Source organism: Virgibacillus subterraneus, assembly GCF_900110695.1.
Classification (GTDB): domain Bacteria; phylum Bacillota; class Bacilli; order Bacillales; family Amphibacillaceae; genus Lentibacillus; species Lentibacillus subterraneus.
The window spans coordinates 1324773-1369816 of record NZ_FOEH01000001.1 but is presented as its reverse complement, the minus strand read 5'-3'; the positions used below and the strand labels follow the sequence as shown (position 1 = coordinate 1369816).

General features: G+C 37.8%; 40 protein-coding genes, 1 rRNA gene, 2 riboswitches and 1 other annotated feature. Of the genes, 14 read left to right on the top strand and 27 right to left on the bottom strand.

Annotated elements, in window-relative coordinates:
* Both BMY13_RS06430 and BMY13_RS06425 read right to left on the bottom strand, forming a co-directional pair.
* Window positions 1-203 (bottom strand): 16S ribosomal RNA (locus BMY13_RS06430); the annotation flags it as partial.
* Window positions 204-635: 432 nt separating this feature from the next.
* Window positions 636-944, bottom strand: a complete 309-nt coding sequence (locus BMY13_RS06425) for a rhodanese-like domain-containing protein (RefSeq protein ID WP_092492181.1) — start codon at window positions 942-944, stop codon at window positions 636-638.
* Window positions 945-1089: 145 nt separating this feature from the next.
* On the opposite strand from BMY13_RS06425, the gene BMY13_RS06420 reads away from it, so the two are divergent.
* Window positions 1090-1812 (top strand): hypothetical protein, encoded by a 723-nt coding sequence (locus tag BMY13_RS06420; RefSeq protein WP_245736038.1) that lies wholly within the window; start codon window positions 1090-1092, stop codon window positions 1810-1812.
* 43 nt (window positions 1813-1855) lie between these two features.
* Here the strand turns inward: BMY13_RS06420 and leuS are convergent, their stop codons facing one another.
* The 4 genes from leuS to BMY13_RS06400 all read right to left on the bottom strand — a co-directional run bounded on the left by leuS (window position 1856) and on the right by BMY13_RS06400 (window position 6444).
* Entirely contained in the window at window positions 1856-4273 is a 2418-nt protein-coding gene (gene leuS, locus BMY13_RS06415) for a leucine--tRNA ligase (RefSeq protein ID WP_092503367.1), read from the bottom strand.
* 58 nt (window positions 4274-4331) lie between these two features.
* Window positions 4332-4551, bottom strand: a binding site (T-box leader).
* Between the two features lie 47 nt (window positions 4552-4598).
* On the bottom strand, window positions 4599-5306 hold the full coding sequence (locus tag BMY13_RS06410; protein ID WP_092503365.1) for an ABC transporter ATP-binding protein: 708 nt from the start codon (window positions 5304-5306) through the stop codon (window positions 4599-4601).
* The gene (locus BMY13_RS06405) at window positions 5303-5671 is read right to left on the bottom strand and encodes a GntR family transcriptional regulator (protein WP_092503363.1); all 369 of its coding nucleotides are present in this window, start codon (window positions 5669-5671) and stop codon (window positions 5303-5305) included. The genes BMY13_RS06410 and BMY13_RS06405 overlap by 4 nt, the downstream gene beginning before the upstream one ends.
* A 2-nt stretch (window positions 5672-5673) precedes the next feature.
* On the bottom strand, window positions 5674-6444 hold the full coding sequence (locus tag BMY13_RS06400; protein WP_092503361.1) for a hypothetical protein: 771 nt from the start codon (window positions 6442-6444) through the stop codon (window positions 5674-5676).
* 139 nt (window positions 6445-6583) lie between these two features.
* Here BMY13_RS06400 and mnmM point away from each other — a divergent pair, with 139 nt between their 5' ends.
* Entirely contained in the window at window positions 6584-7153 is a 570-nt protein-coding gene (mnmM, locus tag BMY13_RS06395; RefSeq protein ID WP_092503359.1) for a tRNA 5-(aminomethyl)-2-thiouridylate-methyltransferase MnmM, read from the top strand.
* 246 nt (window positions 7154-7399) lie between these two features.
* Here mnmM and BMY13_RS06390 read toward each other — a convergent pair whose 3' ends face one another.
* Entirely contained in the window at window positions 7400-8467 is a 1068-nt protein-coding gene (locus BMY13_RS06390; RefSeq protein WP_281243660.1) for a tetraprenyl-beta-curcumene synthase family protein, read from the bottom strand.
* 92 nt (window positions 8468-8559) lie between these two features.
* On the opposite strand from BMY13_RS06390, the gene BMY13_RS06385 reads away from it, so the two are divergent.
* Window positions 8560-9087 (top strand): gamma carbonic anhydrase, encoded by a 528-nt coding sequence (locus BMY13_RS06385; protein WP_092503357.1) that lies wholly within the window; start codon window positions 8560-8562, stop codon window positions 9085-9087.
* A 78-nt stretch (window positions 9088-9165) separates the two neighbouring features.
* Window positions 9166-10023 (top strand): C39 family peptidase, encoded by an 858-nt coding sequence (locus tag BMY13_RS06380; RefSeq protein WP_092503355.1) that lies wholly within the window; start codon window positions 9166-9168, stop codon window positions 10021-10023.
* Between the two features lie 21 nt (window positions 10024-10044).
* Here BMY13_RS06380 and asnB read toward each other — a convergent pair whose 3' ends face one another.
* The 4 genes from asnB to metK form a co-directional block, all read right to left on the bottom strand.
* A complete protein-coding gene (gene asnB / locus BMY13_RS06375) occupies window positions 10045-11964 on the bottom strand; it encodes an asparagine synthase (glutamine-hydrolyzing) (RefSeq protein WP_092503353.1) in 1920 nt (639 codons plus the stop codon).
* Between the two features lie 126 nt (window positions 11965-12090).
* Window positions 12091-12858 (bottom strand): hypothetical protein, encoded by a 768-nt coding sequence (locus BMY13_RS06370; RefSeq protein WP_092503352.1) that lies wholly within the window; start codon window positions 12856-12858, stop codon window positions 12091-12093.
* Complete coding sequence (locus BMY13_RS06365) at window positions 12851-13384, bottom strand: RNA polymerase sigma factor (RefSeq protein WP_092503350.1); 534 nt, start codon at window positions 13382-13384, stop codon at window positions 12851-12853. Before BMY13_RS06365 ends, BMY13_RS06370 begins: the two co-directional genes overlap by 8 nt.
* Window positions 13385-13499: 115 nt before the next feature.
* The gene (gene metK / locus BMY13_RS06360; protein ID WP_092503348.1) at window positions 13500-14699 is read right to left on the bottom strand and encodes a methionine adenosyltransferase; all 1200 of its coding nucleotides are present in this window, start codon (window positions 14697-14699) and stop codon (window positions 13500-13502) included.
* A 128-nt stretch (window positions 14700-14827) separates the two neighbouring features.
* Window positions 14828-14934, bottom strand: a riboswitch (SAM riboswitch).
* Between the two features lie 217 nt (window positions 14935-15151).
* Between metK and pckA the strand changes: the two genes are divergently transcribed.
* From pckA to BMY13_RS06345, 3 genes are all read left to right on the top strand, one after another.
* On the top strand, window positions 15152-16744 hold the full coding sequence (gene pckA / locus BMY13_RS06355; RefSeq protein WP_092503346.1) for a phosphoenolpyruvate carboxykinase (ATP): 1593 nt from the start codon (window positions 15152-15154) through the stop codon (window positions 16742-16744).
* Between the two features lie 297 nt (window positions 16745-17041).
* On the top strand, window positions 17042-17842 hold the full coding sequence (locus BMY13_RS06350) for an ABC transporter ATP-binding protein (protein WP_092503344.1): 801 nt from the start codon (window positions 17042-17044) through the stop codon (window positions 17840-17842).
* Window positions 17832-18638, top strand: a complete 807-nt coding sequence (locus tag BMY13_RS06345; RefSeq protein ID WP_092503341.1) for an ABC transporter permease — start codon at window positions 17832-17834, stop codon at window positions 18636-18638. Before BMY13_RS06350 ends, BMY13_RS06345 begins: the two co-directional genes overlap by 11 nt.
* Window positions 18639-18660: 22 nt before the next feature.
* Here BMY13_RS06345 and ytkD read toward each other — a convergent pair whose 3' ends face one another.
* The 9 genes from ytkD to BMY13_RS06300 all read right to left on the bottom strand — a co-directional run bounded on the left by ytkD (window position 18661) and on the right by BMY13_RS06300 (window position 28448).
* The gene (gene ytkD / locus BMY13_RS06340) at window positions 18661-19131 is read right to left on the bottom strand and encodes an RNA deprotection pyrophosphohydrolase (protein WP_092492169.1); all 471 of its coding nucleotides are present in this window, start codon (window positions 19129-19131) and stop codon (window positions 18661-18663) included.
* Between the two features lie 33 nt (window positions 19132-19164).
* The gene (locus BMY13_RS06335) at window positions 19165-19722 is read right to left on the bottom strand and encodes a hypothetical protein (RefSeq protein WP_092503339.1); all 558 of its coding nucleotides are present in this window, start codon (window positions 19720-19722) and stop codon (window positions 19165-19167) included.
* A gap of 124 nt (window positions 19723-19846) precedes the next feature.
* Window positions 19847-20167 (bottom strand): hydrolase, encoded by a 321-nt coding sequence (locus BMY13_RS06330; RefSeq protein ID WP_092503337.1) that lies wholly within the window; start codon window positions 20165-20167, stop codon window positions 19847-19849.
* Between the two features lie 108 nt (window positions 20168-20275).
* The gene (locus BMY13_RS06325; protein WP_092492166.1) at window positions 20276-21106 is read right to left on the bottom strand and encodes an ABC transporter ATP-binding protein; all 831 of its coding nucleotides are present in this window, start codon (window positions 21104-21106) and stop codon (window positions 20276-20278) included.
* A gap of 1045 nt (window positions 21107-22151) precedes the next feature.
* Complete coding sequence (locus tag BMY13_RS06320; protein WP_092503335.1) at window positions 22152-23573, bottom strand: o-succinylbenzoate--CoA ligase; 1422 nt, start codon at window positions 23571-23573, stop codon at window positions 22152-22154.
* A gap of 78 nt (window positions 23574-23651) precedes the next feature.
* On the bottom strand, window positions 23652-24470 hold the full coding sequence (menB, locus tag BMY13_RS06315; RefSeq protein ID WP_092492164.1) for a 1,4-dihydroxy-2-naphthoyl-CoA synthase: 819 nt from the start codon (window positions 24468-24470) through the stop codon (window positions 23652-23654).
* A gap of 38 nt (window positions 24471-24508) precedes the next feature.
* Entirely contained in the window at window positions 24509-25321 is an 813-nt protein-coding gene (gene menH, locus BMY13_RS06310) for a 2-succinyl-6-hydroxy-2,4-cyclohexadiene-1-carboxylate synthase (RefSeq protein WP_092503333.1), read from the bottom strand.
* An 11-nt stretch (window positions 25322-25332) separates the two neighbouring features.
* Complete coding sequence (menD, locus tag BMY13_RS06305; RefSeq protein WP_092503331.1) at window positions 25333-27060, bottom strand: 2-succinyl-5-enolpyruvyl-6-hydroxy-3-cyclohexene-1-carboxylic-acid synthase; 1728 nt, start codon at window positions 27058-27060, stop codon at window positions 25333-25335.
* Window positions 27061-27062: 2 nt separating this feature from the next.
* On the bottom strand, window positions 27063-28448 hold the full coding sequence (locus BMY13_RS06300; RefSeq protein WP_092492161.1) for an isochorismate synthase: 1386 nt from the start codon (window positions 28446-28448) through the stop codon (window positions 27063-27065).
* 275 nt (window positions 28449-28723) lie between these two features.
* Between BMY13_RS06300 and BMY13_RS06295 the strand changes: the two genes are divergently transcribed.
* Both BMY13_RS06295 and BMY13_RS06290 read left to right on the top strand, forming a co-directional pair.
* The gene (locus tag BMY13_RS06295; RefSeq protein ID WP_092492160.1) at window positions 28724-29659 is read left to right on the top strand and encodes a 1,4-dihydroxy-2-naphthoate polyprenyltransferase; all 936 of its coding nucleotides are present in this window, start codon (window positions 28724-28726) and stop codon (window positions 29657-29659) included.
* 174 nt (window positions 29660-29833) lie between these two features.
* Complete coding sequence (locus BMY13_RS06290; RefSeq protein WP_092492159.1) at window positions 29834-30223, top strand: hotdog fold thioesterase; 390 nt, start codon at window positions 29834-29836, stop codon at window positions 30221-30223.
* Window positions 30224-30321: 98 nt separating this feature from the next.
* On the opposite strand, the gene BMY13_RS06285 is transcribed toward BMY13_RS06290, so the two are convergent.
* The 3 genes from BMY13_RS06285 to BMY13_RS06275 all read right to left on the bottom strand — a co-directional run bounded on the left by BMY13_RS06285 (window position 30322) and on the right by BMY13_RS06275 (window position 38029).
* Window positions 30322-30909, bottom strand: coding sequence for an ECF transporter S component (locus tag BMY13_RS06285; protein WP_175476735.1), 588 nt, complete (start codon window positions 30907-30909; stop codon window positions 30322-30324).
* A gap of 163 nt (window positions 30910-31072) precedes the next feature.
* A riboswitch (FMN riboswitch) is annotated at window positions 31073-31223 on the bottom strand.
* Window positions 31224-32036: 813 nt separating this feature from the next.
* Window positions 32037-36332, bottom strand: a complete 4296-nt coding sequence (locus BMY13_RS06280) for a S8 family peptidase (RefSeq protein ID WP_092503460.1) — start codon at window positions 36330-36332, stop codon at window positions 32037-32039.
* Window positions 36333-36970: 638 nt separating this feature from the next.
* On the bottom strand, window positions 36971-38029 hold the full coding sequence (locus BMY13_RS06275; RefSeq protein WP_092503329.1) for a M20/M25/M40 family metallo-hydrolase: 1059 nt from the start codon (window positions 38027-38029) through the stop codon (window positions 36971-36973).
* Between the two features lie 128 nt (window positions 38030-38157).
* On the opposite strand from BMY13_RS06275, the gene BMY13_RS06270 reads away from it, so the two are divergent.
* Both BMY13_RS06270 and BMY13_RS06265 read left to right on the top strand, forming a co-directional pair.
* Window positions 38158-38712, top strand: a complete 555-nt coding sequence (locus BMY13_RS06270; RefSeq protein WP_092503327.1) for a thioredoxin family protein — start codon at window positions 38158-38160, stop codon at window positions 38710-38712.
* Window positions 38713-38821: 109 nt separating this feature from the next.
* On the top strand, window positions 38822-39820 hold the full coding sequence (locus tag BMY13_RS06265; RefSeq protein WP_092492156.1) for a potassium channel family protein: 999 nt from the start codon (window positions 38822-38824) through the stop codon (window positions 39818-39820).
* Here the strand turns inward: BMY13_RS06265 and BMY13_RS06260 are convergent.
* Window positions 39806-40216 (bottom strand): YugN-like family protein, encoded by a 411-nt coding sequence (locus BMY13_RS06260; protein ID WP_092503325.1) that lies wholly within the window; start codon window positions 40214-40216, stop codon window positions 39806-39808. The two genes, BMY13_RS06265 and BMY13_RS06260, sit on opposite strands and share 15 nt — an antisense overlap.
* A 108-nt stretch (window positions 40217-40324) precedes the next feature.
* Between BMY13_RS06260 and yugI the strand changes: the two genes are divergently transcribed.
* Window positions 40325-40705: a S1 domain-containing post-transcriptional regulator GSP13 gene (gene yugI / locus BMY13_RS06255; RefSeq protein WP_092492154.1), complete on the top strand. Its 381-nt coding sequence runs from the start codon at window positions 40325-40327 to the stop codon at window positions 40703-40705.
* 73 nt (window positions 40706-40778) lie between these two features.
* On the opposite strand, the gene BMY13_RS06250 is transcribed toward yugI, so the two are convergent.
* Window positions 40779-41018 carry a DUF378 domain-containing protein gene (locus BMY13_RS06250; protein ID WP_092492153.1) on the bottom strand — a complete coding sequence of 80 codons (240 nt, stop codon included), beginning with the start codon at window positions 41016-41018 and terminating at the stop codon, window positions 40779-40781.
* Between the two features lie 133 nt (window positions 41019-41151).
* Between BMY13_RS06250 and BMY13_RS06245 the strand changes: the two genes are divergently transcribed.
* Together BMY13_RS06245 and BMY13_RS06240 are read left to right on the top strand one after the other, a co-directional pair.
* Window positions 41152-42498, top strand: a complete 1347-nt coding sequence (locus BMY13_RS06245) for a glucose-6-phosphate isomerase (protein WP_092503323.1) — start codon at window positions 41152-41154, stop codon at window positions 42496-42498.
* Window positions 42499-42961: 463 nt separating this feature from the next.
* Window positions 42962-44131 carry a MalY/PatB family protein gene (locus BMY13_RS06240; RefSeq protein ID WP_092503321.1) on the top strand — a complete coding sequence of 390 codons (1170 nt, stop codon included), beginning with the start codon at window positions 42962-42964 and terminating at the stop codon, window positions 44129-44131.
* Between the two features lie 72 nt (window positions 44132-44203).
* Here the strand turns inward: BMY13_RS06240 and BMY13_RS06235 are convergent, their stop codons facing one another.
* Entirely contained in the window at window positions 44204-44773 is a 570-nt protein-coding gene (locus BMY13_RS06235; RefSeq protein WP_092492150.1) for a superoxide dismutase family protein, read from the bottom strand.
* An 81-nt stretch (window positions 44774-44854) separates the two neighbouring features.
* A complete protein-coding gene (locus BMY13_RS06230) occupies window positions 44855-45034 on the bottom strand; it encodes a hypothetical protein (protein WP_092492149.1) in 180 nt (59 codons plus the stop codon).
* Between the last annotated feature and the right edge of the window lie 10 nt (window positions 45035-45044).

The window sequence follows — 45044 nt, the reverse complement described above, 5'->3', positions numbered from 1 at the left end:
CTGAAAAATGTTATCCGGTATTAGCCCCGGTTTCCCGGGGTTATCCCAGTCTTACAGGTAGGTTGCCCACGTGTTACTCACCCGTCCGCCGCTCGTTCCACAAACTTCACCCCGAAGGGATCCGTCTGCTTCCCGCGCTCGACTTGCATGTATTAGGCACGCCGCCAGCGTTCGTCCTGAGCCAAGATCAAACTCTCCATAAAAGTTAGTTTGAATATGATTGACACCAATCAATCATCTATTGTCTTAGCTTTAAAAATTGAAATCAGGGTTTAAAAGTTTAACTTTTATCCTGTTTTCTTGACATACTGGTTGTTTTGTTCAGTTTTCAAGGAGCAAATTACACTATTATATTATTTATTTCGACAGCATAAAAATTATATCATTGTTGACGATTATTGTCAATATTTAAAACTTAGCTTATCACATAGCATGAATGGCAAAAGCCTCAATTGCACTTATGCAGTAAGAAAGGGTTTGTACATTCTTAACTGCCAACAAAAATCAACATTTTGCTTGCTGTTTTTTTGACAGCAGAATCAATATTACTACCGCTAAACAAAAAAGTCAACGGTGTATTATAATTAATTTCCGAAAACAACATGGAAATATCATCCATTAAGTTGAAACACGAACTAGACTATAACTTCACCATTCCAATTCATCATTCCACCAGCCATATTTGATACTTTGAATCCATGTTCATCCATGAATGAAGCCGCGGTCATACTTCTATTACCTGAACGGCATACTAATACATAATCTTTACCTTTGTCTAAATCGTTCATAGAATGCGGAATTTTTTCAAGTGGAATATGCTTGGCATTTGGTATCTTTCCTTGTGCTACTTCTTCATCCTCCCGTACATCCAAAACGACTGTATCATTGTCCTTTTCAATTAAATTTTCCACTTCCTTTGGGGTTACTTCATTAATATGATCCATTTAAAACCATCCTTTTTATCAGTATATTATTCATCTTAACTCCACGTATGAATAGGTTGCAACTATCTAACACAAAATAAATCAACTAAACATCAGTGAGGTGATTTATATCAAACATTTCATCACAGCAGTTGGGTTGCTTTTTTTGCTTGTACCAATAAATACAAACGCAGCGGATCAGCAAAACAACGCACCGACGCCCAAAACAATTGCCAAATATGAAGAAGAAATAACAGGAGACTCTCAGAAAGATACAATACTACTAAAAGGAATTTTATTTTCAAATGATACAGATTACTTTAGAGATATCTGGACCGAAATAACAGCTGCCAATCAACAAAAATGGAAAATTCCATATGAAGGTGGATATGATCCTGAGTTACAATTTATTGACCTTAATCACGACAGGGTAAATGATATTTTTTATCAAAGTGCAACTGGCGGAAGTGGGGGGTTGTACTATTATCATTTACACACATTAAAGAATGACGAATTGAAAGAAATACCACTACCTGAACAGCCTTATGTGAAAGGTGAATTTAAAGAAAACTTTAAGGTAGAAATTCAAATCTCACCTGAACAAGAGCCATATATTGTTGATGTTGAAAATCGAGCTTCAGAATATATCCAGCTGGGAATATATAATAAAGAAGGTAAACTGATAGAAGAAAAATCATCAGCAATGGTTGATCCAATAGCTTTCTTTGACCCCGTGATAATCAGCAAGCGAAAAGGATACGGGTTAAAGAGTTATCAGCAAATAAGCGGCGCCTACCATGCAGATCAATTAGGAACTGTTGAAACGATTTGGTATTACGAAAATGGGAAATGGATAGTTTTACAAACAGAATGGGTACCATCTAATTAAAAACCAGGATCTCTTCTATATAAGTAGAAGAGATCCTTTAATTCTAATTGGCTACAATATTAACCAGCTTACCAGGTACTACAATAACTTTACGAATTGTTTTCCCTTCAAGCCAATCCTGTATCTTATCATGTTCCAATGCCTGTTTTTCAAGTTCATCTTTTGAGATATCTTTTGCTACTTGAATTTTAGCTCGAACTTTGCCCATAACTTGAATAACGACTTCTGTCTCTTCTTCTACCAGCTTAGATTCATCATAGGCAGGCCAATTCTCATAAGTTATTGTTTCAGTATGTCCCAGGCGGCTCCACAATTCTTCAGATAGATGTGGAGCAACTGGAGAAATCAATTTGACAAAACCTTCGACAAAATGTTTTGGAAGACTATCTGCCTTGTAGGATTCATTTATAAACACCATCATTTGTGAAATGCCAGTATTAAAATGCAGGTTCTCAAAATCCTCCGTTACTTTTTTAACCGTTTCATGATAGACCTTCTCCAACGAAGAATTTTCGCTGCTGTTACTGATCTTCTCAGAAAGACTTCCATCTTCATTTACTATCAAGCGCCAAACACGGTCAAGAAAACGACGTGAACCATCCAGACCATTTGTTGACCATGCAACCGCGGCATCCAATGGTCCCATAAACATTTCGTATAAACGTAGTGTATCTGCTCCGTGTGAAGCAATAATATCATCAGGGTTAACAACATTACCCTTGGATTTACTCATTTTCTCATTGCCTTCCCCGAGAATCATACCTTGGTTATATAACTTCATAAACGGTTCTTTCGTTGGAACAACTCCAATGTCATATAAAAATTTATGCCAGAAACGTGCGTATAACAGGTGAAGTACAGCATGCTCGGCTCCTCCAATATAGATATCAATTGGCAACCATTCTTTTAATGCATCTGAATCAGCAAGTTTGTCCGGGTTGTTCGGATCAATAAACCGCAAGAAGTACCAGCAGCTACCCGCCCATTGCGGCATTGTGTTTGTCTCACGACGACCCTTCATACCTGTATTTGGATCGACAACATTAATCCAATCACTACTATTAGCCAATGGGGATTCACCTGTTCCCGAAGGTTTGAATTCTTTCATTTTCGGCAGCTCAACTGGCAAATCCTCATCAGGAACAGCCGTCATTGTACCGTCTTCCCAATGTATAATTGGAATTGGCTCTCCCCAGTAACGCTGTCTGGCAAATAGCCAGTCACGAAGGCGATAGGTTACTTTTTTCTCACCTTTATCGTTGTCTTCAAGCCATTCGATCATGGTACTGATCGCTTCATCCTTATCCATTCCATTCAGTAAATCAGAATTGACATGTGCTCCATCACCAACATAAGCTTCCTTGGTGACGTCCCCACCTGCAACTACTTCAACAATTGGCAGCTCAAATTTCGTTGCAAATTCATAATCTCGTTCGTCGTGTGCTGGAACTGCCATAATGGCACCAGTTCCATAAGACATCAACACATAGTCCGCAACCCAGATTGGCATTTTTTTATTATTTGCCGGGTTAATTGCATATGCACCTGTAAATACGCCTGTTTTATCTTTAGCCAAATCAGTACGTTCCAAATCGGATTTTGTTTGGATTTCCTTCATATAAATATCAACTGCATCTTTTTGTTCTGCCGATACAATCGTTTCTACCAGTGGGTGTTCTGGTGCCAACACGGCGTACGTTGCGCCAAATAACGTGTCTGGTCGTGTAGTAAACGCTGTGAATTCTTTATCATACCCATCAATCCCAAATGTCACTTCTGCACCTTCTGATCGGCCAATCCAGTTTCGTTGCATATCTTTAATACTTTCCGGCCAATCCACTTCATCTAAATCTTCCAGTAGACGATCAGCATAGGCGGTGATTTTAAGCATCCACTGCTTCATTGGTTTCCGAACGACCGGGTGTCCCCCGCGTTCGCTTTTTCCATCAATTACTTCCTCATTGGCTAGAACTGTCCCTAGGGCTGGGCACCAGTTAACAGCCACTTCATCCATATAAGCAAGCCCATGTTCATACAGTTTTGTAAAAATCCATTGTGTCCATTTATAGTAATTAGGATCTGTCGTATTTATTTCACGGTCCCAATCATATGAAAATCCAAGCTCCTGGATCTGCCGTTTAAAAGTTGCGATGTTTTGTGCTGTGAATTCTGCTGGGCTGTTACCTGTATCAAGTGCATATTGTTCTGCAGGAAGACCAAATGCATCCCAGCCCATCGGATGAAGTACTTCATACCCCTGTAATCGCTTCATCCGCGAGAAGATGTCTGTCGCTGTATACCCTTCTGGATGTCCGACATGCAAACCTGCTCCTGATGGATACGGGAACATGTCTAACGCATATACCTTCTCTTTATTTGAATAAGTATTTGTTTGAAATGTTTTGTTCTCTTCCCAATAATTCTGCCACTTCTTTTCAATTTCCTGATGATTGAAACTCACTGTTATTTCCTCCTTTTTCCTTTAACAAAACGAATAAAAAAAGCTACTCATCCCAATCTAAAGGGACGAGAAGCTATTACTCCCGCGGTACCACCCAAATTAACGCAAAACTGCTGCGTTCACTTGTATCCTTAACGCAGATTTACGACAGAAACTACTTCCGTTCATTTCTGCAACTTAATAAAGGTGAGTTCATAAATCTTCAGGAGCAGTTTACACCAGCCACTGCCTCGCTATACCTGAATGAATTTATTAATAATCCTTCTCATCGTCGTTTGCTTATTTATATCGAATTCTAATGAAAGGAAACCGGTTTGTCAAGCACTTACACATATACTTCCGTTGACTCATGAACACGCTCCATCCAATCGACGACATCCATCCCATATTCCTCCCGAATCTCATCAATTGATTTATGTGCTATAATCATGCCTTCCTTTAAAAGGACTACTTCATCAAGAATAGGTTCCACTTCTGATACTTCATGCGTAGTCACGATAAGTGTCTGTTTCTGTAGGTCAACAAAATTGATTATACCTTTAATAATTGATTTTCTAACCATTGGATCAAGCCCTGAAAATGGTTCATCTAACACAATATATGAGGCCTTCCGTGAAAGAGTAACGGCAATCTTTACTCTGCTTAAATTGCCTTTTGATAAATGTTTTGTTTTCTGCTTTATGTTCAATTTCATAAAGTCAGCAATCTCTAAAGCTCTGTTTTTGTCAAAGTCTTTAAATTGACTGTGATAAAAATCAATCAGCTCCACTATCGTAAAATATGGATAAAAGTAATCCATATCAGTTAAATATGCTAACTTTTCACTAATACTTCTGTTAACTTTTTTGGAATCAATTAGGACTTTTCCCTTTGTTGGTCGAAGTAACCCAGCAAGCAACTTTAGTATTGTTGTCTTACCACTCCCGTTTTCACCAATAAGTCCAATTATTCTGCCTGGCTCAATTGTTAAAGTACACCGGTTTACCGCCTTACGGACAAGATATTTCTTTGTCACTTGGTCCAATTGCATCATTTACTTCCCCGCCCTTCGGATTTTATCCCCTCTATCATTTCTTCTGTACTGTATCCCATATCATTCATGTCACGGATGAACTGCTGAATAAATTCTAACTTCATTCCTTCACGTAAATCGCTTAATCTATTTAGGTTACATGTCACAAATGTCCCTTGACCTCGTTTTGTCTCGACGATTTCCATATTTTCCAGTTCACGATATACCCGTTGCACCGTATTGGCATTAACTCCCGCTTCCAAAGCATACTCTCGAACTGAAGGAAGTTTTCCGCCAACTGCTCTGTGTCCGCGAATAATTTCACTGGAAATTCGGTTAATTAGTTGTTGATATATTGGTTTGTTCCCATCAAAATCAATCCCCATATCTATACCTCCACTTTACGGTCAAGCAAATATGCAGAGACCCCATATAATAACAGGACTAATAAACCGTAAAATACATATGACCCAAAAAAGATTCTAGCATCTACACCTCCGCTAATTTCACCAAGCCCAAAAGATATTGATAAATAATCACCTGACCGTTCATCAGGAATAAAAATTACTCCCCATTTCGTTAATACCTCATAGAAAGTAGTAGATCGGAACAGGCTCATCAGCTGTATACCAACAATCAATAGGAGGACAACTGCTACAATGCTTAACCCATGTATATAGGTACGCCAGATTTGGTGCAACGTCCAGAGAAAGACAAGTATCACTGTTGGGTAAACAGAAACAACCATCATGTGAACAATTAGAAAAATTAATAATGAGAAAGAGTCTAAACCACTTTGAATGGATGCACCCCAAATCATTTCAAAGCAAACCGCAACTACAGCTAATATTATTAAAAAACTCAATGAAAAAAACAACCCATTTAAAAATTTGACGAAGAGCATTTTATGAATTGATTGTGGATTATGTAAAAATATTTCTAATTGATTCGACTCTGTATTCAAGCTGAATAATACTGCGCCAGGTAAAATAATAAAACCAAACGTCAGTAATCCTACAAGCGATTCAAAAATAGAAGCACCACTCATAGCATCAGCTGCTATCACGAAAATTAAAGCCACAATAAACTGACCAATATAGAACCCTTTCATCATTTTCCATTCTTTAATATACAAGCCTCTAAAGGCACTGCTGTCCATAAATATAACCTCCAATCGTATTAGTGTTATAGTTGGATAGTACACTATTACAATTTAAAAATCAACTTACTTCCCCCTCCATTTCGTGCTATGCTAAACTAATTACATCATCGAATTACTAAGGAGCTATCTATCTAAAATGCTAAAAGGTATATTAAATTTCACACATCATCTTCTAGAGGAATCCGTAGATAAAGGCGATACAGTTATTGATGCCACTTGCGGTAATGGTCACGACACCCTTTTCCTGACTAAACTAGTTGGAGAAAATGGTCATGTATTCGGATTTGATATTCAGGATCAAGCAATTACAAATACTAAAAATAGACTCGCACTAAATAAATCTAATAATGCGACCATAATAAAAGATAGTCACAGCAATTTTATCCATCATATGCCGGTTGATAAGCTAACCAGACTTGGTGGAGCTATTTTTAACCTTGGCTACTTGCCTGGGAGTGACAAATCAGTCATCACCAGAAGTGAATCAACTATATTAGCTGTTGAAGGTATACTATCCCATATGAAGCAGAACGGGATTGTTGTACTCGTTGTTTACCACGGACATGAAGGTGGAGAAACAGAAAAAGAACAATTGGTAAGATACATGCACTTGCTTGATCAAAAATTGTTCCATGTGCTTTACTATGGTTTTATTAACCAAAAAAATGACCCCCCATTTATCCTGGCGATTCAAAAGAGAAATTAACATCTGATTCTTTTGGGGAAGATAACTGCATGACTCCATAAAAATGGATTAAAATGCGGGGCTTGCCAGGAGGACATGTAATCCCTTTTTTCACATATATCAAAGTAAAACAGGGGTATTTTGCGAAATAACGTCTCTGATATCCGTTCACACCTTAATATTGTTTGCTTTTAACAGAATAACGTCCCTGGTGTCCGCCAAAGAGGTTATTTGGTTGTTTGCCCCCTTAAAATAACCCCCGGGAGATTAATCCCGGGGGTTTCTAAATTTATAATATAATTTTGTATTCCAATGAAAAAAACGAGCACTTCTACCACTTATATGCAACAGATCCTCAGTCATTTGCATTCCATCTTCAAGCTGTCTTACCTTAGGATCACCTAAATACAAACCAACTAGACCCTGATGAACCATCTCATGAAAACTCGAATCCGGAAGAGACTGGACGTGTCTATCGGCCTGTTCTATAAAATAGATAAAACGTTTCTTCATTTGTTCATGATTGTCATAGTAACTGCAGAAATTCAGATCCCCTTCAAGCTTATCTTCCTCTTGGTCAATGTAATAATCCAACAAAATATGTAAACCTTGGACATACGGGAAGTAACTATTATAAATATTGTCTGCAAGTTCATTGGTCATCTTCCCACCTAACGTATAGCTTACGAGACAGAAAATGCCTAAAGTAGATCCTGCTGATGCAGAAAATTCATACCAGCTTAGCGAATTTCCCCTATTTGCTTCATACCAATTCTTCAACCGGGAAATCCGCTCATCTTCCTTAACGTGTTTATGTACCTGAAGGTCACCATATAGTTGTTCCAGTTTCAAAATATACTCACCAATAACCTCATATTCATCCAGATTCCGAAAAATCTTTTGACAGGTTCGTACTAGATCGGCTAAGTATTCCCCGTCAACTTGGTCTGTGCGAAGTTCGTAATAATTTTTTATCGAATTCCCAGGACTTAAAGCATCAATCATGGCCTGGTGCAGCAAACGAAAGTCATCAGGGTCCATCGAGGTACTTCGATCACACAGATTGTCCAAATAATCACTAATCGTTTGATAAGCAACAATAAACCCTATAGCATCTTTCCATTTATACCCGGCTAACAATGCATAGACAGCTCCGCCCAAACAATGGAAACGTTTTGATTGAATACTTGCAAGCGCCTGTGTTCGTAACTCTTGATTCGGAATTTGATTTGCTCTTTCTTGCCAAAAAACTAACTCCGCATTTACTGCTGGGAAGATCTTTCGATAGACCATTGCCATTAAAGTTAATGGTGTTTTTGGTATTTTGTACCCCAACTAAGTTCCTCCGTTCCCAAGACAAACATTCGATAATTGTATAAAAATTTTGCTATACTACTTATATCACCATAAACTTTAGGGGGATTCAAATGATTCATTCTTATAAAAATTCTAAACCTGACATTCATGACTCCGTTTTTATTGCAAATAATGCTACTGTCATAGGTGACGTAATTATTGGTGAGCAATCAAATGTGTGGTTCAACACTGTTATTCGCGGAGATGTTGCCCCTACACGTATCGGCAAACGAGTTAGCATTCAGGATCTTTCTTTGATTCATCAAAGTCCTAACATGCCTGTTACAGTTGAAGATGATGTAACAGTTGGTCATCAGGTAACACTTCATGCTTGTAAGATCCGTAGCAATTCACTTATTGGAATGGGATCCGTGATACTTGATGGTGCAGAAATAGGCGAACACGCTTTTATCGGTGCTGGAAGTCTCGTACCACCGGGTAAAAAAATTCCGCCCCATTCATTGGCTTTAGGAAGACCAGCTAAAGTTGTTCGCACACTTACGGACGAGGACTATGATGAAATGGAACGTGTACGAACGTCATATGTTGAAAAAGGGCAATACTACAAAGAAAATACTGACCTTAATTTGGACTTCTGATATCTTTACATTTAACAACAATCAGCCGATATAATATAAAGTATATATTATTTTGTGTTCTATTGGAGTGTGTAAAAAATGCACCTCATTTTATTAATTCTTTCCTGTACCATAGCACTTATTTTTATCCTTTTAAGTAATAAAATTACGATAAAATGGGTAAAAAAATCATTCAAACTATATGGAATCGTTTTTACTATAACAGCTATATCCATTGGTACAGTGTATATAAATGAAAATAAGATGGTTTTGTTAACAGCAGCCAATGTGGTAATCAATCAACCTGCCGCAAAAATATCCCGGCCTTCTGATCCTTTACTATCTCAGTTCAGCGTTAACAGGAGTGCTCATCTTAAGGCACCACATCTAAAGCAATTACCAGAGCTTCCCCGTGGCTGTGAAGTTACAAGTCTTGCTATGCTTCTGCAATATAGCGATGTTAGCGTAAGTAAGCTTGAACTAGCAAAACAGGTCAAAAAAGATAAAACGCGATATAAACTAACTAATAAAGGAGTCTATTTTGGAAATCCCAATAATGGCTTTGTTGGAGATATGTATTCATTTATTAAGCCTGGGTTTGGGGTATATCATGGACCTATTGCCAACTTAGCCGCGCAATATATTGGCGCTGAGCGTGTTTATGATTTCACCGGTAAAGACTTCTCAATAATTATAAACCAGCTAAACCAAAACAGGCCAGTTTGGGTTATTATTAATACTTCTTATAAAAAGCTTCCCAAAAGCCAATTCACAACTTGGCAAACAAAAGACGGGCCTATTGATATCACCATGAAGGAACATTCTGTTTTAATTACAGGATATGACCAAGAATTTATTTATTTTAATGATCCATTAAATAGAACCGAAAAAGCTCCAATAGAAGAATTTAAAGCTGCGTGGAAACAAATGGGGAAACAGGCGATAACGGTTTACTAAACCAGACGCCTGCTTCCCTTTTTAGCCTAGCGATTTTGTTTTTGAAAGTAATTCAATAGCTTCATCGGGTTTACTTAACTCATTAATGTCAAATTTATTTTCTACAGTAATTTGATGCCAAAGCATGAACATTAGTACTGTCCATATTTTTCGACTGTAATCACCTTTCCCCTGACAATGAGCTTCAAGCAAGTTAAGTATATAGGACTTATACAACAAATGATCAGTTTGACTCTCCTGTATTAACTTTCTGGCCCAACCATTAAGCTCGTTTTTTAGCCAATGCCGAATAGGAACTGGGAAACCAAGCTTTTTACGATCTATAACATGGTCAGGAATAATTCCGCGGAAAGCTTCACGTAAAATGTTCTTCGTTGTTCCGTTTGCAATCTTCATAGCCACAGGTATTTCACTTGCGACCCGGTAAACTTCCTTATCCAAGAATGGTACACGAAGCTCCAGAGAATTTGCCATCGTCATTTTATCTGCTTTTAATAATATATCACCACGCATCCACGTATGAATATCAACATATTGCATTTGGTCCACAAGTGGAAAATCGCGCACACGGTCATATAGCTTTTCTGTAATCTTTTGATAAGATGTATTTTCGTTATACACTTTTAGAATCTGGTATTTTTCTTTATCCTCAAACATTTTCGCATTTCCAATATACCGTTCGCATAGTGGTGTTGTTCCACGTTCCAGAAAGCTTTTTCCACGTACACCCTCAGGCAATACATCCGCTACTCTTGCCAATAGACTTTTGGCCGGTGTTGGTATGGAATTGAACATTTTTAATGATTCAGGCTCACGATAAATATTGTATCCGCCAAATAATTCATCAGCACCTTCTCCTGATAATGTAACTGTAACATGTTTGCTTGCTTCACGAGCTAAGAAATACAACGGTACACATGATGGATCTGCTAATGGATCATCCATATGCCACATGATTTTTGGAAGTTTTTCAACATACTCTTCTGGTGAAATAATATAAGATATATTTTCAACGTCTAGTTTGTCAGCTGTTTCTTTAGCAACATCAATTTCAGAATAACCTTCACGTTCAAAACCGACAGAAAACGTCTTGATGTTTGGATTAATTCGTTTTGCCATTGCTACGATTATCGTTGAATCGATACCACCAGATAAAAAGGATCCTACTGGCACATCACTTCGCATATGCTTACTGACAGAGTCATACATGACATCCTGAATTCGTTTAATCCAATCCTCTTTCTCCATTAGTATAGGATTAAATGTAGCAGACCAATATTGTTTGAAAGCTATTGGATCATTAGGTTTTTTAATAAAGTAATGACCAGGTTCAACTTTATTAATCCCTACTGTCATTGTCATTGGCTCAGGTGCGAACTGGAAACTTAAATAGTGCTGTAATGCTTCACTATTTACCTTTTCATCTTCCATCATTAATGTAATACTCTTCTTCTCAGAAGCAAATACGATCCCCTCACCCATTTCATGGTAAAATAGCGGCTTGATACCAAATGGGTCCCTGGCACCATATAGTGTTCCTAGCTCTTTGTCCCAAATCAATATGGAGAACATGCCCCTAAGGAACTGAAATGCATCCTCCTTATGCTTCGAAAATAGTGCCGCAATTACTTCCGTATCAGACTCTGTTGTGAATTCATATCCTTCAGCCTGTAATTCGTTTCTTAATTCCAAATAATTGTATATCTCACCATTGAAAACAAGCCACATCTTTTCATCATCATAGCTTAAAGGCTGTGCCCCGTATTCTATATCAATTATACTTAACCTTCGAAAACCAAAAGAAACGAAGTCATCATGAAAATAACCTTCATCATCAGGACCTCTATGAGACATAATATTATTTTGTTCTCTAAATATATTTTTATATACATCGTTTGGTTTGCCAGGATTATTACGTAGAATACCGATAAATCCACACATTATTTATCCCTCTTTCTTATAAAAATTTCTTATGATAGTCTTTGCTGAATTTGAAATGTGTTTACTTTTCTTATTTATAGTTATTAAAAGCATTTCCATTTCTAAATTTATTAGACAGAATTGGTGTTAGTCAACAATCTCAAAGCTTTTCAGCATGTAATCAAATCTTGCACCATGACCTTCAGCTGCCTCTAAGAAATAACTTTGCTTAATAACAAACACCTGATTATTTTTTGTTTCTGTTATATAATATTTTTCAATTGGTGTGTCCCACTGCTGTCCTGTTTTGCCAGCCTCATTCGTATATCCTGGACCAATCCCCCTGATCACGACACCATTAATAGGGGTATTAACTTGTTCTTCCTGTCTCAATTCCATTTTGTTGTCAGCCAAGGAGTTCTTAATGGATTCGACCATCTCTTCAGTGGTTGCTTCCTTACGCATGATTTCCATTGAAACTTCCGGATACCTGTCTGCCAGTTCCTGCTCAGGTACAATGCGGTCACTGCTATCTCCTTCAATCATCCTATAGCGTGAATCATCAATATAGATAACATAACGGAGCTCTTCATTTGCTTCTAACTGTACGTCGCTATCCTCCTTATGCCCTTCAATTTCAATCTCCTGCTCCTTCTCCTCGACAAACATATCCTTCAGACTTTGTATCATGGCCTGACCTGGATCTGTCATGCCGAAAACAGCAATTGCGACGATTGCAGCAGCAGTTAGTCCAGAGATAATGCCTCTCTTTTTCACTTTCTTTTTATGGGAGTCTGGTGATTGAAATAGCTCTGTATTAATTTTATTCCATGTCTCATTCTTTAATTCCGAAGCCGAATTTGTATCTTTTTTTAATTCATCTTCTATTTTTTTGTCCAGCTCTTTTTCATTCATCCTTCATCCCTCCCATCGCAACTTTTAACCGTTGTCTTCCTTTATATAGCCTTGACTTAATCGTATTTACATTTGCTCCAAGCATTTTGGCAATTTCTTTTTCGGTAAAGCCATTTAAGTACTTTAATGTCAGGATAGTTCGGTCTTTATCATCTAGTTCATCGAGCCCCAGTTCCAACTCATCATATTGCAGCTCGTGCTTGGCATTACGGTGTAACTGGTCCAATAACCGGTCCGATTCAATATTTATTGCTTGTTTAGACCTTTTTGATAAATAACTCCTGCTTTCATTTATTAATATTTGATAAAACCACGGTTTAAATGGTCTCTTCATATCAAAAGATTCAATATTACGGTAAATTTTAATAAATGTCTCTTGAACAATGTCTGATGCATCGCTTCTGTTTTTCGTAATCGAGTAGGCGGTTCGAAGTGCATAGTCCGCGTGTTTTTCATATAAACACTTAAATGCTTCATGATCACCTTTCTTTATTTTTTTAATAAGTTTAGACTCATTCTCATTCAATGACTTATACACACCCTTCAAAACATTCCTACTATATATACGAGTGAAATCAAATAAAAGTTTTCGTCATATAAAAAAAGATATTGCATGAGCAATATCTTTTGAATAATATCTATTATTTTTTTACTAAAGCTTGCAATTCTTCTACTTTATCTGTTTTTTCCCAAGGGAAAAGGATGTCTGTTCTGCCAAAATGCCCGTATGCTGCAGTATTTCTAAATATTGGTCTCTGTAAATCAAGCATTCGAATGATACCAGCTGGACGCAAATCAAATAACTTGCGAACCGCTGTAACCAATACTTCTTCACTCACAACACCAGTTCCAAATGTATCGATTGCAATGGAAACCGGTTCAGCTACTCCGATTGCGTATGCTACTTGAACTTCACACGTTTTAGCAAGATCCGCTGCTACAATGTTTTTGGCTACATAACGAGCTGCATATGCGCCGGAACGATCTACCTTCGTGGAGTCCTTTCCGCTGAAAGCACCTCCACCATGGCGCGCATAGCCGCCATATGTGTCAACAATTATTTTACGACCTGTCAAGCCTGCATCCCCTTGTGGGCCTCCAATAACAAAGCGACCTGTCGGGTTAATAAAATACTTTGTTGATTCATCCAGTAGATTCGCTGGTACAACGGGGCGAATTACATGTTCGATCAAATCTTTCTCTATTTGTTCTGAAGCTTTATCCTGATGATGCTGTGTTGAAATAACAATAGTATCCACTTTTACGGGATTATCATGTTCATCATACTCAACAGTCACCTGTGTTTTGCCATCGGGACGCAGGTAATCCAATATATTCTCTTTACGCGCATCTGCTAATCTCTTTGCTAATTTATGGGCCAGCGAGATTGCTAAAGGCATTAATTCCTCTGTTTCATTACAGGCAAAGCCAAACATAAGCCCTTGGTCACCTGCTCCAATTGAAGCGATTTCCTCATCACTCATTTTACCTTGACGCGATTCTAAAGCATTGTCCACTCCACCAGCAATATCCGCAGATTGCTCATCGATTGCAGTAAGTACTGCACATGTATCAGCATCAAAGCCAAATTTTGCCCGCGTATACCCAATATCTTTAATTGTTTGACGTACAATAGCAGGAATATCTACGTATGTAGAAGTAGTAATTTCTCCTGACACTAAGACTAATCCTGTTGTCACAGTTGTTTCACATGCGACCCTGGCATTAGGGTCACTTGATAATATTTCATCTAAGATTGCATCTGAAATCTGATCACAAATTTTATCTGGATGCCCTTCGGTTACAGATTCAGATGTGAATAATCGACGATTCGAAGCCATTTGGCTAAATCCTCCCTAAAATTATGGTACGGAACTCTAACTTTTCAGTATTTGTTCATCATTAAATTATGTTTTATAAAAACAAAAAACCCTTCCTGCATCATGAGGAAAGGAATTGTGGCCTTTCGCTCTTATTGTTCAAGGATATATCCTTGCACCAGATTAGCACCTTTTCACTAAAGTGACGGTTGCCGGGCTTCACAGGGTCTGTCCCTCCACCAACTCTGAATAAGAGAGTGTCCGTTCGACAATTATCGTATCGAAATAGCCTTGCGATGTCAACTATTTGCTAGTTATATACACGATGGCCACTAAAAATTCATATAAATAATCATGTTATTAGTATGGACTATTTTAATTAATGTGTTATACTAATAAACAGATTTAGATAATCAGATAATTGAACGTTATCGCCTTTCCATACAAATCCATCAAAAAGGTAGGTATTACAAATGAAAACGGTGGAACAATCACTATTTTTAAAAGATTTACTTTCGCACAATAATTTACAAAAAAACCTTGCTGTACCTAAGTTAGTTGAAAAAATTTTATCGCGTAAAGAAGGTACTCTAACCGCAACAGGAGCGGTTTGTGCAACTACTGGTGAATATACTGGCCGTTCTCCCAAAGACAAATTCATTGTACGTGACGATATTTGTGAAGAATTTATCGATTGGGGTCTGGTGAATCAAGCAATAGATGAAGAGTCATTCGAAAGACTTTATGAGAAAGTTATCACCTATTTAAAGAACAAGGAAGAGCTATTTCAATTTAAGGGATATGCTGGTGCTGATGAAAAATACCGCCTGCCTATTGAAGTTATAAACGAATATGCATGGCATAATTTATTCGCTCGCCAATTATTTATTACACCGACAGATGAGGAATTAAAGACCCATCAATCCGAATTCACTGTTGTGTCTGCTCCTACATACAAAGCAGATCCAGAGGTGGATGGGACAAATTCCGAAACGTTTATACTGATATCGTTTAAAAAACGAATTATTTTAATTGGTGGTACCGAGTATGCTGGGGAAATCAAGAAATCCATTTTCTCGATAATGAATTACCTATTACCACAACGTGACATTTTATCCATGCATTGTTCAGCGAATGTTGGCCAGGAAGGTGATGTTGCATTGTTTTTCGGTCTATCCGGGACAGGTAAAACAACATTATCTGCTGATCCATACCGCCGTTTAATTGGCGATGATGAACATGGATGGAGCCCAAATGGTGTATTTAACATTGAAGGTGGCTGTTACGCAAAATGTATCAATCTGTCACAGGATAAAGAACCACAAATTTACAATGCCATCCGTTTTGGTTCAGTACTTGAAAATGTAATTCTTGAAGATGAGTCACGCTTACCTGATTATGATGACACATCATTAACTGAAAACACAAGGGCAGCATATCCGCTTGAAAATATTGATAATATTACTTCACCAAGTATTGCTGGTCACCCTAACTCAATAATTTTTCTAACAGCTGATGCATCTGGGACATTACCGCCAATAAGCAAATTAACAAAAGAACAGGCGATGTATCACTTTTTAAGTGGATATACGAGCAAACTGGCTGGAACAGAACGTGGCGTAACAGAGCCACAAGCAACTTTCTCAGCTTGTTTTGGCTCACCGTTTCTCCCATTAGCGCCATCAACATATGCAAAAATGCTTGGCGATAAAATAGACCAGTATAACTCTAGTGTATTTTTGGTTAACACCGGTTGGACTGGTGGTTCCTATGGAATTGGAAAACGCATGAAACTATCATACACAAGGGCAATGATACACGCTGCGTTGGAAGGTGAACTCAATACAGTTGAAACAACCCACGATGATGTTTTTGGACTTAAGATTCCAATGCATGTACCTGGAGTACCCGATGAAGTACTTGTACCAAAGAAGACCTGGGAAGATAAAGCAGCGTATGACATGGAAGCAAAAGCACTTGCAATGAAATTTCATGAAAACTTTAAGAAATTTAAGTTAGCAAGTAACGATATTAAGGAAGCAGGTCCTTTATACCGATCTGTATAACTATGGTTTCCTCATCCCAAAAGGATTTTAATATATGAAGGAAAAGTTTTGACAGCACATGCTGACAACCGTTCTCGATTTTTCGAGGGCGGTTTTTTTTGTTTTTTGTCTCTAACATATAGGCATTCACACAATTTTTTTAAATCGCATAGGCTATGATGACAAAATACAACCTGGAATATGCGAATAAAAAATGAATATACCGATGTATGTTAATGTTTTTTTGCTTATCTTTGGAAAACCAATGCACGAATAGCTGAGTTTAAATACTTCGAAATCAGCTTAGGAGGGAAGCCCATGACTTTTCTTACCTTAGATCGCGTTTCACACCATTACTTTTCAAAAAAAAATCATATAAAAACACTCGACAATATATCTTTTTCTGTCAAAGAGGGAGAAATTGTTACCCTCTTAGGTCCCAATGGCTGCGGAAAGTCAACAATACTATCTATAATAGCAGGAATTATCAAGCAATCAACAGGAGAGGTGTTAATACAACAGCAACCAATCAATAAATCTGAACCGGCAATAGGCTATATGCTCCAACAAGATTATTTATTCCCTTGGAAAACAATAATTGATAACGTACTTATTGGGCCTAAAATTGGTAATAATCAAACAGAAGCAATAAAAGGTAAAGCATCATATCTTTTAGAAGAAGCTGGATTAATAAATGTAACTCATGTATATCCAAGTTCCTTATCAAGGGGAATGCGTCAGCGAGTTGCTCTAATTCGTACATTAATAACTGATCCAAAAATTATATTATTAGATGAACCATTTTCAATACTCGACTATCAAACTAAGGTAAAGCTGGAAGATTTAATGTTACGGTTTCTTAAAATGTACAACAAAACAACAATATTGGTAACCCATGATATTGGTGAAGCTATTGCTATGAGTGACCGTATAATCCTAATGGATGCTAATACTAGATCAATTGAAAAAACATTCGAAGTCCCTTTGGAATTACGAGATGAAGCACCATTTTCAGTACGAAGACATCCGAAATACCAGTTACTATTCGAAAAAATCTGGCAAGAGATAGAACCAAACACGCCGGGAACAAAGATAGTGGGTCACCAAAATGATGTTTAGTTCAGATAATCAATTATATAAAAATTATAAAAACCAAGTAAATAATGAAAGAAAAATCATCTTCTTGTGGCAATTAATTATACTTGTCTCCTTTATCGCTCTCTGGGAAATAGCCAGCAGAATGGATTGGATAAATCCGTTGATATTTAGTTTTCCTTCTGAAATTTTCAGTATATTACTGAATATGTTTTCTAATGGGAAAATAACCTCCCACTTACAGATTACATTGTTTGAAACTGTTTTGGGCTTATTATTAGGAACCATCGTGGGGATTATATTCGCTACTGTATTATGGTCATCATCGCGGCTTTCCAGAATAATGAACCCCTTTTTAGTTGTTTTATATGCAATGCCTAAGGTTGCCTTTGCCCCCATCTTTATCGTCGCAATTGGTCCTGACTATGTATCTGCAATCGCTATGAGTGCAATCATTTCTGCAACCATTACCACCCTTGTTATATATACTGCCTTTCTCGAGGTTGACCCAAACTATGAAAGAGTATTAAAAAGCTTCGGTGCTAATAGAAGACAGGTCTTTAGAGAAGCCGTATTCCCGGCATCCTTACCTGCAATGTTATCAATCGTAAAAGTAAATGTAGGTTTATCATGGGTGGGAGTTATCGTTGGAGAGTTCCTGATTTCAAAAGAAGGATTAGGATATCTAATCATTAGGGGCTTTCAAGAGTTTGACTTTCCACTCGTTATATCCATTCTGGTAGTAATTGCCCTGTGTGCTGTAATCATGTACAAAATCGCAGAACGTTTAGAGAGATGGTTTATTAAAAATACAAACTAAAAATCGCCTGTAATGGGCGATTTTAGTTTTTCTCTCTATTTATGAACTCCATACAGTATGATAAAACTCCATCTTTCATAATAAAACTATACAATTTATTCTGCCTGACATTCTCTGGAACCTTTTTTAACATAACAGGTCCTTCTGTTTCATAATAGGTCTCTTGAGGAATTAGTTCTTTAATTTCAGCAAAGTAGACATTTTTAATAATGTTACCACCTTTACCTGCAACATAATATTGTCCAATATACCTTATTGAATCAATAGTTCCTCCAGTTTCTTCCATGACCTCTCGAACAGCTGCTTCCTGTGCGGTTTCACCCTTTTCTACTTTCCCACCCGGAAATTCCAATCCGCGGTCCTTGTGTCTGGTTAGTAGCCAATCATCTTTTAATTTACAAATAACCCATACATGTTTCGGTTTTTTTGAAAAAGGGTGGTCATCAAATGATAGCTTTACTTCATTATGGTAATAATCTTTGAATGTATACATTATTTCAACTGCTTTCATATTCGACTAGTAGCATTAATATTCGATGTCTGTTATTTTCCATTTATCATTATATGTGAATTCGATTTTCACCGTATACGATCCATCTAAATCAGATTTATTTTCCTGCACAACTTTAACTACATTGCTTTCTTTTTCTATCATATCATAGTCATTTTTTTCGTTAAACCATGGCGGAGTTTCAGTGGGAACTATATATAACCCACTTGGCTTACTCCTGTAATAATAATCAACATATTCAGAAGCTACATTTTTGGTGGTTACTTTTTCAAACTCCTCTAGCAACTCCTTCTTCCTATCAAAATTGACGACTTTGTTATTACTGTCAATATTCTGTACGAGTGTTTTCATAAACTGGTTTGTAAGGGAGACAATCCGGTCATGAGAAAGTTGCTTTTCAGGGTTTTCCTTTTTTAACGTTTGTGCACTTACCTTAGAATTTTCATGATTATTACTATATTCAACTGTTGATGCAGTTTGAACTTCGGTTGTCTGGATCATAAAAAATAATGGCAAAATAATAGCACAACTGATAACCCATTTTAAATACTTAAGGTATATGTTATTATTCATATTTTTCGCTCCCTTCGTACTTATATATAAGAACGTTCTGTTATACTATTCCTTTTTTTCTAGTCCTATAAACTTTCTTCTAAAAAAATAGGAATAAGAGGGGTACTCTTATTCCGTTTTAGCCTCACTCGTGTCCGTCTGAGAGAACACCCATACTATCTATATGTTTTTTGGTAGTCTCATCACCCAAATCATAAATCATTTGAAAAGCTTCTGTTATGCCTATGTCATAATCATCGTTCGAGCTGTCATTATGATATGGCATAATAGGCACATGTGCTCGAAAGAATGCACGATAATCAGCGTTATACATATCATCCATTTTATCGCGTAAGATTCGTACCTCATCTTCTGTTGCATGAATGACAAACTCTTCATTATTATCATATTTTATTTGAGATATCTCTTGACTTCCTAAGTTAATATAAAATTTCTTTTTCTCCATACAGCACCTCCTGCTCATAATTTGCCTCAAAAGCATGGGATAAATGTATGAATAAATTAAAAAAAACCATCAATCCGTGAAGACTGATGGGCCACTTTACGATTTTATTCAGTTAATTGCTGATTGTGAGGCTCCTGCTCCATTAGCATAAATACATCGTCCTCTTCCATGTGGAATACACATTGGTGTACCAAACATAGGGTCAAATGTCACATCACACTTCATTTGAAAAACTTCATGAACTAGTTTACATGTAACAATTTCTTCTGGTTTACCTTGAGCAAAAACCTGTTTATCTCTGATTGCCACAATATGATGAGCATAACGACAGGCAAGGTTTAAATCATGCAGTACCATTACAATAGTACGCCCGTCTTTTTCATTAAGCTCAAACAATAAGTCAAGTACGTCAATTTGATGTGTCATATCCAAGTATGTTGTAGGTTCATCTAACAATATCGTATCCGTTTCCTGTGCCAAAGTCATTGCAATCCATGCTCGCTGACGTTGACCTCCAGATAACGAATCAACTGAACGATCCTTAAACTCCATCATATTAGTTGCTTCAAGTGCATTATTAACAGCATTTTCATCGTCATTAGACCACTGCTTTAAGAATCCGCGATATGGATGTCTTCCTTGTTTAACAAGCTCCATTACGGATAAGCCCTCTGGTGTTACAGGTCCCTGCGGCAAAATGGAAAGCTTTTTAGCAACATCCTTCGTTCCCATTTTTGCAATATGTTCACCATCTAACACAACGTCTCCGCTTTTCGGTTTAAGTAAACGAGCTAATGAGCGTAACAAAGTAGATTTCCCGCAGCCATTTCCACCAATTAATACTGTAATTTCGCCTTTTGGTATTGTTATATTTAAATCATCTATTATTATATCTTCGCCGTAGCCAAGTGTTAAATCCTTCGCTGTTAATGTTTGCATTGGAATCTCTCCCCATGTCTGCATTCTTTCACTACATATACAACTAATTTAGTATGTACATGCACAATTTTTCACATTGCATTATATATACAGTTTATTTGGTTTTTGGATATAAGTCAATGACTTTGAGAATCATTTTCAATGAAAATTCATATTTTCAAAAAAATGTTGTCAAGATGCCACTTTTTCACTCCGGCATTCGATTGTATAAGTAAGAAGGACACCCTTTGTTAGAAAGACTTGTTTTTCTACAAGCCTTTTTTCATTTTAATAGCTGTTAATAAACTAAACGTCATTTGCTTTCATCTGATTAGCGGACACAGGAGCACTTATTTAACATATATCCAAGTGAAATAGAAGTAATTCTAGCAAATAAGGTATCTGGTGTCCGCTTAAACCTTAATATTGCTTGTTTTCCATAAAATAAGGTCCCTCATGTCCGCTAAATTATTTATAGACAATGCTTTTGTAAGTGGTCACTTTCATCTGTTGGTCATACGACATTTGTATTTTTTTCAAAAATAATACTTTGTGTAACTACATTCGTTTCTCAAGCCGCAGTAGTGGCAACAAAATATCGATAAATTTGTGGAAATTCAAAATTACTTGTTAACCGCTGTGGTGACTGGATTTCATTAATTAAGGCAGTCTATTCTTAGAAAACTCAGCACTCGCCAGTCTTAATGGTGATTGCATTAGTTGTACTTATGCAGTAAGAAAGTATTTATACTTTTTTAACTGCTTAGAAATAACGGATGTCCTCATTTCAACTAGTGTAATGACAAAGATAGGTGCTATTGATATGACTGCGACACTGAAGCATGCTCATTTCCGCTTCGGGCAGTCGTTTTCCGCGGGAGCCAACTGCCCGAAGCTCCATGAGAGCGCAGGTAATACACGAAGACTCCTGCGGGAAAGCGAAGTGTATTTCCGGAGCAGTGCATAGCACTCGAATATTTTTCAATATTATTTCGCAATGTCGCATTTATATCAACTGCCACACTTAAAAGCAACAAAACTTACGAAATGAGCACTCCGCAATATACTATAACAATTTACTTTTCACAATTTTATTTGACGCATTTCTCGGGAGCTTATCAATAAAACGAATCTCTTTTGGCAGCTTGTATTTAGCTAGTTTCTGACTGGCGAATTCCAGTATAGCTTCAGCCGAAACAGTTTTATCATTTGTAACAATAAACGCGATGGGAACCTGTCCCCACCTATCATCGTTTTTTCCGACAACACCTGCTTCCTGGACTGCATCCATCTCAGACAAGACGCTCTCGATTTCAGTGGGATATATATTTTCACCACCAGATATTATAAGATCTTTTCGTCGATCGACAACATATAAAAAACCATCATCATCAAGATAACCCAGGTCACCAGTAGCTAGCCACCCATCATTTAGCGTTTTTTCTGTTGCTGCTTCATTCTTATAATAGCCAGTTGTAACCATTGGGCCCTTTACGTATATCTCACCAATTGATTTATCTGCTGCATCAATTTTCAACTGGGCTGGGAATAATGGCTTTCCAGAAGAACCTATCTTGTCCAAAGCATCATTTGGGCTTAAAGTTACAATTTGTGATGACGTTTCTGTCATTCCGTAAGATTGGAACACAGGAACATTACGAAATTTTGCCTGTTCTAAGAGTGACTTTGGCGCTGGTCCACCTCCAAGCAACACACAACGAAAGGTATCTGGTAAGAGATTGTCACCAAGGTACTCAACAAGTTCCCTTAGCATAAGGGTAACAACAGAAACAATTGTCACATCCTTTGACATAATCGCATCATGTACACTTCTCTTATCGTATTTATCAACTAAGTAAACAGGCATCCCATAAATAACGCTTTTGACAAAAATAGACAGACCACCAACATGAAAAATAGGTAATGCATTAAGCCACTTGTCATTATTATTTAGGCCCAGATTCAACATAGAACCTATTGCACTCCACCAGTGATTGCCATAAGTATGAACTACACCTTTCGGGAATCCTGTGGTACCTGATGTATAAATAATAGTGAATCTGTCTTCTAAGTTAATTTCCTTTCGCAACTCAACTATCTTTTCCTGAAGCGAGTTAACTTTGAAAAATGTATATACTGGTACACTGAAATTTGTATTATTATTTTCAGCCAGTACATGTGAAACTTCTGCATCGCTGATCTGATATTCTAATTCCTCTTCAGTTAAACGAGTATTAAACATGACCGCAACAGCCCCAAGATAACTCAGTGCATGTATTGCAATTACCATATCAACATTATTGTTAGATAAAATGGCAACATGTGATCCTTGTTTTATATCTAATTGTGCTAATTTTTGAGCAAAATGTTGGCTTTTTTCCTTTAAATCCAAAAAAGTAAAGAAAGTTCCATTTTCCAGTTCAATTGCAGTTTGATCTGGAGCAATATTTGCTTGCTTTGTCAGCCAATGTGGGATTGTTTCAGACATAATGCTGACCTCCTCAATCAGTAAATGAAAAACCTTTGCCTATCATAAGCAAAGGTCTCTCTTAAAAAAATATTATAATCACGGAAAGCGTGGAAATTGCTTAAAGTCTGGTTTCCTTTTCTCTTTAAATGCATCGCGTCCTTCTTTTGCTTCCTCAGTTGTATAGTAAAGAAGTGTTGCGTCTCCGCCCATTTGCTGCAAACCAGCTAACCCATCTGTATCTGCATTAAATGATGCCTTTAGGAAGCGAAGAGCTGTTGGTGATTTCTCAAGCATTTCTTCACACCATTGAAGTGTTTCATCCTCTAGCTTGTCCAGTGGAACTACTGTATTTACCATGCCCATTTGAAATGCTTCTTCGGCACTATATTGACGGCATAAGTACCAGATCTCGCGTGCACGCTTATGACCAACCATACGTGCTAAATAACCTGCTCCATATCCTGCATCAAAACTGCCTACTTTTGGACCAGTTTGACCAAACACTGCATTATCTGCAGCGATTGTCAGGTCACAAACAACATGCAGTACATGGCCACCACCAATAGCATAACCAGATACCATTGCCACAACTGGTTTTGGAATGGTGCGGATTAACCTTTGTAAATCAAGAACATTCAAACGCGGCACCTGGTCATCACCAACATAGCCGCCATGCCCTCTCACTGATTGGTCTCCACCTGAGCAAAATGCTTTATCGCCAGCACCAGCCAATATAACAACACCGATTGATGAGTCATCACGTGCATCAACAAAAGCGTCGATCATTTCATTTACCGTTAGCGGTGTAAATGCATTGTGTTTTTCGGGACGATTCATCGTTACCTTTGCAACACCATCATACTTTTCATACGTAATTTCTTTATACTCTCGAACTTCTTCCCATTGTACAGTCATTATTTTCCTCCTTTAAAAAGTAACTATGTAGTTTACTACTACTGTATTGAATTATAAAACTCATTTACTATTCTACCAAAAATTCCTGGCTGTTCCACATGAATTGCATGACCGGCATTTTCAACAATGACCAGTTTACTTGATGTAATACGTTCTGACATCGATTTATTTATATCAATAAATTTCTGATCATAGGCACCAGCGAGTAACAGTACAGGAATAGTAATATCTTGTAATTGACCCCACCAGGACGGCTGTCGGCCTGTCCCCATATAACGAAGCGAATAAGCCAGGCCGTCCGCAGATTGTGATAACCTTTCATCACGGATCTGCTTTTGAATATTGATTGGCAAGCTTTTCTGTGTCTTAAATAGAGGGATACTCCCCCAGAATTCTACAAATGACTCAACCCCATTCTGTTCAACACGACTGGCAAGTTTATCATCATGATTAAGACGGCTCTTCCGGTCATTATCTGAAATTAGGCCAGGTGAAGCACTTTCAAGCATCAATGACTTAATTCGTTCCGGATAAAGCATTGCTACAGATAATGCCGTCCTTCCGCCCATAGAATAGCCTGCAAGATGAACTTTTTCCAGCTTTAAGTAATCGAATAAATGTACTAAGTCAGAACAACATTCTTCCATTGTTCTTGGTGTATCTAAAGTTGTTTTTCCGTGTCCCGGAAGGTCAATCGTAAGAATCTGATAATAATCCTGCCAGTCATTTATAAAAGAAGTCCAAGTAGCAGCAGTACCTGTAAAACCGTGCAAAAACACGATTGTATCCTCGCCTTCACCTTCACCATCTATTTTATACCAATATGATGCATCATTTACCTTAAAATACACAGAATCATCCTTTAATTCAACAGTTCACTCTCAATTGCCTGCCATTTGCTTCTATGCCATTCCATATTTACGCTTCTGTCAGTCTTCACTTCAATCACCGACAATCCCTGACTCTCGTAGCTTGACTGTAGCGCATCTCTTAGCTCTGAATCGCTGTTAACATCAGCATAGTTTCCACCATACATTTCAACGATATGTTGAAAGTTAACATCCATTGGGGTGCCAAATAGTGCCTCAAAATGATCTTGATAATTTACTTGTGGCAGAAAAGAGAAGATGCCACCACCATTGTTATTAACTAATAGTATAGTTATGTTTAGCTTATATTGCTTTGCAGCCAATAACCCATTTGAATCATGGAAGAACGATAAATCGCCAAGTAACAACGTAACAGGATCACCTGTTGAAGCTGCACCTAGCCCGCTTGACACCATTCCGTCAATACCATTAGCACCACGATTGGCAAGTATATTTATCCTTTTAGGTGTCGTCATGAAAAAAGTATCCACATCCCGAATGGACATACTGTTACCGACATACAAGCTACTCTCATCGGGAATAGCCTCCATGAGAACTCTCGTAGCGTCTCCTTCTGTAAGCATATCTGAATCATCTTGTTCCAGGAGATGTTTTTTGGCAACCTGATTCATAGATTGCCACTTTTCCAGCCATTTCCCGTCAAACGTTATATTTGCAGCAGCCAAATCATTGCATAATAATTCCGGGTCAGCATAAATAAATTCAGTTCGATTGCCCGCTGGTTCACGATAACTTGCTTCGCTTTCTACGATATACTGAGGAATTTCACAATGTTCTTTTACATAAAAGAGGTAGGCTTTGGACACGGGCATTGCTCCAAACCGAATAATAAAGTCCGGCTTCAGTTGTTTACGAATCAAGTCATTTCGTAATATTGCATCATACCCCTCAATCACCTGTTCTTTATGATGCTGACCAGATCTCACCTGTGATAGCGGGTCAGCCAGAATTGGAACTTGCCATGATGCAGCAAGCTGTACGACTGCCTCAGCAAATTCCTTATCCAGTTGTGGACCACAAACAATTAACCCTCTTTGGTGTGACTGTAACTTCTGGATTAGTTGATTCAACTGATCAGAATGTAGCCTTCGTTCCCCATTAAATACAGGGTAATATGCTTTATCATCCTGCAGTCCCCACAAATTAGTTACAGTAAAATCCGGAATTAGTGGCTCACGCAATGGAAAATTTAAATGGACAGGACCTGCATTACCATCTAAAGCAGTATTTACTGCACGTGATGCTTTACTTCTAGCATATTCAAGCATTTTAGAATCTCCTTCAGGTAATGCCATTTCGTGAAACCACTTAGCATAATACCCGTACAATCCGATCTGCTCAATCGATTGTGGTGCTCCTACATCACGCAATTCATGTGGACGGTCAGCTGTTAAAACTACTAAAGGAACGCGCCCATAATGTGCTTCCACAATAGCTGGATAATAGTTTGCAGCTGCAGTACCAGATGTACAGACAATTGCTACTGCTCGATTTTTCTTTTTGGCTAATCCTAATGCAAAAAAAGCAGCCGAACGTTCATCAATAATTACCCACTGGTTCATATTAGGATGTTCTGTCATTGTCATTGCCAATGGCGTTGATCTGGAACCGGGTGAGATAACCACATCAGTTAAACCGCTCTGAACCAGTTCGTCCACAAAGTTTGCAATATATCGTGTTAATACTTCTGTATAATCCATCATTAGCCTCCTAAAACGGACAGCATTGGCAGAAACTTAATATTTGTTTCTTCATATTCAGCTTGTGGATCTGAATCCTTCACAACACCACACCCTGCAAAGAGTGATGCCTCATCACCTTGAATCAGACCAGATCTGATTGCAACAGCAAATTCGCCATTCTGGTTAGAATCCAGCCAGCCAATTGGCGCGCCATACCAGCCACGATCCAGTTGTTCCTGTTCACGAATAAATTTAAGTGACTCTTCGCGCGGAACACCTCCTAAGGCTGGAGTTGGGTGCAGTTGTTGTATAATATCAAAAATACTGTAACCCTTCTTTAAAGTAGCAGTGACTGGAGTATATAAATGCTGTAAATTTTTAAGCGGATAAATCACTGGTTCCTTTGGAATTTGAATAGAAGTGCAATAAAGTTCCATTGCATTTTTAATCATATTTACAACAAAATCATGTTCACTGCGATTTTTCTCATCGTGTAAAAGTTTATAGCTGATCTTTCTATCTTCTTCTTTTGTCTTCCCTCTTGGTGCAGTTCCAGCTAAACAAGTTGAAAGTAATTGTTGATTTTGCAGCTTGACCAACCTTTCTGGTGAAGCCCCGACAAAACAATCTCCATCACGTTCAAATGCAAAAATAAAACTGTTTGTCTGTGAAGATATAAATTTATCCAAAACTGCAGTAATCGATGCATCGCCCGTCAACTTAATTCTTACTTCACGAGCAAGCACTATTTTCTCAGCTTCATCTTGATTAATTTTTTCAGTTGCACGTTCAACGGTATCCATCCATTGCTGTGGCGCAATTTCATCCTTTGAATGTATTCTTGTTTGGTCTGGAAGAGTTGTTGAATAAGACATTAACGTTTCTTCAGCGTGTTTAATTCCATTAGCTAGCTGCCTGGAATGATCACCCTGATTCACTTGCACATTTGTTGTTACATAATACTTCCCTTCATTTACAGTTAAAATAAACTTTGGTATCGTAAATGAACTATGACCAAACTTTCTCCACAAGTCCGACTTTCGTATGCTTGGATCAAAAGACATACCACCTAAGGTAACCATACCTGTTCCAGGAACCTTGTACGGATTATGAATAATTGCATCCCGCAATAGTTTCTTCCATTGTTTTTCGGTATTTTGAAAACGGTACTCATTAGCATCAATCTGAAACGCACTTCCGACGCCCACTATAAAAAACTGTTCTGAAGTGCTTGTCCAAAAAGTACGATCCATTCCCAATTTTTTAGCAGATTCAAAAAAACGAAGTGGATCTGTCTCATTTATTTCTTTTGTCATACTTATCATTTGTGTCTTATTATTTGATTTAGCTTGATCAATCGCTTTTTCGAGTAGCGATTCAATCAGCTCTTCTTTAATTTCTATCATCAATCTTAACCTCCGTAACTTTAAACAATCACAAAGTACCATATCTATTTTATTCTCTTTTTGCCTGTTTCTCAAGGATTGACTTTTATTATGGCGGTTTAATGAAATATTTCCAATTGACACCCCTTGCTGAATTGCCTAAACTAAATATGTTAATGTGATATTTAGAGATCTTGGCTTAACATTAAACTTTAATGACAAATGACTTAGTTGTACTTATCCAGTTAAAAAGCATTATACTTTTTAACTGCGAACAAACAGAGGAGAGAACATCCGTGGAATCATCAAATAAATCTACTATTAAACAGGCACTTAACGAAAAAAGCGGATTCCAAATATGGTGGAGGCTATTGCGTCCGCATACATTAACTGCTTCTTTTGTTCCGGTTTTTGTTGGAACAATGCTGGCACTTATTGATCATGGTATAAATATCTTTTTATTTTTAGCGATGCTGCTGGCATCTATGTTAATTCAATCCGCTACAAATATGTTTAATGAGTACTATGACTTCGCTCGTGGACTGGATAATGAAGAATCTGTTGGTATTGGTGGCACGATCGTTCGTGATGGTGTTTCACCCAAAACCGTATTACGATTGGCACTCACTTTCTTCGGGATTGCCATTTTGCTAGGTGTTTATATTTGTATTGAATCAAGCTGGTGGATAGCTATCATTGGATTAGTATGTATGCTCTTTGGCTACTTATATACAGGTGGACCTTTACCAATTGCATATACTCCATTAGGTGAAATTTTTTCAGGATTCTTAATGGGAACCGTAATTATCGGAATCAGTTATTTCATCCAAACGCAGACACTTACAAGCACAGTAATTTGGGTTTCAATCCCGATAGCTATTTTTATTGGGGCCATTATGATGTCCAATAACATTCGTGATTTGGATGGAGATAAAGAAAACGGACGGAAAACGATTGCGATTTTAATCGGAAGAAAAAATGCTGTCCGATGCTTAGCATTATTATTTACTGTGGCTTTTGCCCTGACAACAGTATACATTATTCTCGGAATGCTTCCAATATGGTCTGTGATAGCGTTATTGGGGATTTTTAAAGCAATTGATGTTGTCAAAAAATTTCAAGGTAAATCTCAGCCAATTGAAATGCTTCCAGCAATGGTTGCAACCGGAAAAACGAATACCATTTACGGTTTTCTTCTCGGTATATCTTTATTAATCAGTAATTTTATCTAAAAGTACGTGTTCAAAAAGGAGGATGAAAATGACCGAGGAGTTCGAGGCAGCGTAGCTTTGAGTAGCGGAATGTATGCTTTTAATACATGAGCAACGGAAAAGCAAGCTAACGACGAAATTCGATGCGTCATTTTTACCGGACTTTTTGAACAACCTCTAAAAAGGAGCTTTTAAATGGATCTATCAAACACTCTAATGGAGTCACTTGGTATAGAAGTGACATCCCTTGATAAAAATCTGGTTATCATGACAATGCCGGTTGACCATCGAACACATCAGCCAGCAGGTTTTCTGCATGGAGGCGCAAACGTAGCATTGGCCGAAACTGCCGCAAGTATCGGTGCATATATGAATATAAACCCCGAAGAATTTAATGTATTTGGAATTGAAATTAATGCAAACCATGTTAAAAGCAAGCGTGAAGGAATTGTAACAGCAAAAGGAACTCCAGTTCACATTGGAAAAACAACGATGGTCTGGGAAATTAACATTGTTGATGAAAATGATGATCTCATATGTATTTCAAGATGCACAATTGGGATAGTTCCCAAGAAGAACGATTAGATAAAGTGACTGCGTACAGGCAGTCACTTTTTATTTTGGTAATCGTTTTACTTTCCATACTTAAAAATGAGAGTGCCACCTATGACACTCCCATAAAGCTATGCTAGATTGGCCTGCTTTTGCTCAATCCATTTTTTCATTTTTATAAATAAAGGTACAAATAACAAACCTACTATAATACCTTTAATAATATTAAATGGTAACACACCAAGGGATACTGCTACCCATTTTGCGCTCTGATTCATTTCCTCCCACCCCATAAACCATGCATATGCAGGCAGGATAACAAGATAATTTAGTATACTCATTCCAATTGCCATAATAACTGTACCTGTAATTAAACCGGAAATAATACTCTTAACACCTTTATATCTGTGATAAAGCACTGCGACTGGGACAATAAACATTACTCCTGCCAAGAAGTTTGCGATTATGCCAATTGGATCACCGGCACCCGAAACGACTAAATAGAGCATGTTCTTTATTGCTTCTACTGCTACTCCTGCCATTGGTGAAAAAATTAGGGCTGCGATTAATGCAGGTACCTCACTAAAATCAATTTTCAGATATGGTGGTAAAAACGGTAGTGGGAAATTCAAGAAAAACAGTATGAGTGAAATTGTTCCCAATAATGCTAGAATAATAAGTTTTAATAATTTTGATGACTGCATATTAGTCGATTGCATCATCAACTCTCCTCCCTCATCTATCGATTCACATCTGTCTTGTGATGAAGGATAAGCCTATTCCTATTCTATACATATACATAAAAAACCCTAAAACCTAATCGGGGCTTCAGGGTATACATTCACAGGAAAACAGAGGCGCAAAACGCACCAATTTTCGGCTCGACATCTTCTCCCATCCAGACTGTAACTGTCGGTCCCGGACTCACACCAGGTCCACCGCTTGGCAAATGCCGCACGGGTCACGGACTTAGAACATTTAATGCTTGTTCCTTACCGTCGGTCGGGAATTGCACCCTGCCCCGAAGATGGAATCGATATATTATTGTTGTTTGTTATTATACTATTATTCTATCCATTTGGAAAGCAAACTGTTTCACCAAAAATAACTTAGTAAACTTGACTTATAGCCAAGTCTTAATATAGATAAGCCATTGTTGCACATATGCAGTAAGCGGCTGGAACAAAAGTGTTTTTAGTCAAAGTGAAATCCGAACTATGATTTGTTGCTGATTAGATATAAACTGCGAAGTAACATGGAAAAATACTCAACCGGGGCTCATAACTTCGATATGAGTGACCGTTTCTCACTATTTAAACAGAGTTCGGTTTCTCATAACCCTGATGAAGACCCGTTTCACGCTATTTGAATAGAGTTCGGGTTCTCATAACCCCGATGAAGACCCGTTTCACGCTATTTGAACAGCGTTTGTGCTCTCATAACCCCGATGAAGACAATTTTCACGCTATTTGAACAGCGTTTGTGCTCTCATAGCCCTGATGAAGATACTTTTCACGCTATTTGAATAGCGTCCGGGTTCTTATAACCCTGATGAGTGAGCCCATGACTAGTAAGACTGCGAAAGTGCTAGCTTGTGCAGATGTTGCATTGGTACCGGAGTGGTGCAAAAGAAAATTTTCACTGTGTCGCAGTTTTTATCAACTACGTATTAGATCCAACCATTGATAATGAACGTGTTCTAAACATCCTATCCTGTTATTATTCATCTTTTAAAGTGGAAAGTTCTAGTTATGTCCCAAACTCTTAACCGCAAAAAAATTGCCCCAGAGATCGTAAGCAAAAACTTACGACCAAAGAGGCAACCTTCTCCTTTACAGCCTATTTATCATTCAACATTGATAAATAATTTTCCTTCAGCTGTTTTACGTGATTCATTACCGAAGTCATCAACAACTTTCACTTCGATAACAGCACCCTCTGCAACAACATTATTAGTCGCTGTATAATAGCCGACATAATGTCCATCAGACATCTCCATCATCGGAAGTTCCGTTACATTAGATACTTGTGCAACCGCATTTGTAAGTGGCATATGGATAAAGAATGTAGCTCTTTGGCCAGGCTCACTATCAAACTCGATTCGCACACTCTCGCCTGCTTCCAGGTTTTTATCCTCGGTAGGCGTCAGGTTTTCAACCGTTGGTGCAACAAAGTCTACATCAATCGTTATAGTCTCTGTCTGAACGTTTCCTGCAAGGTCCTGGGCGATTACTTCAATCTGGTTTTCGCCGTTATCAAGCAGAATTCGTTTTGAATACGTACCATCGTCGGCAACAGTCGCTTCTCGACCATTCACATCAACAAAGTCAAGATTAGCATCGGAAACTGTACCTTCAACAGTAACTGTTTCACGATTGGTTTTATCCCCATCTTCTGGGCTATCAATGGTTAATTCAGGACTCATTGTATCCAGGGTTACTGTAACAGTCTCAGATTCACCTGCTACACCACCATTCATCATGGACAATGCTTTAAATTCATTTTCGCCTTCTGAAAGTTCAGTTGGAATGGCAAACTGACCATCTTCACCAATTTCAGCAGTCCCAATTTCTTCTCCATTATTTAACAATTGAACCGTAGTTGTAGGAGATGCAGTCCCCTCAACCGTCATGTCTGGTTCACTTGTGATTGAATCTTCGCTAGGTGAAGTAATAACTGGATCATTTACTTCATAGCTTACTCGTGAACGAATCATATAGTTACCTTCAGAAGCAGGAGATGGTGACCAAGCTCCAGCTACATACTGATAACTTCGTTCTGCGTTCGTTCCGTTTTCATCTGTAGCCAATCCAGGTGCGTTTGGATTTGGATCTTTTTGGATATAAACCATATAGAAATCGTCTTCAACAATAATGTTATGCTCACGTAAATCAACTACAGTCCATTCATTTAAATCTCTTATTGCTTCTGCATCAACTGGACCTGCAATCTTTTCTCCAGGTGTTCCATCGGGACCAGATGAATCCCATACTTCAACCGCAAATTCCGTACCACCTGGTGTTGGCCAATCAGTACCATGGAATTGGAAAACACCATCTGTTACTACAGCTGAATCTTTTTCTTCAGGTAAAGACATTTTTACTGCCCACCCATTACCGGCATCATAAAATGCACGAGCATTCTCGGCAGTACCATCGTCATAACCGATTTCTCCACCAGGATACGTATAAAATGGTTCAAGAGCGATGTCTTGTTCAACATCTTCGTCAAGGTTTACTTCCACTTCCTGACTATAATAGTCTCTTGCCATTACTTTTAACGTGTAGGTTCCTTCATATCCTGTGATAGAGTAATTACCATTTTCATCAGTCTCAACAGGTGTAACGTTAGCATCCTCTACCAATAATATAGTAGCGCCTTCAATTGGGGCACCTGTTGCTTCATCAGTAATTGTCCCACTCACTGTCGCTTGAGGAATTTCATCAAGCGTGAAATCAGCTTGTGCCGTTCCATCCGCTTCAAGTGTTACAGATTGTTCCTCAGACTCAAATCCATATGATTCAGCTTTCAACGTAAAAGTTCCTGCTGCATGGCTTAAGGAATATTCACCAGTTGCTGGATCAGTCATTACCGAACGACCGCTTTCCAATACACTTACTTGCGCGCTCATCGGTAATAAGTTAGGATTAATTATGTCCTCTTCGGCAGGAGGATTATCTTTTGGTAAATCTGGCTTAATTTTAGCTGGATTTACCTTTTCTTTCATTCCAGCTTTTTCATCTGCTTTGATTACTCCTAGGCCATTATTACCCCGAACTCCGTTATTGTTACCTTTTTTCCCTAAAGATGCTTCACTGCTTTGTGACGTATCAGATAATGCTACATCATCAATATACCAGCCTTCTCTTGTTACACTGCCATCTGTTGTAACATTAAATCCAAGATAGACTCGTTGGCCGCTATATTCAGATAAATCAACTTCTGCACTTTCCCAGCCATCTGTTTCACCTTTTACTTCCAACAGTTGTGTCCACTCTTCTTGATCAGTCGAGACAAAGATATGACCGAAATCGTAAGCTGTTCCTGAAGCATACATCTCTAAATTGTGCCATTGATTAAATTGCAAATAAGCATTTCCTTCTGGTAAATCAACTGGCGGCATTACAAGCGTTGCGTTCATATTGTTTTCATATTCACCATCAAGGTTTGTTGCATATACATTTTCTCCTGATGCTGCGTTTCCAGGTCCAGAGGTTGGTGCTCCCCATTCCCAGCTGTTCATTTCACCAAAAGATGTCCAGCCTATAGGATTAGCTTCAAAGTCTTCTGAGTAACCTATAGAAATTCCTGGTTTCACTTCAATATAATATTCTTCACTGACAACTTCATTTTCACCAAAGTCGTTTATTGTCCATTGATAAGTCAGTGAATCCTCAGCAATTTGTCCACCTGGAATGGTGGCTACAAATTCGCCTTCTTTATAATCACCAGAAACACGTCCGGCTTCGACAGTTTGCCATTCTCCATTTGTATCCAGGTAATCTAATTCAACCGATGCAACGCTGATATTATCACTAACTTGTACATTCAAATCAAGGTCCATGCCAGCGTAAGTTTCTGCTGGTGCAGTGTGATCGAATGTAGGTGCTTCATTATCTTCACCTGGTTTGGTCACTTGACCTTCGATTGTACCGATTCCATTCTGTAATGCTGATACTGCATCATACGCATTTACCAAACCATGACCAAATCCATTATTCGGGGATTCAGGATATACATCATCCGTTAATGGGATTGCAGTATCCATTAGAATTTGTTCCATTTCATCAACTGTAATACTGCTATCTACTTGACGTAACAGCGCTGCTACAGCTGATACTGCAGGACCTGACATTGATGTTCCATTCCAGCCACCTTCATATTGGCCACCTGGAACGGATGAACGGATGTTAACTCCAGGAGCTGAAATATCTGGTTTAATCTCATCATATGGTGAAGGTCCTTCTAATGAAAAACTAGCTAAATTATCATCGATATCTGTTGCTCCTGTTGCGAATGATTCAGGATAGTTTGCTGGTGTTGCAATTGATCCTGGCCCACCCGGGTTAAATAAAGTAGTGTTACCAGCAGAAAATTCAGGGAAGATTTCCGCTGCACGCCAATTTATAACAACATCGCGGTACCATTCATCAAGTCCTGGTCCACCGCCCCATGAGTTATTAACAACATCTGGCGCCATATCAACACGGGCATTTCCTTCTGAATCTGTTGGTGCTAAGATCCACTCTGCGGCAGCTAATAAGTCAGCATCTGTTCCACCTGCTGCAGTGAATGCTTTAACAGAAATAAACTGTGCTCCAGGTGCAACTCCAACTTGGTTAGATCCATCTGGTTCACCACCAACCATTGTTCCAATTGTGTGTGTACCATGTCCTTGATCATCGAATGGTTCTGATTGCCCTGCTGTAGCATCGAACCAGTTAAAGTCATGATCAACTTCACCAGTAGCTGCATCATAGCCGCGATATTTTTCCTTAAGAGCAGGATGATCCCACTGAACACCTGTATCAATACTTGCTACAACTGTTCCAGAACCATCAATCCCCATGTCCCAAACCTGAGGAGCTCCAACACGCTCAACATTCCACTCTATATTAGCAGTTTCAGACTGTGGAGCATTTTTTGCCTCTTTTGTAACCGGTGTTAACAGTTCACGGGTTTCATTCGGTAATATTTTATCAACTTCAGCAAAGCTAGCTACCTTTTTCGCTACTTCTTTCGTAGCTGTAACAGCCATCCCGTTAACTATATAATACGACCTAATATTTTCAGCATTTCCCTTATCTGCTTCCTGCTGAAGATATTGCTTTACTTTTGACTGTGATTCAAGAGTGGTAGATTTTAATTCAGATACTACAGCAGAACGTTGTACAAATTCAGCTTTTTTTGCTGTCATATTTGCAGATTCAGCACTTTTTCTTGCTTCTTTAGCAATTTTCTTCGTGTCTGCTTTTTCATTAAACTTAATTAAAAACGTCACTTTTTCATCATTCTTAAATTGATCTAATAAACGATTATTGACCTTTGCTTTTGCAGCAGTTTGCGTATCTTTTGCCGAATGATGTATGTTACCATTCGTCTTTGCATAAGACATTCCGGGAACTACCAACGAAAACACCATTAATAGGGCTGCCGCAATACTAAAAGCTCTTGTTTGACGCTTTTTGCTTAGCAATTTAATTCCTCCTCCTGATTTTTTATACCGTAATAACACAAAAAAACTCCCCCTCGCCTCCTTTACTAAAAAAATTTAGTGCAGGTCTCAGCTGTAGTGGAGCTGTTTTGTAATTCTTTTGTTGTTATTGTAACTGTACTGTAATAATTATGAAAAATCTGTCATATTTTGTCGGCAAATATCATGAAATTAGGATTTGATTACTAAGTACCATGTTCGATGAATTTTTGTTAGATAAAAGAACTATATTTTAATGATTATTTATTTCAAAAAAGTACCCTGGACAACCCTTGCGTGTATAGAGATATTAAGTCGATGGAAATATTTCCTAATTCTGTAAAAATAAATGCGTAAATTAACCTAGATTACTAAGGATTTGACAAGATATCTTCACCTGAGTGTCATAAAAGCATTACTTTATTCATAGTATATTGCTAATATTAATCCCATCTGAATACAAAGTCACTTTCCTAGTAAGTACAAACAGTTACTTTCAGCCTATGATTTAGAATACAATACTTTCTTAACTGCAAAAAAATCCCAACCCATAATAATGGATTGAGATTTAATAACCAACTACAATTTTAGTCTTCCAGTGGATTAAGGCTTTCTTCACCAGTAAGATCAGCAATCATCGTTACAAGCAATTCTATTTCTTCATCAATGTCTCTTAAACTTGAAGTTTCCACAGGTGAATGCATGTAACGTAATGGTAACGATACTAATGAGACAGGCACACCAGGACCTGTCAAACGCATTCTGTCTGCATCTGTCCCAGTCATACGTGGCGTCAACTCGTATTGCACTGCCATATTTAATTTTCTGGCTGTTTTTTCAAGCAATCTATTAATTTTAATATTGATTGGTGCACCTTTTGCAAATACTGGACCACCGTCAAGAGTTATGTCTCCATGCTTATTTTTATTGACACCAGGATAATCAGTCGAGAATGTTACATCACAAGCAATAGCCATTGTAGGTTCAACACCGGCAGCGGCAAAATAAGCACCACCCATGTTTGTCTCCTCATTTACAGTGCTTGCTGCATATACACCCACACTGCACCCTCTTTCTGAAAGTCGCTTTAATACTTCAGCAACAATGAATGAACCAGTACGGTTATCCAATCCACGTCCGGCCACGTAACGATCCATCAATATTTCCGGCTCTGTTTTATAGACAGCCAAATCACCAATCTGAACAAATTTTGCAGCTTCATTTTTCGTTTTATAACCACAATCAATAAACAGATCCTCTAAGCTAAAGTCATCTTTTAATCCACCATGGTGCTGTGCATTAACACCAATAACGCCTGTTACTTCTTCGTTGAATCCAAGTACAGTAACCTTCATTCCAACAGCGGCCTTTGGGTTTATCCCGCCCATTTTATCAAAATGTAGAAATCCATCTTCGTCAATTCGATTAATGACTAATGCTATTTCATCACAATGACCTGCAAGCAAAACTTTAAATAAAGCATTTGGATTAATTACTCCAATAGCATTTCCAGCGTTATCAGTTCTAATCTCATCCGCAAATTCTTTTACATAATTAATCCACTTTTTTTGTATTGCCATCTCATTACTTGATGGGGATGGCGTATGTAATAACTCCAACAAAAAATCCCTGTTTGCTTGTTCCATTTAAACTACCTCCTTAAAGTCTTTCACACCAATCATAACAAAAAAACATGTATAAGAGCACTTTTGTTTACGCTATAGGAAATATTGGGTACACTTTTATAAGAGACAGACAAAGGAGTGTAACGTCAATGAATTTAAATCATTGGTATGAAAAAGGTATGACACCAGATACATATATTGAGTCAATGGAAAAAAATAAACAAAATTTATTACATATTTATGATCATTTCACACCGCCAGCAGACACAAAATTCTTCCAAAAACTGACTGAAATGAACATCCGTGTAATTGTATTGACGGAGGACTGGTGTGGCGATGCTATGTTAAATATCCCAATCTTAATTCGTATTGCAGAACAGGCTAATATTCCAGTGAAAATGCTTTTACGAGATGATAATCTGGAGTTAATGGATCAATACTTAACAAATGGAAAAGCGCGTTCTATTCCTATCTTTATTTTTATTGATGAAACTGGCAATGAAGTTGCAAAATGGGGACCTAGGTCTAAAGCAATTCAGCAATATTTGGATGATGCACGTGATAATCTTCCACCGAAAGAAGCAGATGATTATGAGGAGAAATCAAAAGAAATGTATCTGTTTATGACCAAGTCATTCCGTGACAATAAAGATATTTGGCAGGATGTATATACAAGCCTTAAACACAAGTTAGAACAAGTCTAACCTGTAAAACTCACCTCCTATCGGTGAGTTTTTTTATCGTGTATATAATATTAATACCTTTGCCCATACTAGTATGTAAAATAATTAATGGATTAAGGTGCAATATATAATGAGTATTGAATACTTTAAACATATCTATTTCAGACTACCTGTTATTGTTAGGCTTCTAATATCTATATTTGTGGTAATGACTTTTTTTGGGGTTATTATTCACCTTGTTGAACCGTCTGCTTTCCCATCTGTATTTGATGGAATTTGGTGGGCTTTTATTACAGGAGCGACGGTTGGTTACGGTGATTTTGTACCATTAACAGCTCTTGGAAAAGTTATTGCAATACTGCTTATTCTTTCTGGTGGTGGGCTTCTTACATTTTACATAATGACTTTATCAGCTGGAACCATTCAGCATGAGCAGGATTTATCAAAAGGAAAAGTAAAATTTAAAGGTGAAGATCACATTGTAATAGTTGGGTGGAATGAACGAACTAGACAACTAGTGAATATGATCGAGACGAAGGATTCTAAAGAGGAAATTGTCCTGATTGACAGAACTCTTGATCATCTTCCATATCAGCATTATCCTATTCACTTTATCCACGGGGATCCAAGTGAAGATTCAACATTAATACAAGCTAATATTCAGGAGGCCAAGTCAGTTATTTTAACTGCCGACATCACGAAAAAAGAACGTCAGGCTGACATTACAACTATTTTGGCAATAGTTGCAATTCGTGGAAATAATCAACATGTATCAATTAACGCAGAAGTTCTCTCTATTTCACAAATTGAAAACGCAATCCGTGCTGGAGCGAACACTATTATCAGGTCAAACGATTTCATGAGTACTTTATTTTATCATGAGCTTTATCACCTTAAAAACACAAGACCATTTGAAACAGTACTGAATGTCTTAAACAACCAGCAATTTTCACACTTAGCCCTTCCGGAACAACTGGAAAATTCCACATTTAAAAATGGAATAGTTTTTTACTTGGACAAAAAAGAGCTTTTGTTTGGTTTTATACGCGATGACGATTGGGTGATCAACCCTCCAAAAGATACGACATTAAATAAAGGGGATATCCTTCTGACATTAACTTCCTGGTAAGAGAAGTCGCTCTACCTTTTTCATGATTTCTTTTCCAGTTGCAACATAGTCATCAGGTACATCAGCATCCGCGTTTACTGGCGTCTGGAACTGGTCAAATGCACCACGTAACGCCCCACCAGCTCCTTCTTCATCAAACCCTCGTTGATACTGATGTGCGAGTAAAAATGGCTGATCAACTCGCACTGTTACACCAGGATAATCAAGAGATCCCGCCACAGCATAGAATGGTATCCTTAAAAAATAATAAATACCATCATCGTCAATTTTCATATCAAAATACCCTTTATCATAGTCCCAGTTTGAACCAATCACAAACCCCTCAGGCTTTAATCGTTCTTCCAAAAAATACAATGGATATATTTTATTTTCAACTTCTGAATTTATCGGAACCATTTGCTCACTCCTCAGTAAATTTCTATTATTTTTTGCTTGGAATCGAAATTTATGCTAAAATATTTTATTGTGTGAAAAGAATCGAATAGAGTATAGGAGTTGTTCAGCATGTCAGACAAGTTTGAGACTGGTCAGATATTAGAAGGAAAAGTTACAGGAATTCAGCCATATGGTGCATTTGTTGCATTAGACGAAGAAATCCAAGGGTTAGTGCATATTTCTGAGGTAACACATGGGTATGTTAAAGATATTAATGATCATTTAACAACCGGGGACGAAGTAAAAGTGAAAGTTTTGAATGTAGATGAAGAAAATAATAAATTTTCGTTATCTATTCGTGCTACAGAAGAACCACCTAAGAACCGTCCAAAGCCTCAAAAGAATCAAGCACCAAAGCAACAAGATAACGATAACGCTGGATTCAATACATTAAAAGATAAACTGGAAGAATGGATTGAACAGTCAGAAGGATCTTATAATAAAAAATAATGATTGAAAAAAGAGGCTTTCTCAAGTATGTTTTGACATAGTCAACAATACTTGGAAATGCCTCTTTTTTGTTTTAAGTATCTGTACGTGGTTCTGGGCGATCAGCAAAAGCTTCATCTGGTTTGAATAATAATGACAATGTTACCAGACCACTTATGCCAACTAAAGTATAAATAACTCGTGCAAATGCTCCACTCTGTTCACCACCACCAAAAACTGCAGCGACTAAGTCAAATTGAAATAATCCGATAAGTCCCCAATTTATTGCACCAATTATTGTTAATGCTAAACATGCTCGTTGTATACCACTCATTTCAACAAACCTCCTTTACTGATGTACTATTCACTAGTTTTTCACTTTTATTAAAATATATACAAGCTCATTCTTGATTTCACAATATCACTTCGGTAAAGTAAAAAATGAAAGCTTATTGAAGGAGGAAAACATGACACATATTAATTTTTCATACAGTAAAGCACTAGATTTCTTCAGTCAAAACGAAATTAATTATTTGCAAGAGTATGTAACGTCAGCTCACAACGCATTACATAATAAAACTGGACCAGGAAATGACTTTTTAGGGTGGACTGATTTACCTGAAACTTATGACAAAGAGGAATTTTCCCGAATTAAGTCAGCAGCAGACCAAATAAAACAAGACACTGATATATTACTTGTCATCGGGATTGGTGGATCGTATCTTGGTGCACGTGCAGCGATTGAAATGCTTAACCATTCCTTTCAAAACCTTCTATCTGAGGATAAACGGCAGGCACCCCAGGTTATTTTTGTTGGCCACCATATGAGTTCAACTTATATGGCGGAGTTATTCGATTTACTTGAAGGCAAAGATGTATCGATTAATATCATTTCTAAAAGTGGAACGACAACTGAACCTGCTATCGCATTTCGGATTTTTAAACAATTTCTAGAGGAAAAATACGGTCAAGATGCAGCCAAAAAGCGAATTTATGCAACAACTGATAAAGCGAAAGGCGCATTAAAAACAGTTGCCGATGAAGAAGGCTACGAATCTTTTGTTATTCCAGATGATGTTGGGGGCCGTTATTCTGTTCTAACTGCAGTTGGATTGTTACCTATCGCAGTTAGTGGCGTATCGATTGACGAAATGATGCAAGGTGCACAAGCAGCCATGAGCGATTTAGCAGAGCCATCACTCGCGGAAAACCCAGCATATCAGTACGCCGCAGTCCGAAATGTACTATATAATAAAGGTAAAACAGTTGAAATGCTTGTCAATTATGAACCACACCTCCAATATGTTTCTGAATGGTGGAAACAATTGTTTGGTGAAAGTGAAGGTAAAGATCAAAAAGGTATTTTTCCAGCATCAGCCAACTTTACGACAGACCTTCACTCGATGGGACAATACATCCAGGACGGAAGACGTGACCTTTTCGAGACAGTCTTACATGTCAATAAGTCCAAACAAGAAATAACACTGGAATCAGATGAAGCAAATTCGGATGGGCTTAATTATCTTGCTGGTAACACAATTCACGACATCAATGAGAAAGCATTTCAAGGAACATTACTGGCACATACTGACGGGAATGTCCCCAACCTTATTATTGAGTTACCAGAACTTGATGCATACACATTCGGTTACATAGTTTACTTTTTCGAGAAAGCATGTGCAATTAGTGGTTATCTGTTAGGGGTTAATCCGTTTGATCAGCCTGGTGTAGAGGCTTATAAGAAAAATATGTTCGCACTACTTGGCAAACCAGGATATGAGGAAGAGAAAACTAAATTAGAGAAACGATTGTAACTAGTTAGGCTGTAATGTTTTGGGGACAAACAGTAGGATAGAGCGTTGAATTGCTGAGCAATTTAATGCTCTTTCTTTGTTTCACATGTGTTATTGCTGAATAGACGGGAATTTGCTCACTCTTCTGTCGATTCTGCACCTTCTTCTGGCGATTCAGCTCCCTCTTCTGGTGATTCAGCACCTTCTTCTGGCGATTCAGCACTCTCTTCTGTTGATTCTTCCATTTGCCTTCTTCCTCCCTGCCTCGTAATTATGAAATGAAACAAATAATGTTATATATTTCATTCATTGGAAAAAATTAAAGTTTTTTTGTCATTTTATGTTTATATTTCTATGCAGGGGGTAATACTAAAAATGTAAGACTTTCTCGTATTCCCCCTGTAAGCAAGGCGTATAAGCGCTTTGCTTTTTTTTTGTGTTTAATCCGATATAATTGAGTTATTGATTAGTAGGAGGTTTTACAATGGGAATATTTGAAAAAGTTCACGACCGTAAAAATACACGTTCAGTAAAATGGGATATGCTGAAACCTGTATTCCAGACAGAAGATGTCCTGCCAATGTGGGTAGCTGATATGGATTTCCAAGCCCCACAAGCTGTAAACGATGCATTAAAAGATCGTGCTGATCACGGTATTTACGGATACACCATTATTGACGACGATGTGAAAGACTCAATCATAAACTGGGTTACGAAGCGACATGATTGGGAAATCAACTCAGACTGGCTTTCATTCAGCCCGGGTGTCGTAACAAGCTTGCATATGGCGATTCAGGCATTTACTGAGCCAAATGATAAGGTTTTGATCCAAACACCTGTATACACGCCATTTTACAGTGTAATAGAGACACATAACAGAGAAGTTGTTAAAAACCCACTTCAACAGAAAGATAATTATTACCATATTGATTTCGATGACTTTGAAAATAAATTAAAGCAAGGGGTTAAGGCATTTGTTTTATGCTCCCCACATAATCCTGTAGGTCGTGTTTGGACAAAAGAAGAGTTACAGGAAATGGCACGACTTTGCCTGAAATATGATGTATTAATTTTATCAGATGAAATCCATGGGGATCTCATTTACCCGAACGAGAGGCATATTCCGATAGCATCACTTTCTGATGAAATCGCCGACCAAACAATTACTTGCATGTCTCCATCAAAGACGTTTAATCTTGCCGGACTGCAAGCATCGTATGTTATCACTACAGATAAGGAAAAGAGAGATACACTAAACAAACAGTTGAACAGTCAAGGGCATCATATGCTAAATACAATGGGTAATACAGCAATGGAGGCTTCTTACTTACATGGTGAAGAATGGCTAGATGAACTAAGGACTGTACTAAAGGAACATCAGGAATATGTAACAAAACAGTTTGAGGAAAATACCGATGTTCTTAAAGTCATCCGTTCAGAAGGTACTTATTTACTTTGGATTGATTGCAGTGCCATGAAAATGGACAGCGAACAACTAAAGAAATTCATGATTGAAAATGCCAAAGTTGGACTTAATACAGGTACTGATTATGGCGAAGAAGGAAAACCATTCATGCGCATGAACATTGCATGCCCTAGAGAAACGTTGGAAGAAGGAGTTAAACGGATAATAGATGCTGTGAATAAATTATAAAAAAATTGCTCTCTCAACTAATGTTGAGAGAGCAATTTTTTATTACAATTAGCCAAAAACACTAATAAACTTTTATTCCTCTTGCTTTTCATTAAACTTAGTAGGGTCTGTCGGAGCCTCTTTTGTCTCATTGGGCTCTTTTAATATTTTGCCACATGCTATCCTTGCACCGGAATTTCCACCAGGCTGACTTACCCCATCATCCTGCCCTTCATGAATAATTAAGGATGTCCCTTCGCCTTTAAGAATAGATTTTTTCCCTTCCATAATTGTTGCACCAGCAAGCATTAATTCAGCTTTAACAAGCCCACCAGAATCTGCTTCAATATTTGGTAAATCACCTAAATGAGATCCTTCTGGATGCATTAATCCGTGCTCTTTCCCATCTGGATTGAGGTGATTTCCAGCACTAATAAATTCAGGTCCCTCACATTTAGGATACTCATGTACGTGAATTCCATGATACCCAGGCGCTAACCCCTCAAGCTTAAGTTTTACTTGTACACCCTCAGGCCTTTCCAATAACTTTGCTGTACCGATCATATCCCCAGATGCGTTGTACATGTCAACGGTTCTTACCGTTTCTTCATTTGATTGACATGAAGCTAGAATAAGTAATAATACTATGATGAAAACCCTCATGAACGCTACTCCTTTACAGACGCTTTACTAAAAGTATCTGCAATTAAGCAAAAATTAAACGAGCCTATTTTAATAAGCTCGTTACTCTTTATCGTCGAAAGACTTTTCTTGATATTGTTCATTAAACTTTTTCTCTTCTTTTTTAGACACTTTGTAGAAAAAGTACATAACCACTGCGGCACCAATCATAAAAATGACTAGCTGTATAATAGCAGGAATATATTCAGTTTTATCTTCTGGAAAATATAAAAATTCCATCATTGCTGCTCAC

What these genes read in the sequence shown, in the direction of transcription:
- BMY13_RS06230 (WP_092492149.1), bottom strand. Translation starts at nt 45,034, where the DNA reads ATGATGGAATTTTTATATTTTCCAGAAGATAAAACTGAATATATTCCT.
- BMY13_RS06380 (WP_092503355.1), top strand. Translation starts at nt 9,166, where the DNA reads ATGCACCTCATTTTATTAATTCTTTCCTGTACCATAGCACTTATTTTT.
- BMY13_RS06405 (WP_092503363.1), bottom strand. Translation starts at nt 5,671, where the DNA reads ATGGGGATTGATTTTGATGGGAACAAACCAATATATCAACAACTAATT.
- BMY13_RS06235 (WP_092492150.1), bottom strand. Translation starts at nt 44,773, where the DNA reads ATGAGGGTTTTCATCATAGTATTATTACTTATTCTAGCTTCATGTCAA.
- yugI (WP_092492154.1), top strand. Translation starts at nt 40,325, where the DNA reads ATGTCAGACAAGTTTGAGACTGGTCAGATATTAGAAGGAAAAGTTACA.
- BMY13_RS06240 (WP_092503321.1), top strand. Translation starts at nt 42,962, where the DNA reads ATGGGAATATTTGAAAAAGTTCACGACCGTAAAAATACACGTTCAGTA.
- BMY13_RS06250 (WP_092492153.1), bottom strand. Translation starts at nt 41,018, where the DNA reads ATGAGTGGTATACAACGAGCATGTTTAGCATTAACAATAATTGGTGCA.
- BMY13_RS06410 (WP_092503365.1), bottom strand. Translation starts at nt 5,306, where the DNA reads ATGATGCAATTGGACCAAGTGACAAAGAAATATCTTGTCCGTAAGGCG.
- BMY13_RS06320 (WP_092503335.1), bottom strand. Translation starts at nt 23,573, where the DNA reads ATGTCTGAAACAATCCCACATTGGCTGACAAAGCAAGCAAATATTGCT.
- BMY13_RS06325 (WP_092492166.1), bottom strand. Translation starts at nt 21,106, where the DNA reads ATGCAAACATTAACAGCGAAGGATTTAACACTTGGCTACGGCGAAGAT.
- BMY13_RS06400 (WP_092503361.1), bottom strand. Translation starts at nt 6,444, where the DNA reads ATGGACAGCAGTGCCTTTAGAGGCTTGTATATTAAAGAATGGAAAATG.
- BMY13_RS06275 (WP_092503329.1), bottom strand. Translation starts at nt 38,029, where the DNA reads ATGGAACAAGCAAACAGGGATTTTTTGTTGGAGTTATTACATACGCCA.
- BMY13_RS06350 (WP_092503344.1), top strand. Translation starts at nt 17,042, where the DNA reads ATGACTTTTCTTACCTTAGATCGCGTTTCACACCATTACTTTTCAAAA.
- mnmM (WP_092503359.1), top strand. Translation starts at nt 6,584, where the DNA reads ATGCTAAAAGGTATATTAAATTTCACACATCATCTTCTAGAGGAATCC.
- BMY13_RS06370 (WP_092503352.1), bottom strand. Translation starts at nt 12,858, where the DNA reads ATGAATGAAAAAGAGCTGGACAAAAAAATAGAAGATGAATTAAAAAAA.
- BMY13_RS06385 (WP_092503357.1), top strand. Translation starts at nt 8,560, where the DNA reads ATGATTCATTCTTATAAAAATTCTAAACCTGACATTCATGACTCCGTT.
- metK (WP_092503348.1), bottom strand. Translation starts at nt 14,699, where the DNA reads ATGGCTTCGAATCGTCGATTATTCACATCTGAATCTGTAACCGAAGGG.
- BMY13_RS06425 (WP_092492181.1), bottom strand. Translation starts at nt 944, where the DNA reads ATGGATCATATTAATGAAGTAACCCCAAAGGAAGTGGAAAATTTAATT.
- BMY13_RS06245 (WP_092503323.1), top strand. Translation starts at nt 41,152, where the DNA reads ATGACACATATTAATTTTTCATACAGTAAAGCACTAGATTTCTTCAGT.
- BMY13_RS06285 (WP_175476735.1), bottom strand. Translation starts at nt 30,909, where the DNA reads ATGCAATCGACTAATATGCAGTCATCAAAATTATTAAAACTTATTATT.
- BMY13_RS06270 (WP_092503327.1), top strand. Translation starts at nt 38,158, where the DNA reads ATGAATTTAAATCATTGGTATGAAAAAGGTATGACACCAGATACATAT.
- BMY13_RS06345 (WP_092503341.1), top strand. Translation starts at nt 17,832, where the DNA reads ATGATGTTTAGTTCAGATAATCAATTATATAAAAATTATAAAAACCAA.
- BMY13_RS06330 (WP_092503337.1), bottom strand. Translation starts at nt 20,167, where the DNA reads ATGGAGAAAAAGAAATTTTATATTAACTTAGGAAGTCAAGAGATATCT.
- BMY13_RS06335 (WP_092503339.1), bottom strand. Translation starts at nt 19,722, where the DNA reads ATGAATAATAACATATACCTTAAGTATTTAAAATGGGTTATCAGTTGT.
- BMY13_RS06260 (WP_092503325.1), bottom strand. Translation starts at nt 40,216, where the DNA reads ATGGTTCCGATAAATTCAGAAGTTGAAAATAAAATATATCCATTGTAT.
- menD (WP_092503331.1), bottom strand. Translation starts at nt 27,060, where the DNA reads ATGGATTATACAGAAGTATTAACACGATATATTGCAAACTTTGTGGAC.
- BMY13_RS06290 (WP_092492159.1), top strand. Translation starts at nt 29,834, where the DNA reads ATGGATCTATCAAACACTCTAATGGAGTCACTTGGTATAGAAGTGACA.
- BMY13_RS06265 (WP_092492156.1), top strand. Translation starts at nt 38,822, where the DNA reads ATGAGTATTGAATACTTTAAACATATCTATTTCAGACTACCTGTTATT.
- pckA (WP_092503346.1), top strand. Translation starts at nt 15,152, where the DNA reads ATGAAAACGGTGGAACAATCACTATTTTTAAAAGATTTACTTTCGCAC.
- BMY13_RS06280 (WP_092503460.1), bottom strand. Translation starts at nt 36,332, where the DNA reads ATGGTGTTTTCGTTGGTAGTTCCCGGAATGTCTTATGCAAAGACGAAT.
- asnB (WP_092503353.1), bottom strand. Translation starts at nt 11,964, where the DNA reads ATGTGTGGATTTATCGGTATTCTACGTAATAATCCTGGCAAACCAAAC.
- BMY13_RS06300 (WP_092492161.1), bottom strand. Translation starts at nt 28,448, where the DNA reads ATGATAGAAATTAAAGAAGAGCTGATTGAATCGCTACTCGAAAAAGCG.
- ytkD (WP_092492169.1), bottom strand. Translation starts at nt 19,131, where the DNA reads ATGTATACATTCAAAGATTATTACCATAATGAAGTAAAGCTATCATTT.
- menB (WP_092492164.1), bottom strand. Translation starts at nt 24,470, where the DNA reads ATGACTGTACAATGGGAAGAAGTTCGAGAGTATAAAGAAATTACGTAT.